The sequence below is a fragment of the Variovorax sp. GW823-FHT04F07 genome (assembly GCF_058795995.1).
Genome location: NZ_JBXAIG010000008.1, coordinates 1 through 56687, shown reverse-complemented (window position 1 = coordinate 56687; position 56687 = coordinate 1). Strand labels below are relative to the sequence as shown.

At 69.6% G+C, this 56687-nt stretch carries 51 protein-coding genes (1 of these 51 running past the window's edge); 32 read left to right on the top strand and 19 right to left on the bottom strand.

All coding sequences use genetic code 11. The features are described 5' to 3' along the window. From AC1RAA_RS27760 to AC1RAA_RS27730, 7 genes are all read left to right on the top strand, one after another. Positions 1-983: the 3' portion of a filamentous hemagglutinin family protein gene (locus AC1RAA_RS27760; RefSeq protein WP_492727717.1), read on the top strand. It extends 10696 nt beyond the left edge of the window; the window shows 983 of its 11679 coding nt (coding positions 10697-11679); its start codon lies off the left edge, out of view; its stop codon occupies positions 981-983. Continuing rightward, on the top strand, positions 970-1650 hold the full coding sequence (locus AC1RAA_RS27755; protein WP_492740670.1) for an RNA polymerase sigma factor: 681 nt from the start codon (positions 970-972) through the stop codon (positions 1648-1650). The genes AC1RAA_RS27760 and AC1RAA_RS27755 overlap by 14 nt, the downstream gene beginning before the upstream one ends. A gap of 276 nt (positions 1651-1926) precedes the next feature. Next, on the top strand, positions 1927-3150 hold the full coding sequence (locus AC1RAA_RS27750) for a CaiB/BaiF CoA transferase family protein (RefSeq protein ID WP_492727715.1): 1224 nt from the start codon (positions 1927-1929) through the stop codon (positions 3148-3150). 34 nt (positions 3151-3184) lie between these two features. Further along, positions 3185-3655, top strand: coding sequence for a hotdog family protein (locus AC1RAA_RS27745; protein WP_492727714.1), 471 nt, complete (start codon positions 3185-3187; stop codon positions 3653-3655). 1 nt (position 3656) lies between these two features. After that, the gene (locus AC1RAA_RS27740; RefSeq protein ID WP_492727713.1) at positions 3657-4460 is read left to right on the top strand and encodes a crotonase/enoyl-CoA hydratase family protein; all 804 of its coding nucleotides are present in this window, start codon (positions 3657-3659) and stop codon (positions 4458-4460) included. A 15-nt stretch (positions 4461-4475) separates the two neighbouring features. Continuing rightward, a complete protein-coding gene (locus AC1RAA_RS27735) occupies positions 4476-5456 on the top strand; it encodes a tripartite tricarboxylate transporter substrate binding protein (RefSeq protein WP_492727712.1) in 981 nt (326 codons plus the stop codon). A 60-nt stretch (positions 5457-5516) separates the two neighbouring features. Continuing rightward, entirely contained in the window at positions 5517-6488 is a 972-nt protein-coding gene (locus AC1RAA_RS27730) for a Bug family tripartite tricarboxylate transporter substrate binding protein (RefSeq protein ID WP_492727711.1), read from the top strand. Here the strand turns inward: AC1RAA_RS27730 and AC1RAA_RS27725 are convergent. Then, entirely contained in the window at positions 6476-7399 is a 924-nt protein-coding gene (locus AC1RAA_RS27725; RefSeq protein WP_492727710.1) for a LysR family transcriptional regulator, read from the bottom strand. The genes AC1RAA_RS27730 and AC1RAA_RS27725 overlap by 13 nt on opposite strands. Positions 7400-7543: 144 nt before the next feature. On the opposite strand from AC1RAA_RS27725, the gene AC1RAA_RS27720 reads away from it, so the two are divergent. From AC1RAA_RS27720 to AC1RAA_RS27640, 17 genes are all read left to right on the top strand, one after another. After that, complete coding sequence (locus AC1RAA_RS27720) at positions 7544-8701, top strand: acyl-CoA dehydrogenase family protein (RefSeq protein ID WP_492727709.1); 1158 nt, start codon at positions 7544-7546, stop codon at positions 8699-8701. A gap of 24 nt (positions 8702-8725) precedes the next feature. Beyond that, positions 8726-9742: an acyl-CoA dehydrogenase family protein gene (locus AC1RAA_RS27715; protein ID WP_492727708.1), complete on the top strand. Its 1017-nt coding sequence runs from the start codon at positions 8726-8728 to the stop codon at positions 9740-9742. Between the two features lie 54 nt (positions 9743-9796). Then, positions 9797-10906, top strand: coding sequence for a CaiB/BaiF CoA transferase family protein (locus tag AC1RAA_RS27710; protein WP_492727707.1), 1110 nt, complete (start codon positions 9797-9799; stop codon positions 10904-10906). 60 nt (positions 10907-10966) lie between these two features. Continuing rightward, the gene (locus AC1RAA_RS27705) at positions 10967-13729 is read left to right on the top strand and encodes a winged helix-turn-helix domain-containing protein (protein ID WP_492727706.1); all 2763 of its coding nucleotides are present in this window, start codon (positions 10967-10969) and stop codon (positions 13727-13729) included. A 140-nt stretch (positions 13730-13869) separates the two neighbouring features. Continuing rightward, positions 13870-14808: an SDR family oxidoreductase gene (locus AC1RAA_RS27700; protein WP_062474091.1), complete on the top strand. Its 939-nt coding sequence runs from the start codon at positions 13870-13872 to the stop codon at positions 14806-14808. Positions 14809-14853: 45 nt separating this feature from the next. Then, positions 14854-16425, top strand: a complete 1572-nt coding sequence (locus AC1RAA_RS27695) for an acyl-CoA synthetase (RefSeq protein WP_492727705.1) — start codon at positions 14854-14856, stop codon at positions 16423-16425. Further along, positions 16422-17264, top strand: coding sequence for an enoyl-CoA hydratase/isomerase family protein (locus AC1RAA_RS27690; protein ID WP_492727704.1), 843 nt, complete (start codon positions 16422-16424; stop codon positions 17262-17264). Before AC1RAA_RS27695 ends, AC1RAA_RS27690 begins: the two co-directional genes overlap by 4 nt. A gap of 19 nt (positions 17265-17283) precedes the next feature. Continuing rightward, positions 17284-18471 (top strand): lipid-transfer protein, encoded by a 1188-nt coding sequence (locus AC1RAA_RS27685; protein ID WP_492727703.1) that lies wholly within the window; start codon positions 17284-17286, stop codon positions 18469-18471. 57 nt (positions 18472-18528) lie between these two features. Next, positions 18529-19530, top strand: a complete 1002-nt coding sequence (locus tag AC1RAA_RS27680; protein ID WP_062474026.1) for a Bug family tripartite tricarboxylate transporter substrate binding protein — start codon at positions 18529-18531, stop codon at positions 19528-19530. Positions 19531-19607: 77 nt separating this feature from the next. Further along, positions 19608-20579, top strand: a complete 972-nt coding sequence (locus AC1RAA_RS27675) for a Bug family tripartite tricarboxylate transporter substrate binding protein (protein ID WP_492727702.1) — start codon at positions 19608-19610, stop codon at positions 20577-20579. Positions 20580-20705: 126 nt separating this feature from the next. After that, positions 20706-21845: an acyl-CoA dehydrogenase family protein gene (locus AC1RAA_RS27670; RefSeq protein WP_492727701.1), complete on the top strand. Its 1140-nt coding sequence runs from the start codon at positions 20706-20708 to the stop codon at positions 21843-21845. 57 nt (positions 21846-21902) lie between these two features. Then, complete coding sequence (locus tag AC1RAA_RS27665; protein WP_062474020.1) at positions 21903-23090, top strand: lipid-transfer protein; 1188 nt, start codon at positions 21903-21905, stop codon at positions 23088-23090. A 13-nt stretch (positions 23091-23103) separates the two neighbouring features. Then, the gene (locus tag AC1RAA_RS27660; RefSeq protein ID WP_492727700.1) at positions 23104-23556 is read left to right on the top strand and encodes a MaoC family dehydratase N-terminal domain-containing protein; all 453 of its coding nucleotides are present in this window, start codon (positions 23104-23106) and stop codon (positions 23554-23556) included. A 4-nt stretch (positions 23557-23560) separates the two neighbouring features. Further along, the gene (locus AC1RAA_RS27655) at positions 23561-23980 is read left to right on the top strand and encodes a MaoC family dehydratase (RefSeq protein ID WP_492727699.1); all 420 of its coding nucleotides are present in this window, start codon (positions 23561-23563) and stop codon (positions 23978-23980) included. A 26-nt stretch (positions 23981-24006) separates the two neighbouring features. After that, complete coding sequence (locus AC1RAA_RS27650; RefSeq protein WP_492727698.1) at positions 24007-24837, top strand: SDR family NAD(P)-dependent oxidoreductase; 831 nt, start codon at positions 24007-24009, stop codon at positions 24835-24837. A 25-nt stretch (positions 24838-24862) separates the two neighbouring features. Continuing rightward, positions 24863-26572, top strand: a complete 1710-nt coding sequence (locus tag AC1RAA_RS27645; protein ID WP_492727697.1) for an AMP-binding protein — start codon at positions 24863-24865, stop codon at positions 26570-26572. Positions 26573-26594: 22 nt separating this feature from the next. After that, positions 26595-27569 carry a tripartite tricarboxylate transporter substrate binding protein gene (locus AC1RAA_RS27640; RefSeq protein ID WP_492727696.1) on the top strand — a complete coding sequence of 325 codons (975 nt, stop codon included), beginning with the start codon at positions 26595-26597 and terminating at the stop codon, positions 27567-27569. A 52-nt stretch (positions 27570-27621) separates the two neighbouring features. Here AC1RAA_RS27640 and AC1RAA_RS27635 read toward each other — a convergent pair whose 3' ends face one another. From AC1RAA_RS27635 to AC1RAA_RS27620, 4 genes are all read right to left on the bottom strand, one after another. Further along, positions 27622-28038, bottom strand: coding sequence for a MaoC family dehydratase (locus AC1RAA_RS27635; RefSeq protein ID WP_062482834.1), 417 nt, complete (start codon positions 28036-28038; stop codon positions 27622-27624). 19 nt (positions 28039-28057) lie between these two features. Then, on the bottom strand, positions 28058-28498 hold the full coding sequence (locus AC1RAA_RS27630) for a MaoC family dehydratase N-terminal domain-containing protein (protein WP_354345040.1): 441 nt from the start codon (positions 28496-28498) through the stop codon (positions 28058-28060). Between the two features lie 36 nt (positions 28499-28534). Continuing rightward, positions 28535-29674 carry an acyl-CoA dehydrogenase family protein gene (locus tag AC1RAA_RS27625; protein ID WP_492727695.1) on the bottom strand — a complete coding sequence of 380 codons (1140 nt, stop codon included), beginning with the start codon at positions 29672-29674 and terminating at the stop codon, positions 28535-28537. 293 nt (positions 29675-29967) lie between these two features. Continuing rightward, positions 29968-32553 (bottom strand): FtsX-like permease family protein, encoded by a 2586-nt coding sequence (locus tag AC1RAA_RS27620; protein ID WP_492727694.1) that lies wholly within the window; start codon positions 32551-32553, stop codon positions 29968-29970. Positions 32554-32627: 74 nt separating this feature from the next. On the opposite strand from AC1RAA_RS27620, the gene AC1RAA_RS27615 reads away from it, so the two are divergent. Further along, positions 32628-34067 carry a serine hydrolase domain-containing protein gene (locus AC1RAA_RS27615; RefSeq protein ID WP_492727693.1) on the top strand — a complete coding sequence of 480 codons (1440 nt, stop codon included), beginning with the start codon at positions 32628-32630 and terminating at the stop codon, positions 34065-34067. Between the two features lie 12 nt (positions 34068-34079). On the opposite strand, the gene AC1RAA_RS27610 is transcribed toward AC1RAA_RS27615, so the two are convergent. From AC1RAA_RS27610 to AC1RAA_RS27600, 3 genes are read right to left on the bottom strand one after another with little or no spacing between them, the layout of a single operon-like run. Then, positions 34080-34979 (bottom strand): ADP-ribosylglycohydrolase family protein, encoded by a 900-nt coding sequence (locus tag AC1RAA_RS27610; protein WP_492727692.1) that lies wholly within the window; start codon positions 34977-34979, stop codon positions 34080-34082. Further along, positions 34976-35551 carry a riboflavin biosynthesis intermediates N-glycosidase gene (gene ybiA / locus AC1RAA_RS27605; protein WP_492727691.1) on the bottom strand — a complete coding sequence of 192 codons (576 nt, stop codon included), beginning with the start codon at positions 35549-35551 and terminating at the stop codon, positions 34976-34978. The genes AC1RAA_RS27610 and ybiA overlap by 4 nt, the downstream gene beginning before the upstream one ends. A 12-nt stretch (positions 35552-35563) precedes the next feature. Continuing rightward, positions 35564-36184, bottom strand: a complete 621-nt coding sequence (locus AC1RAA_RS27600; RefSeq protein WP_492727690.1) for a DUF4291 domain-containing protein — start codon at positions 36182-36184, stop codon at positions 35564-35566. Positions 36185-36299: 115 nt separating this feature from the next. On the opposite strand from AC1RAA_RS27600, the gene AC1RAA_RS27595 reads away from it, so the two are divergent. Next, positions 36300-37016, top strand: a complete 717-nt coding sequence (locus tag AC1RAA_RS27595) for an NUDIX hydrolase (RefSeq protein ID WP_492728351.1) — start codon at positions 36300-36302, stop codon at positions 37014-37016. Between the two features lie 12 nt (positions 37017-37028). On the opposite strand, the gene AC1RAA_RS27590 is transcribed toward AC1RAA_RS27595, so the two are convergent. The 5 genes from AC1RAA_RS27590 to AC1RAA_RS27570 form a co-directional block, all read right to left on the bottom strand. After that, a complete protein-coding gene (locus AC1RAA_RS27590; RefSeq protein WP_492727689.1) occupies positions 37029-38261 on the bottom strand; it encodes an RNA polymerase sigma factor in 1233 nt (410 codons plus the stop codon). Then, positions 38258-38632, bottom strand: coding sequence for a YciI family protein (locus AC1RAA_RS27585; protein ID WP_062478473.1), 375 nt, complete (start codon positions 38630-38632; stop codon positions 38258-38260). The genes AC1RAA_RS27590 and AC1RAA_RS27585 overlap by 4 nt, the downstream gene beginning before the upstream one ends. Positions 38633-38782: 150 nt before the next feature. Beyond that, positions 38783-40144, bottom strand: a complete 1362-nt coding sequence (locus tag AC1RAA_RS27580) for an NAD(P)H-dependent oxidoreductase (RefSeq protein WP_492727688.1) — start codon at positions 40142-40144, stop codon at positions 38783-38785. Positions 40145-40149: 5 nt separating this feature from the next. Beyond that, entirely contained in the window at positions 40150-41025 is an 876-nt protein-coding gene (locus AC1RAA_RS27575) for a phytanoyl-CoA dioxygenase family protein (protein ID WP_492727687.1), read from the bottom strand. Continuing rightward, positions 41022-41726 (bottom strand): GntR family transcriptional regulator, encoded by a 705-nt coding sequence (locus AC1RAA_RS27570; protein ID WP_492727686.1) that lies wholly within the window; start codon positions 41724-41726, stop codon positions 41022-41024. The genes AC1RAA_RS27575 and AC1RAA_RS27570 overlap by 4 nt, the downstream gene beginning before the upstream one ends. Before the next feature lie 115 nt (positions 41727-41841). On the opposite strand from AC1RAA_RS27570, the gene AC1RAA_RS27565 reads away from it, so the two are divergent. Continuing rightward, a complete protein-coding gene (locus tag AC1RAA_RS27565; protein WP_492727685.1) occupies positions 41842-42798 on the top strand; it encodes a threo-3-hydroxy-L-aspartate ammonia-lyase in 957 nt (318 codons plus the stop codon). A gap of 6 nt (positions 42799-42804) precedes the next feature. Here AC1RAA_RS27565 and AC1RAA_RS27560 read toward each other — a convergent pair whose 3' ends face one another. The 3 genes from AC1RAA_RS27560 to AC1RAA_RS27550 all read right to left on the bottom strand — a co-directional run bounded on the left by AC1RAA_RS27560 (position 42805) and on the right by AC1RAA_RS27550 (position 45461). Then, positions 42805-43455, bottom strand: coding sequence for an ABC transporter ATP-binding protein (locus AC1RAA_RS27560; RefSeq protein WP_095746026.1), 651 nt, complete (start codon positions 43453-43455; stop codon positions 42805-42807). Beyond that, complete coding sequence (gene miaA / locus AC1RAA_RS27555; RefSeq protein ID WP_492727684.1) at positions 43452-44438, bottom strand: tRNA (adenosine(37)-N6)-dimethylallyltransferase MiaA; 987 nt, start codon at positions 44436-44438, stop codon at positions 43452-43454. Before miaA ends, AC1RAA_RS27560 begins: the two co-directional genes overlap by 4 nt. Positions 44439-44531: 93 nt before the next feature. Continuing rightward, the gene (locus AC1RAA_RS27550) at positions 44532-45461 is read right to left on the bottom strand and encodes an AraC family transcriptional regulator (protein ID WP_492727683.1); all 930 of its coding nucleotides are present in this window, start codon (positions 45459-45461) and stop codon (positions 44532-44534) included. A 204-nt stretch (positions 45462-45665) separates the two neighbouring features. Here AC1RAA_RS27550 and AC1RAA_RS27545 point away from each other — a divergent pair, with 204 nt between their 5' ends. Genes AC1RAA_RS27545 through AC1RAA_RS27535 form a run of 3 tightly spaced genes read left to right on the top strand, consistent with a single transcriptional unit; the run spans position 45666 to position 48802 of the window. Then, positions 45666-46013, top strand: coding sequence for a c-type cytochrome (locus AC1RAA_RS27545; RefSeq protein ID WP_369646455.1), 348 nt, complete (start codon positions 45666-45668; stop codon positions 46011-46013). Positions 46014-46050: 37 nt separating this feature from the next. Then, positions 46051-46524 (top strand): (2Fe-2S)-binding protein, encoded by a 474-nt coding sequence (locus tag AC1RAA_RS27540; protein ID WP_062478499.1) that lies wholly within the window; start codon positions 46051-46053, stop codon positions 46522-46524. A gap of 13 nt (positions 46525-46537) precedes the next feature. Beyond that, positions 46538-48802 (top strand): xanthine dehydrogenase family protein molybdopterin-binding subunit, encoded by a 2265-nt coding sequence (locus AC1RAA_RS27535; protein WP_492727682.1) that lies wholly within the window; start codon positions 46538-46540, stop codon positions 48800-48802. A 31-nt stretch (positions 48803-48833) separates the two neighbouring features. On the opposite strand, the gene AC1RAA_RS27530 is transcribed toward AC1RAA_RS27535, so the two are convergent. Together AC1RAA_RS27530 and AC1RAA_RS27525 are read right to left on the bottom strand one after the other, a co-directional pair. Then, entirely contained in the window at positions 48834-49826 is a 993-nt protein-coding gene (locus tag AC1RAA_RS27530; protein ID WP_175497121.1) for an alpha/beta hydrolase, read from the bottom strand. Positions 49827-50041: 215 nt separating this feature from the next. After that, the gene (locus AC1RAA_RS27525) at positions 50042-50845 is read right to left on the bottom strand and encodes a helix-turn-helix transcriptional regulator (protein WP_492727681.1); all 804 of its coding nucleotides are present in this window, start codon (positions 50843-50845) and stop codon (positions 50042-50044) included. A 103-nt stretch (positions 50846-50948) separates the two neighbouring features. Between AC1RAA_RS27525 and AC1RAA_RS27520 the strand changes: the two genes are divergently transcribed. Beyond that, entirely contained in the window at positions 50949-52514 is a 1566-nt protein-coding gene (locus tag AC1RAA_RS27520) for an MFS transporter (RefSeq protein ID WP_492727680.1), read from the top strand. 3 nt (positions 52515-52517) lie between these two features. Here AC1RAA_RS27520 and mutL read toward each other — a convergent pair whose 3' ends face one another. Further along, positions 52518-54413 carry a DNA mismatch repair endonuclease MutL gene (gene mutL, locus AC1RAA_RS27515; RefSeq protein ID WP_139699908.1) on the bottom strand — a complete coding sequence of 632 codons (1896 nt, stop codon included), beginning with the start codon at positions 54411-54413 and terminating at the stop codon, positions 52518-52520. A gap of 238 nt (positions 54414-54651) precedes the next feature. On the opposite strand from mutL, the gene AC1RAA_RS27510 reads away from it, so the two are divergent. Next, positions 54652-56442, top strand: coding sequence for an IlvD/Edd family dehydratase (locus AC1RAA_RS27510; RefSeq protein ID WP_492727679.1), 1791 nt, complete (start codon positions 54652-54654; stop codon positions 56440-56442). Positions 56443-56687: the final 245 nt, after the last annotated feature.

The following is a 56687-nucleotide window of genomic DNA, read 5'->3' as shown; positions in this document are numbered from 1 at the left end:
CCATCGACACGCTGTTCCGCGGTGCGACGGCCGAAGGCCAGCCCGTTCGCTACGCCGCGGACCTGCCGGACAACTGGCGCAGCAGCTGGTCCGGCGTGGGCAGCATCGCCGCGACCCGGATGGCGGCGCGCACCCACCAGGGGGGCGACATCAACGTCTTCACTCCCGGCGGCGGCCTGCAGGTGGCGGGGCTGGGCGCGGTGGTGCCGGACGGATACGGTCTGGTCACGCTGGCCTCGCCGGGGCAGGTCAATGTGTTCACCGACCGGGACATCATCGTGAACCGTTCGCGCATCCTGTCCTTCGTCTCGCAGGCTGAGCCGCTGGGCAGCGACCAGGTGTTGTGGTCCAGCCAGGGCGACATCGACGCCGGCCGCGGCGCCAAGACGGTGCGCATCCCGCAGGCGCCGGAAGTCACGTCGGACGCAGACGGCAACATCACCGTGCAGGAAAAGCGCGACATGAGCGGCGCCGGCATCGGCACCGTGGGCGAAGGCGACGTGGACCTGGTCGCGCCCCGGGGCACCATCGATGCGGGCGATGCCGGCATCCGGGTCGCCAGCAACCTCAACATTGCCGCGCTGCAGGTGCGCAACGCCGACAACATCCAGGTCAAGGGCGAAACGACCGGGCTGCCGGTGGTGGCCGCGGTGAACATCGGGGCACTGACCACCGCCAGCGCGGCGGCGTCGGCGGCGGCCATGGCGGCGCAGGAGTCCATGCGTCAGGAGCGGGCCGCGGCACGGCAGAACCTGCCTTCGGTCTTCACGGTGCGGGTGCTGGGCTTCGGCAACGACAGCCTGCCGTCGGGCGGTGCGGGTGCATCGTCGCCGCCACGCCCCGGCGCGCAAGCGGGCACTTCGCCTCGGTACGACCCTGCCAATCCTGTGCAGGTCTTTGGACACGGCAACCAGTTCGACGCGTCGGTGATGTCGTTGCTGACAGAAACTGAGAAGACCAGGTTGCGCCATGCCGGCAAGTAAGACGATGTCCGCGGCTGAGTTCGATCCCGGTCCTTGTTTTCAAGGGCCATTCGCGGGTCACGGCGAGCCCACCGGCGTCGTGCTGCGGGCGTTCCTGACGGCGAACTACACGTACCTGCATCGCCGCTTGGCCCGCGATCTCGGCTGCTCCGATCAGGCCAGCGAGTGCCTGCACGAGGCCTGGCTGCGTTTGGGCGAGATGGCGGCATCGGAGCCCGTGCGCAGTCCCGGGGCCTATGTCTATCGAACGGCGCGCAACCTGGCCATGGACCGCCTGCGCAGCGACCGGTCCTGGCAGTACGTGGGCGAATGGGATACGGCCCTCGATCTCCTGGCCGATCACGCGCCCGGCCCCGATGCCATCGCCGAGGCACGTTCGGCCGTGGAGGCCGTGGAGCAGGCGATGCAGCGGCTTTCGCACCGGCATCGCTCGGTGCTCGTGGCACTGCAGATCGAGGAGATGACCCGCCAGGACGTGGCCGACCGGCATTGCATTTCCCTGCGCCGGGTGGACACGGCACTTCGCCAGGCCTTGGACTACTGCGCGCATGCGTCCGGTCACACCGTGCGGGCGGAAGGCGCTTCGCCGCGACGCGGTCTTTCGCGGCGATGGCAGGAGAAAGTCGTTGCCCCGATGCGCGCCGGCGCGCCACGCTTGGAGAAATGAAATCCCGCCTGCGGGCGGCGCCGGACCGGTAGCAACTTGCTGCTGCCGATCTCGCCGGCGTTCGGGTGGGAGCGGTTGCGGGACGCACGATCTGTCCGATCGAGCACCCGATACCCAACGCGTATCGCCCGACATGAAGACGGTATTTCACGGCCAACACCGGTTCCCCTAGCATCGTTCCAACGATACGGGAGACCGAATGGACACAAGGACAGAAGCGGCGGGTCGCTTCCTTTCGCGCACCGCGATACCGGCTTCGAAAAGCCAGGGGGCCCCATGAGCGGACCCCTCGACGGTGTGCGCATCATCGACATGACCGCGGTGCTGATGGGCCCCTATGCCACCCAGATCCTCGGCGACCTGGGCGCCGACGTCATCAAGATCGAGTCGCCCGGCGGCGACACGGTGCGCGGCATCGGGCCCGGCCGCAATCCCGGCATGGGCGGCATCTTCCTGCACGCCAATCGCAGCAAGCGCAGCGTGGTGCTGGACCTCAAGCAGCCCGACGGCCGCGAGGCGCTGCTGCGGCTCGCCGCCGATGCCGACGTGCTCATCTACAACGTCCGGCCGCAGGCCATGGCGCGCCTGGGGCTGGACTACGCCGCCATTGCTGCCGTCAATCCGCGCATCCTGTATGTCGGCGTGTACGGCTATGGGCAAGACGGGCCCTATGCGGCCAAGCCGGCCTATGACGACCTGATCCAGGGCGCGGCCGCGATTCCCACCTTGGGCGTGCGCGCGGGCGCCGACGTGCCGCGCTACGTGCCCAGTGCCATGGTCGACCGCATCGTGGGCATGAGCGCGGCCAACGCCGTGTCGGCGGGCCTCTTCCACCGCGAACGCACGGGCAGGGGGCAATCGATCGACGTGCCCATGTTCGAGACCATGGCGCAGTTCGTTCTGGGCGACCACATGGGCGGCTGCACCTTCGAGCCGCCGATCGGGCCTGCCGGCTACGCGCGGCTGCTCAACGAACACCGCCGTCCCTATGCCACGCTGGACGGTCATCTGTGCGTGCTGATCTACAACGACAAGCAGTGGAAGACCTTCTTCGGCCTGATCGGCAAGTCGCGGGAGATGGAGGCCGATCCGCGTTTCAGCACCATCGGCCGGCGCACCGAGAACATCGGCGAGCTGTACCAGCTGGTGGGCCAGGTGATGAAGACCCGCACATCGGCCGACTGGACCGTACGGCTCGAAGCCGCCGACATCCCCGTCATGCCGATGCACACCCTCGAGTCGCTGATGGACGACCCGCATCTCAAGGCCGTGGGCTTCTTTGAAACCGTGGAACACCCCAGCGAAGGGCGCCTGCGCGCCATGGCGATCGCGACGCGATGGTCAGATTCGCCCCCCGCGGTGGTGCGCCAGGCGCCCCGGCTCGGAGAGCACAGCGCCGAGGTGCTGGCCGAGGCCGGCTACAGCGCGGCGCAGATCGAAGCGCTGGCTGCGCAGGGCGCCACCCTGTTGCCCGCCGAACTGATTTCCGAAGCGAGTTGAACTGCCGTCGCATGGACCTGAACGGAGCGAACCCTTGATCCAGCTGAACACCGGCTTCTATTTCGACGAGCTGCCATCGGGCACGCGCTTTCGTTCCCGTGCCCGCACCGTGACCGAGGCGGACCTCGTGAGCTTCATCAACCTGAGCTGGCTGAACGAGGAGCTGTTCACCGACACCAGCGACCGGGCGCACATGGCGATCGCGGGCCGGGTGGTGCCGGGCGCGCTGGTCTATGCCTTCGCCGAAGGACTGATCACGCCGTCCATGCAGGGCACGGGCCTCGCGTTCCTGAATGCAGAGCTCGACATCGCCGCGCCGACCTTCGTGGGCGACACGATCCATGTCGAATGCGAAGTGATCGAGCGACGCCCCACCGCCAAGCCGGGACGCGGCCTCGTGCGCACCCGCAATTCGGTCCTCAACCAGGATGGCAAGACCGTCCTCACCTACACGCCGCTGCGCATGATGCGCATGAAGCCGGCAGACGAAAAGAAGGCGCACTGACATGGAAGACTTCCTCAAGATCGAACGCGACGGCGGCGTGGCCGTGGTGACGATGAACCGTCCGCAGACCCGCAATGCACTGTCCGACGCAGATGCCGTCGAGTCGCTGATCGCGCTGTGCGACACCGTCAACCGCGACCTGTCCGTGCGCGCCGTGGTGCTGACCGGCGCGGGCACGGCGTTCTCGTCGGGCGGCAACCTGAAGACGCTACGTGACACCATCGGCAGCGGGCTCGGCGAGCCGGTGCATAGCCGCTACGCCTACCGCGACGGCATCCAGCGCCTGCCGCTGGCGTTGTGCAACCTCGAAGTGCCGACCATCGCGGCCGTCAACGGGCCGGCCTACGGCGCGGGCAGCGATCTGGCCTGCATGTGCGACATCCGCATCGCGTCCCGCACGGCCGTGTTCGCCGAAAGCTTCGTCAAGCTCGGCCTGATTCCGGGTGACGGCGGCGCGTGGCTGCTGCCCCGGGCGGTCGGCATGTCGCGCGCCTGCGAGATGGCCTTCACCGGCGATCCCATCGATGCCGCGCAGGCCCTGCAATGGGGGCTGGTCTCCGATGTGGTCGAGCCCGATGCGCTGATGCCCACTGCGTTGCGGCTCGCGCAGCGCATCGCCAGCAATCCGTCGCACGCCCTGCGCATGACCAAGCGGCTGCTGCGCGAGGCACAGCATGCGCGGCTCGACACGGTGCTGGAGATGTCGGCAGGCTTCCAGGCGCTGGCACACCACACCGCCGCACACGAGTCCGCGCTCGATGCCTTTCTCGATGCGGCGAAGGCCCGTGCCGCGGCGCGCGCCTGACAGCGGGGAATGAACATGTCCTTTCACCGGCGCCACATCCTTGCCGCTGCGGGTGCGCTCGCAGCGATGCCCCTGGCCCGCGCGGCCGATGAACCCAAAGCCTGGCCGCAGAAGCCGATCCGGCTGGTGCTGCCTTACGCTGCGGGCGGGCCCACCGACGTCGTGGCACGCGCCATCGGGTTCAAGCTCTCGCAACTGCTGGGGCAGCCGGTGGTCGTCGACAACCGCACCGGCGCCAGCGGCAACATCGCGACCGAGTTCGTGGCCCGCTCGGCACCGGACGGCTACACGGTGCTGTACCACTCGTCGGGCCTGGCCATCAGCCCGGCGCTGCACAAGAACCTGCCCTACGACACGCTGCGCGACCTCGTGCCCGTGGCGCTGCCCGCGTTGATCCCGACCGTGCTCATGGCAAGCCCGAGCTTGCCCGTCGCCAACATCGAGGAGTTCGTGCAGTACATGAAGGCGCGGCCCGGCAAGCTCGCCTACGGCTCGGGCGGGCAGGGCAACGTCACGCACCTGGGTGTCGCGCTGTTCCTGCAGGCCCTGAAGCTCGATGCGATGCATGTGCCCTACAAGGGCACCGCACCCGCCATGGCAGACCTCATGAGCGGACAGACCCAGTTCCTGCTCGACGCCGTGAACTCGTCGCTGCCTTTCATCCGCGATGGCCGCGTGCGCGCGCTGGCCGTGGCCGGCAAGGCGCGCATCGGCGTGCTGCCCGGCGTGCCTGCGTTGGGCGAGTCGCTGATTCCGGGCTTCGACGCCCCCACCTGGCACGGCCTGCTGGTGCCCAAGGGCACGCCGCCGGCCATCGTCAAGGCACTCAACGAAGCCGTCAACAAGGCGGTGGCCGACCCGGGCCTGCGTGGCCAGTTCGAGCCGCAAGGCGTGCTGCTCCAGTCTTCCACGCCCGAGCAGTTCGGCTCCTACCTGCGCGCGGAGCTCAAGCGCTGGGCCGGCGCGGTGCAGGCCGCGGGCGTCGAGGCCGAATAAGAAGACAGGCATCGGACCTGCGACCGGCGAGCCGGACAACAACGACAAGGAACCAGAGACATGAAGACCCCTTTCCTCGCGCGCTGGCTGCTGGCGCTTTCATTGGGCTGCGCCGCCGCGCTGGCGACCGCGGCCGGGTATCCGGACAAGCCCGTCAAGATCATCGTGTCGCTGCCGCCCGGCAGTGGCGCCGACACCACCGCCCGCTTCCTGGCCCGGCACCTGAGCGAAAAACTCGGCCAGCCTTTCCTCGTCGACAACCGGCCCGGCGCCGACAGCTTCATTGCCGCGCGCGCCGTGGCCACCGCACCGGCCGACGGCTACACGATGTTCGTCGCCAGCAACTCGCCGATGGTGACCAACGTGGCCGTGTTCCGGCAGTTGCCCTACGACGCGGTGAAAGACTTCCAGCCGCTGGCGCGCATCGCCCGCTTTCCGATGGTGCTGGTCGTGCCCGCCAGCTCGCCTTTCAAGACCCTGCAAGACCTGGTGGTGGCTGCGCGCCAGGCGCCGGGCAAGCTCAACTTCGGCAGCGGCACTGCCACCTACCGCGTCGCGCTCGAACTGCTGCACGAGCGCAACCAGATCAAGGCCACGGCCGTGCCCTACAAGGGCACCTCGGCGGCCATGACCGACCTGGCCGGCGGCAACATCGACTACACGATGGCGGAGGTCAGCGCGGTGATGCCGCTGCTGCGCGGCGGCAAGGTGCGTGCGCTGGCCGTCGCCGCCAACGAACGCATCAAGGAACTGCCGCAGGTGCCGACCGTGAGCGAGAGCGGTACGCCCGGCTACGAGTCCTATGCCTGGACCGGCGTGTTCTTTCCCGCGAGCGTGCCCGAGCCCGTGCTCACCCGGGCGTCGCAGGCCATCAAGGAGCTGATGGATAGCGACGAGGCCAGGACCTTCATCACCTTGCAGGGCGGGGCGGTGTTCTACGGCGCGCCGCAGGCCTTCGGCGAGTTCCAACGTGCCGAGATCGAGAAGACCCGGCGCATCGTGAAGACTGCCAACATCGGCTACGAAGACTGAGTCGGTGGCCGCGTTGCAGAAGGCTGGACAGCAGCATGCGCCACCGCGATGAAATTGCGTGCGGCCGGCGTCAAGGCGTCGGGCAGCGTGGCCATCGCGATGCCCACGGTGTACTTGGAGGGCATGTCGGTCAGCGGGATCAGGCGCACGCCGTTGCTGGCGTAGCGCTGCACCACCGCCGGCACCAGCGCCATGCCGAGGCCGCTTTCCACCAGGCCGAGGATCGTTTGAACTTGCACCGCCTCCTGCGTGATGCGCGGCTGCACGCCGGCATCCTGGAACACCTGCATGGTCAGCACATGCATGGTGGGCACCAGCGTGCGCGAGTACGCGATGAAGGGCTCGCCCTCCAGCTCGGCGATGGCGATCTCGCTGCGCTGCGCGAAGGCCGAATCGGCGCTCACGGCCAGCACCAGGTGGTCCAGTTGCAGCACCGTGAGTTCCGCTGCGGTCGGCGTCAGTACTGGATAGCGCACCAATGCGAGGTCGAGCGAGTGGTCCTCGATGCGCCGCAGCAGATCGGTGGTGGTCGATTCCTCGATCTCCAGATCCACGCGCGGGTACTGGCGGTGAAAGCTGCGCACGATCTGCGGCATCAGCGAATAGGTGGCCGAGCCGACGAAGCCGATGCGCAGCAGGCCTTCTTCGCCCGCCACGCCGTCGCGGGCCGCGCGGCGGACCTCGTCGACGAAGAACAGCGCGCGCTTGGCGTTCTGCAGCACGGCTTCGCCGGCGGCGGTCAGCCGCAGGCCGGTGGAGAGCCGGTCGAACAGGAGCACGCCGAGTTCTTCCTCGAGCTTCTTGATCGAGGTGGACAGCGGCGGCTGCGCCATGTGCAGCCGCTCTGCGGCGCGATGAAAGTTGAGCGTCTCCGACAGGACGACGACCTGCCGCAGTTGGCGAAGCTCCATGGGGGCGAATGTCTCGGTGATTGCGGCAGTAACGGGTGGCCCGCTGCGGCTGCCAAACGGTGCAGGAGCCACGCGGATTATGGCGCTTGCACCTGCCCGACCGAAGCGGGCAAAACCCGATGAAGCATCTGTGAGGACACACCATTGAATACCCTGCAATCGTTTTCGCTGGTCGCGATTCCACCGGAGGACGAGGCCTTGCGCGCGCCGGTGCGCGCCTTTCTGCAGTCGGCGCTGCGCGGTGTCGCGCCGGCCGTGCGGGCGCGCTCCTGGATGGGGTTCGACGCCGACTTCAGCCGCGCGCTCGGGCATCAGGGCTGGATCGGCCTGACGCTGCCCCAGGCCTATGGCGGCGCCGGGCGCAGCAGCTTCGCGCGCTTCGTGCTGCTCGAAGAACTGCTCGCCGCGGGCGCACCCGTCTCGGCCCACTGGATCGCGGACCGGCAGACCGCGCCGCTGATCCTGCGCTACGGCAGCGAGGCGCAGCGCGCGTTCTTCGTGCCGCGCATCGCGCGCGGCGAACTCTTCACCAGCATCGGCATGAGCGAGCCCGACACCGGCTCCGACCTGGCCGGTGTCCGCTCGCGGGCCGTTCCCACCGCCACCGGCTGGCGCCTGAACGGTCGCAAGATCTGGACGACCAATGCGCACCGCGCGCAATACATGTGCACGCTGGTCCGCACCTCGGGCACGTCGGAAGACCGGCACAAGGGCCTGTCGCAGTTGCTGGTCGACCTGACGCTGCCGGGCATCACCGTGCGGCCGATCCGCGATCTCAGCGGTGACGGACACTTCTGCGAGGTGCTCTTCGAGGATGTCGAGCTGCCAGCCGATGCGCTGGTCGGCGAAGAGGGCGCGGGCTGGCAACAGGTGACGGCCGAACTGGCCTTCGAGCGCAGCGGACCCGAACGCATCTACTCCAGCCTCGTGCTCGCCGAAGCCTGGCTCGCCGAACTGCGCCAGGGCCCGGCCCCGGCCGCCGGCGTGCAGGTCATCGCGGGGCGCATCGCCGCGCGCATGGCGGTGCTGCGCGCGATGTCGCTGGCGGTGGCGGAGCAGTTGGGCCGTGGGCTCGATCCCGCGTTCGAGGCCTCGCTGGTGAAAGACCTGGGCACCGAGTTCGAACAGGCGATACCCGGATGGATCGAGGAAGCCTTCGATGCGCCCGGCCATCTGGTGCCGTCGGCCGGCCTGCTGCAGACCCTGGCCTACGTGACGCAACTGGCGCCGAGCTTTTCCCTGCGCGGCGGCACGCGCCAGATCATGCGCGGCATCATCGCCCGCGGGCTGGGCGTTCGCTAGCAGCGCCGCACACAAGGACACATGATGGACGACACACTCCTTGACGAATTCGAACGCCCGCTGCGCGCGCTGTGCACGGACGACACCTTGCGCGCCGTCGAAGCCGGCGCGCCCACCGACGCGCTGTGGCAGGCCATCGATGCGCTCGGCTACACCGATGCACTCGTGGCGGAAGCGCAGGGCGGCGCGGGCCTGTCGCTGCGCGAGCTGTTCGCGCTCGTGTTCGCCGCCGGCAAGGCCGGGCTCGGGCTTCCCTTCGGCGAGACCGCCGTTGCGCGCGCACTGCTGGCTGCGGCTGGGCATGGCGAGCGGCGCGGCGCCGGCCCCATCGCGATCGCACCGGGTGTTCCCGGCGACGCGGGTTCCGTCGTTTGCCGCGACGTGCCCGGTGGCGCGCTCGCGCATCAGGTGCTCGTGAGCTGGCAAGGCGAGTGGCTGCTGCTGCCGCGCGATCGTGCAACGGCCACGCCGGGTGCATGGCGCCCGCAGGCTTCGGCCACCCTGCAGTGGCACAAACCTGATCTCGCCGTGGTGCGCTTCGATGCGGGCGCGGCCGATGCCGTGGCGCTTTGCAACGCACTTCACGCCGCAGGCATGGCGGGCGCCATGGCGCGCGTGCTCGAACTGGTGACCGACTACGCGCGCGACCGCAAGCAGTTTGGTCGGCCGATCGCGCAGTTCCAGGCCGTGCAGCAGGAACTCAGCGTGCTGGGCGAGCAGGCGCATTCGGCCACGCTGGCCGCACGCCTGGGATGCAGCGCTGCGGGCGTGCAACCCGATCCGTTGCTGGCGGCCACCGCGAAGCTGCGGGCCTGCGAGGCGGCGCGCAGCGTCTGCGCCATAGCGCACGCCGTGTTCGGTGCCATCGGCATCACCGAGGAACATGTGCTCGGCCTGTACACGCGCCGCCTGCATGAGTGGCGGGCCGTGCCGGGCACGGAGACGCAGTGCGCGCGCCTGTTGGGCGAGGCCCTGCTCGCGCAACCCGACGGGCTGTTCGATTTCGTCCGGCTGCGCTTGTCCGCGCCGGCCCTGGCCTGAGTTTTGACCAATCCGCGTGGCACGCAGTCGCCACGCATCGAAGGAGACAAGCGAATGGGACCCTTGCAAGGAATCAGGATCGTGGAGCTCGCCGGCATCGGCCCGGGCCCCATGGCCTGCATGTTGCTGGCCGACCTGGGCGCCACGGTGCTGCGCATCGATCGCACCGAGGCGGCCGACCTGGGCGTCAAGCGCCCGGCCAAGTACAACCTGCTGCTGCGCAACCGCCAATGCGCGATGCTCGACCTCAAGCAGCCCGCTGCCGTCGAGCAGGTGCTGGAACTCGTGGAGAACGCCGACGTGCTGATCGAGGGGTTCAGGCCCGGCGTGGCGGAGCGCCTCGGGCTCGGGCCTGAAATCTGTCTCGCGCGCAATGCACGCCTCGTGTACGGCCGCATGACGGGCTGGGGCCAGACCGGCCCGCTCGCGCATGCGGCAGGCCATGACGTGAACTACCTCGCGCTCACCGGTGCGCTGAACGCCATCGGCCGCAAGGACCAGGCGCCTTCGATTCCCCTGGCCCTGGCTGGCGACATGGGCGGCGGCGCGCTCTACCTGGTGATGGGCGTGCTCGCGGCGCTGCTGGAAGCGCGCGGCTCCGGCCAGGGCCAGGTCGTCGATGCAGCCATCGTCGACGGCGCGGCTTCGCTGGCCACCTCCTTCTACGGCCTGCATGCCGCGGGGCTGTGGGACGAACGCCGCGGCACCAACATCCTGGACACCGGCGCGCCTTTCTACGAGGTCTACGAATGCCAGGACGGCGGATGGATCTCGGTCGGCCCGATCGAGGCGCGCTTCTATGCGCAGCTGCTGCAGAAGCTGGACCTCGATGCCGCAGCGCTCGGCGACCAGCACGACCGCGGCGCATGGGCACAGGCCAAGGTGCAGATCGCGCAGCGCTTCAAGTCGCGCACGCGGCAACAGTGGTGCGACCTGCTCGAAGGCAGCGATGTCTGTTTTGCGCCGGTGCTGTCCTTTGCCGAGGCGCCGCAGCACGCACACATGAAGGCGCGCGGCACCTTCATCGAGGTCGAGGGCGTGGTGCAACCGGCCCCGGCGCCGCGCTTCAGCCGCACCGTGCCCGCCATGCCCAGGGCGCCCCAGGAATCGCCGGACGCCGACCTCGCCGCCATCGCCGCCGAATGGCGCATCGCGCGACGCTGACTTGCGCATCGGCGCTCCATACTGCGGGGAGTCTCTTCCTTCGTGTCCATGGATGAATCCTTGAACCCCAGCCTTGCGACGGTGCCGGATCGCAGGATCGAACCGGTCGCCAGCACCAAGCTGCTTCCGCCACGCCCGTCGCGCCGGCTGGTGCCGCGCGACGCCTTGCAGGCGCGGCTGCTGGAGGCCCGGCGCCAGCGCTGCGTGGTCGTGCAGGGGCCCGCGGGCAGCGGCAAGACCAGCACGCTGGTGGCCTGGCGGCAGGCCCTGCTGGCGTTGGACTTCGATGTCGCCTGGCTGTCGCTGTCCGCCGAAGACTGCGAGCCGACACGCTTCTTCGACTGCCTGCTGGCCAGCATCGGCGAGGTCGATCCCGACGCTGTGCGCGAGGCGGCGCTGCTGATGGGGCGGGACAGCGACGAGTCTGCGCTCGAGCATGCCGTGATCACGGTCGTGCAGGCCATCTCGTCGCGCTCGCGGGAGCTGGTGCTGATGCTCGACGACCTCCAGCACCTGGAGGACGCGCGCATCTTCCAGGTGCTGCAATGGCTGCTCGACTACGCACCGCCGCGGCTGCACCTGGCGTTCGCTTCGCGCACCGCCTTGCCGCTGTCGTTCGCGCGGCTGCGCTCCCAGGGCCTCGTGAGCGAGTTCGACTTGCGCGACCTGCGCTTCACCGCCGAGGAAACCGAGCGCTTCCTGCGCGAGCAGCTGGCCAGCGTCGACAAGCGCGACGTGCAGGTGCTGCACGAGCTCACCGATGGCTGGGTGGCCGGCCTGCAGCTGTTCGTGGTCGACATGCAGGCCAAGCGCGGCGCCCCGTATGCCCGGGTGCAGGTGCGCGACGCGCAGGCCTTTGCCAGCTACTTCGAAGGCGAAGTGCTGGCGCACCTGCCGCCCGATGAGCTGGCGCTGCTCACGCGGCTGGCCCTGTGCAACCGTTTCTGCGCCTCCCTGTGCGCCGCGTTGCTGGTGCTGCCGCACGCTGGTGCGGACATGGCGTTGCGGCTGGCGCGCCTCGATAGCGAGAACCTGTTCATCAGCCAGGTCAGCAGCCACGACCGCGAGACCTGGTATCGCGTGCATCCGCTGCTGCGCGAGATCCTTCTGGCGCGCCTGGAAAGGCTGCCGGGCGAGGAACGCGGTGCGCTGCACGGCGCGGCCTGGCGCTGGTTCGAGGCGCACGGGCACTTCGACGAAGCCGTGCGCCATGCGGTGCTGGCGGGCGATGCGCACGCGGCAGCCGACATCGTGGAGGCCTGCGCGTCCGACCTGCTGGCCCGGGGCGAACTGACCTCGCTGGGCGGCCTCATGCGGCGGCTGCCGATGGCCCAGGTGCAGGCGCGCTTCGGGCTGCGGCTCGTGGCGGCCTACCTGCGCCTGTATGCGCGCGACATCGAAGCGCTCGAGGGCAGCATCTCGCAGCTGGAGGCGGAATTCGACACGCTGGACGCACTGCAGCGCCGGGGTCTCACGCTGCTGCGCGGCGGCCTGGCGCTTCAGCGCGACGACACCGAGACCCTGCTGGCGATCGCGCCGCAACTCGAAGCCATTCCCGACGACGCGCAGGCCATCTTCGCGGGTCGCAACCACCTGCTGGCCTGGGTGCACATGTACCGCGATGCCTACGCCGAAGCCCGCGCGCTGCTGGAAGAGGCCGCGCAGCAGCACGGCACCTCGACCGGGCGCGGCCTGATCGCGCGCTGCCTCGCCGGCATGAGCTTTGCGCTCGAAGGCCGCATGACTGAAGCGGAGCACCTGTTCCGCGCGGTACTGCAGGAGGCGCAAGGACACGGCGCCGCCCGCATCGGCGTGGCCAGCATGGCCGCGGGCCTGCAAAGCGACGTGCTCTACGAGTGGAACGAACTCGAGGCCGCCTGCAGCCTGCTCGAGCCTCGCATCGAGGTGCTGGAGCGCGCCTCGATTCCCGATGCGGTGCTGCGTGCCTTTGTCGTCCTGGCGTGCGCGCACTGGCTGGCGGGCCGTCGCCTCGAAGCGCTCGACCACCTGGACCACCTGGAGGACTACGCCGTGCGCCACAGCCTGGACCGCTTGCTCGCGCATGCGCTGGTCCTGCGCCTGCGCCTGTACCTCAAGCAAGGCGAGACCGCGCAGGCCGACCAGGTGTTCGATCGGATCAAGGTGCTGAACGTGCGCCATGCCGATGCGGGCAAGGGCACGGCCGCCGAAACCTGGCGCATCACCGAGCGTGCGCGTGCCGACATGTGCCTGCACTGGAACGACTTCGACGGCGCCGTCGATTGCCTGAAGCCCCTCGTGGCGTGCACCGAATCGGCTGGCCGGTTGCGCATCCTGGCGGCCCTTCGGCTGCAACTGGCCATCGCGGAGTCGGGGCGCGGCAACCCGCGGCCCGCGCGTGAGCAGGCGATCGAAGCCTTGCGGCTGGGCCATCGGCTCGGTCTCGTGCGCAGCCTGCTGGACGTATCGGCGAACGTGCCGTCGCTCCTCGATGCGCTGCTGGCGGATGCGGCGCTCGACCCGGTCCTTGCGTTCTATGCGCGGCGGCTGCTGGAGGCGGCCGCGGCCACGCGACGCGCACGTGCGGCCGTCCGCATGGCCAAGAGCGCCGCAGCCGAAGGCGTGGCCGTCGACCTGCTCAACGAGCGCGAGCGCGAGGTGCTCGACCTCGTGGCGCAAGCCATGCCCAACAAGAAGATTGCCCGCGTGCTGGGCGTCACGCCCCACACCGTGAAGTGGCATCTGCGCAAGATCTACAGCAAGCTGGGCGTCGCTGAGCGCGACGAAGCGGTTGCGCGCATGCGCGATCTCTCGCTGGTCCGGGAAACCCCCAGGCTGCACTGAACACCGGCTAGCCATCGCGGCTAGTGGCTCGCGGCCTTCGGCTTCGCATCATCGATGCATGCGGCAGCGCCTGTCAGGCGGCTGCCGCTGCGGACCGCCCGGTCCGGCACATCGATCCCAGCGAAACGAAAGGAATGGAGATGCAACAGCTCTGCAAGGACCGCGTGGTCGTCATCACCGGCGCCGGCCGCGGCCTCGGCCGCGAATACGCACTGGAATTCGCGCGCCAGGGCGCGAAGGTGGTCGTCAACGACCTGGGCGCCAGGCCCGACGGCACAGGCGCCATGAACGGCCCGGCCCAGGAAGTGGTGGCCGAGATCCGCGCGATGGGCGGCGAGGCCGTGGCCAACACCGACGACGTGTCCGACTGGGAGGGCGCCAGGCGGCTGATCGAGGCCGCGATCACCGCGTTCGGCGGGCTCGACGTGCTGGTCAACAACGCTGGCATCCTGCGCGACAAGACGCTCGTGAACATGGACATCGACGATTTCGACGCCGTGATCCGCGTCCACCTGCGCGGCACCTTCGCGCCGATGCGCCATGCCGCCGCGTACTGGCGCGAAGAGGCCAAGGCCGGCCGGCCGCGCGTGGCGCGCGTCGTCAACACCAGTTCGTCGTCCGGGCTGTACGGCATCGTTGGCCAGACCAACTATGGCGCGGCCAAGGCCGGCATCGCCAACATGACCATCGTCGCGTCGCGCGAGCTGGAGCGCTACGGCGCGACGGTCAATGCGATCTACCCGACCGCGATGAGCCGCCTCACGGAAGACCTGTTCAAGAGCGGCCAGCTCAACCCCAAGGCACCGGCCGGCGCCGCCGGATTCGACCCGCTGGACGCAGCGAACGTGGCGCCGCTGGTCGTCTGGCTGGGCAGCGTGCATTCCGGCGCCGTCACCGGCCGAGTGTTCGGCGCCAAGGGCGGGCGCATCACGGTGGCCGAAGGGTGGCGCGCCGGTCCTCACGTGCAGAAGGACAGCCGCTGGACCGTCGCCGAGCTGGGCGAGGTGCTGCCCGGCCTTGTCGCGCGCGCGGCGCCGAATGCCGACCTGAGCGGCCAGCTGAATGCGTCGAACGCGTGACATGAACAAGGACTGCGTACACCGGTCCGCCCCAGGAGGCACCGCATGAAAACGGCGAACTACCTTGGAGACTTTGCCGCCCTGACGCCGGACAAGCCCGCCGTCATCAACGGCAGCAGCGGCGAGCGCCTCAGCTACCGCGAACTGGACGAACGCTCCAACCGGCTCGCACAGGTGCTGTACGCCCAGGGCCTGCGCCGCGGCGATTGCATCGCGATGCTGCTGGAGAACCACATGCGCTGCTTCGAGGTCGCCTGGGCGGCCTTTCGCTCGGGGCTGCTGCTGACGGCGGTCAACCGGTTCCTCACGGCGGGGGAGGTGGCCTACATCGTGGAGGACAGCGGTGCGCAGGTGCTGGTCTCCTCGGTCGCGATGGCCGGTGTCGCGGCCGAGCTGGCCGGCACCACGCCGCACTGCGCGCGGCGGCTGATGATCGACGGCGTCATTCCCGGGTGGGAGTCCTACGAGCAAGCCGTGGCCGGCGCGCCGGCGCAGCGGCTGGCCGAGGAGTGGGTGGGCGGCACGCTGCTGTACAGCTCCGGCACGACCGGCCGGCCCAAGGGCATCGTGCGCGCGGCGGCCCGTGCGCGCTTCGACGACGACGTGGCCGACCCGCGCCTGATGATGATGCACCGGTACAAGTTCGACGCCGATTCGGTCTACCTGTCGACGGCGCCGCTGTACCACGCAGCCCCGCTGTCCTATGCGACCAACACGCACTTCTTCGGCGGCACCGTGGTGTTCATGCCCAAGTTCGATGCGGTCGAGTCGCTGGCGCTGATCGAGCGTTACCGCGTCACCCACAGCCAGTGGGTGCCGACCATGTTCATCCGGTTGCTGAAGCTGCCGGACGCATCCCGCGAAGCCTTCGACCTGTCCAGCCACCGCGTGGCCATCCATGCCGCGGCGCCGTGTCCTGCCGAGGTCAAGCGCCGCATGATCGATTGGTGGGGCCCGATCGTGGTGGAGTACTACGGCGGCAGCGAAGGCAACGGCCTCACCTCCATCGACAGCCGCGAAGCGCTCGCGCACCCCGGCTCGGTGGGCCGTGCCGTGCTGGGCGTGCTGCGCATCTGCGACGACGACGGCAATGAGCTTCCGGCGGGCCAGGACGGGCTGATCTATTTCGAGCGCGACAAGCTGCCCTTTCACTATCACCGCGACCCCGACAAGACCCGCGCGGCCCAGCATCCACGGCACCCGAACTGGACCGCGATCGGCGACATCGGCCACCTGGACGCGGACGGCTACCTGTACCTGACCGACCGGCTCTTCTACATGATCATTTCGGGCGGGGTGAACATCTACCCGCAGGCCATCGAGGATGCGTTGGCCCTGCACCCCAGCGTGCAGGACGCCGCCGTGATCGGCGTGCCCGATGCCGAGATGGGCGAGGCCGTGAAGGCCGTCATCGAGCCCGCGCCCGGCGTGGCGCCCACGCCGGCCTTGGCCGAAGCGCTCATCGCCTTCCTGCGCGGCAAGGTCGCGAGCTACATGCTGCCGCGCTCGGTGGACTTCATCGACGAGATGCCGCGCCTTCCCACCGGAAAGCTCTACAAGCGCGCGCTGCGCGAGCGCTATGCCAAGCCTGAACTGAACCAGGAACCACAGACATGAACGACACCACCGAAACCCTGCGTGCGTCGCAGTTGCGCATCGAAGGCGGCATCGCCGAACTCAGTCACCAGCGACCGGCGCTGCGCAATGCGCTGTCGACCGAACTGCAGATGGACTATGCCGACGTGATCGCGCGCGTCGAGAGCGACCGCGAGATCCGCGTGCTGCTGATCACCGGCTCGGGCGGCAGCTTCTCGGCCGGCGGCGACGTCAAGTTCATGCGCGAACGGCTGACCGATCCGAACGTGGCGACGGCGGACTACATGCGCGGCCGGCTGCGCAAGGCGCACCAGTGGCTGACCCGCCTGCGCGAACTCGAGGTGCCGGTGGTCGCCGCGGTCGACGGGCCGGCCTACGGCGCGGGCTTCGGCCTGGCATTGCAGGCGGACTTCGTGCTCGCATCGACGCGCGCGGTGTTCTGCGCTTCGTTCGCGCGCCTGGGCGCCGTGCCCGACTTCGGCCTGCTGCACACGCTGCCGCGCATCGTGGGCCTGTCCCGCGCGAAGGAGCTCATGCTGACGGCGCGCCGCCTGGGGGCCGAGGAGGCGCAGGCCTGGGGCCTCGTGCATGCGGTCCATGCGGACGATGCGCTGCAGGCCGAGGCGAGGGCGTTCGCGCAGCGCCTGTGCGCAGGCCCGCGCGAGGCGGCCGGCATGACCAAGAACCTGGTCAACCGAAGTTTCGAGACCGACTGCGCCGCGATGTTCACGGCCGAGGCCAGCGCGCAGGCCGTGGCCATGCAGACGCCTTATCACGCCCAGGCCGTGGCCGACTTCGCGCGCGACGGTGCCTTCCGCTACGACTGGGACCGCATGGCGGCCGGGCGGTCCACCTCCTGAATCGCAAGGGAACAACCGCATGACTGACAACGTTCTGGTCGCCGGCGTGGGCATGGTGCCTTTCACCAAGCCCGGCGCGGGCCCCAGCTACCTCGAGATGGGCGGCGATGCCGTGCGCCTGGCGTTGGCCGACGCCGGCATTGGCTACGGCCAGTTGCAGATGGCCTTCGCCGGCTATGTCTACGGCGACACCAGTTGCGGGCAGGGCGTGCTGTACCGCGTGGGCCGCACGGCCATTCCGGTGTTCAACGTCAACAACGCCTGTGCCACCGGCTCCAGCGCGCTCTACCTGGCGCGCGCCGCGGTACAGAGCGGGCAGGTCGAGTGCGCATTGGCGCTGGGCTTCGAGCAGATGCAGCCGGGGGCCACGCGCTCCAACTTTCCGGATCGCCCGATTCCGCGCGGCGACGTGCTGCCGATCCAGGACGCGCTGTGCGGCGATGCCGGCGAGATCCCGCGCAACCTGGTGACCTTCGGCGGCGCGGGCCGCGAGCACATGCGCACCTACGGCACGCGGATGTCCACCTTCGCCGCGATCCGCGCCAAGGCCAGCCGCCATGCGGCGAACAACCCGCTGGCGCTGTTCAGGAAGGTCGTGACGACCGAAGACGTCATGAACGACCAGGTCATGTGGGAGGGCGTGATGACCCGCATGATGGCCTGCCCGCCCACCTGCGGCGCGGCCGCCGCGGTCGTCTGCTCGCCCGCGTTCGCGCGGCGGCACGGCCTGCGCACCGACGTCGCGATCCTGGCGCAGGCCATGGTCACGGACCCGCAGGAGTCCTTCGAGCCGCCGACCATGAAAGGCTTCGTCGGCGCCTACATGGCGCAGCGCGCTTCGCGCGCGGTCTACGAGCAGGCCGGTGTCGATCCGCGGGACATCCCGGTGGTCGAACTGCACGACTGCTTCGCGCACAACGAGCTGCTGAGCTACGAATCGCTGGGCCTGTGCCCCGAAGGCGGTGCCGAGCAGTTCGTGCTGGACGGCGACAACACCTACGGCGGCCGTGTCGTCACCAATCCGTCCGGCGGCCTGCTGTGCAAGGGCCATCCACTGGGCGCCACCGGCCTGGCGCAGTGCTACGAGCTGACGCACCAGTTGCGCGGCACCGCGGACCAGCGCCAGGTCGAGGGTGCGCGGCTCGCGCTGCAGCACAACCTGGGCCTGGGCGGCGCGTGCGTGGTCACGCTGTACGGCAGGCATTGAGTTTTTCAGACGGTTCTCGTCGTTGCGGCTTTCCGACTTTCACCAGGAGACAAGACCATGTTCACGCACTCGCAAGATGCCACCACCCTGCACCGGCGGGTCCTGCGGCTCAGCCTGTGGGGGGCCTTGCTGGGCCTTGCCGCCTCGGCGACGGCGCAGCCCGCGGCCTACCCCGACCGGCCGGTGCGCATCGTGTCGGTCAGCGGCGCGGGCACCGGGGTCGACGACTTCACCCGGCTGGCCGCCAAGTACCTCAGCGACAAGACCGGCAAGTCGTTCTATGTAGAGAACCGGCCCGGCGCCAACAGCATCCTGGCGTCGGACCACGTGGCCAAGGCGGCGCCCGACGGCTACACGCTGCTGCTGGCGGTGGCCAGCGCCGTGGCCGCCAACCCCTACATGTTCAAGAGCCTGCCCTACGACGCGAACAAGGATTTGCTGCCGATCGCGCGCATGTCCGTGGTCCCCATCGTGGTGACGGTGCCAGCCACGTCGCCGTACCGCAGCCTGGACGCCTTGCTGGCGGCCGCGCGCGCCCATCCCGGAAAGCTCAGCTATGGCACCAGCACATCGGGCTACAAGGTCATGACCGCGGCGATCAACGGCCTGGCGAAGGTCCAGGCGCTGGACGTGCCCTACAAGAGTTCGTCGGGCATGCTGCCCGACCTGCTCGCCGGCACCATCGACTACGCGATGCTGGAAGTGTCGCAGGCCGTGCCGCAGGTGGAAGGCGGCAAGCTCCGGGCACTGGCGGTGTCGAGCCCGGTGCGCGTTGCGGCGCTGCCCGATGTGCCCACGCTGGGCGAACTGGGCCTGGGCGATGCCACGCTGACGAGCTGGCTGGGCCTGTTCGCCCCGGCCGGCACGCCGCGGCCCATCGTGGACAAGCTCTCGCTGCTGGCCGTGGAGTTCGTCGCTTCGCCTGAAGCCCAGGCGCATTTCGCGCGGCGCGGCACGGCGGCCTACCCGGCGGCCTCGGCTGAGTTCACGAAGGCCATCCGCGAAGACCAGGCGCGCTGGAAGCACTACATCACGACCACGGGCCTTCAGCCGGAGTAGCGCGCCGGCGGCCCTTTCGCGTTCGACCTGTCCGTCTTGCCATCTGTCCGGACCGTGCGTCCGGCGAGGAACCCGCCATGCACCGCATCCAGACCTTCGTGCTCGCCGCCGCCCTGGCGTGCAGCGCTCCGGGCTTCGCCCAGGGTTTTCCGACCCGTTCCATCACCATGGTCGTGCCCGCGCCGGCCGGCGGCGCGTCGGATGCCATTGCACGCTCGCTGGCCGACGCGATGGGCAAGGCGCTGGGGCAGGTCATCGTCGTCGACAACAAGCCCGGCGCGTCGGGCATGCTGGCCACGCAGCTCGTCGCGCGCGCGCCCGCCGATGGCTACACGCTGCTGGTGACGCACACCACGCCCATCTACTACGCGCACCACACGTTCTCGAAGGTGCCCTACGACGTGCGCCGGGACCTCGCCTTCGTGACGCACATCTGCGATGCGAGCCTGGTGCTGGCGGTGCACAAGGATGTGCCTGCCAGGAACATGACGGAGTTCATTGCATGGGCCAGGTCCAACAAAGGCAAGGTCAGCTACGGCTCCTATGGCGTGGGCTCGTCCGGGCACCTGATGAGTTCCTACCTCGGCGAATCACGGCAACTCGGCATGTCGCATGTGCCCTACAAGGGCGAGGCGCCCATGATCCAGGACCTCATCGGAGGCCACATCCCCTGGGCCTTCGCCACGGCCGGCTCCCTGTCGCCGCACTTCGCGAGCGGCCAGTTGCGGCCGCTGGCCGTGGTGGGCGAGCAGCGGCTCGACGACCTGCCGGGCGTGCCGACGCTGATCGAGGCCGGCTTTCGCGACCCGGAGTTCAAGATCATCGGCGGGCTGACCATGATGGTGGCCGCGGGCACCCCGGCGCCCGTGCTCGCCCGTCTGGAGAAGGAGGCGAGGGCGGCCATTCAAACCGTGCAGCTCAAGGCGCGGTTCCAGGTCTTCGGCCTGATCGGCGTTGGCAACAGTGCCAAGGAGGCGCGCGAGGGCTTCGAAGCCAGCGGGCCGGTCATCGAGAAGCTCGTTCGGATTTCGGGCGCAAAGATGGACTGAATGCGTGCGCCGACTCGCCATTACGGCTAGTGAATCTTGCGCGGCGAGTGGCGATCATGAACCCCAAGGCGACCGGTTTCCCCAACGCCGAAGTTCCATCAACAGACGCATCGAGAGGAGCTCCCAGTGGATGTGAATCGCACGGTCTTTCGCGAAGACCACGAAATGCTCAGGCCCAGCGCACAGCGCTTCTTTGAACGCGAGTGCGTGCCGCGCCAGGCGGCGTGGGACCAGGCCGGCCGGATCGACCGCGAGACCTGGCTCCAGGCCGGCCGCGAAGGCCTGCTGTGCGTGACGGTGCCGGCCGAATACGGCGGCGGTGGCGGCGACTTCGGCCATGCGGCGGTCGTGCTCGAAGAGGTGCATCGCGCAGGTGTGTCGGGCGCGGGGTTCTCGCTGCACTCCGACATCATTGCGCCGTACATCGTGCGCCTGGGCACCGAAGCGCAGAAACAGCAATGGCTGCCGGGCATCTGCCGCGGCGAGCAGATCCTGGCGGTGGGCATCACCGAGCCGGGCGGCGGCTCCGACGTGAAGGCGATCCGCACCACCGCCGTGCGCGACGGCGACGACTACGTCATCAACGGCAGCAAGATCTTCATCAGCAACGGCCTGAGCTGCGACATGGTGCTGCTGGTGTGCAAGACCGATCCGGCCGCCGGCGCCAAGGGCGTGAGCCTGATCATGGTTGAGGCCGACCGCGCGGGCTTTCGCCGCGGCCGCAAGCTCGACAAGGTGGGCCAGCCCGCGGCCGACACCGCCGAACTGTTCTTCGACAACGTGCGCGTTCCCGTGGCCAATCGCCTGGGCGAAGAGAACCAGGGCTTCGCCTACCTCATGCAGGAGCTGGCGCAGGAGCGCCTGATCATCGCCCTGTATGCCGCTGTTGCGCTGGAGCGCCTGCTCGGCCTCACGCTCGAGTACGTGAAGGACCGCCGCGCCTTCAACCAGACCGTGTGGGACTTCCAGAACACGAAGTTCAAGCTGGCCGACGTCAAGGCGCAGTCGGTGGCCGTGCGCACGCTGGTCGACTACTACCTGGGCGAACACCTGCGCCGCAAGCTCAGCGTGCAGGAGGCGGCCATCGCCAAGATGTACGCCACCGAGGCGCTGTGGAAGTGCCTGGACGACATGGTGCAGCTGCACGGCGGCTACGGCTACATGCTGGAGTACCCCATCGCACGCGCCTTCACCGACTACCGCGTCTCGCGCGTGGTGGGCGGCGCCAACGAGGTCATGCGCGACCTCATCGCACGCAAGCTGTAGGCACCGCGCTGCCTGCAACTTTCCTTCCTTCTTCCCCCTTACTGAACTGGAGAAACCATGAGTGAAAAAGTCCTGGTCGGCGGTGTCGGCATGATCCCGTTTGCCAAGCCCGGTGCGAGCCCGAGCTACACCGACATGGGCGCCGATGCGGTGCGCCGCGCGCTGGCCGATGCCGGCATCGGCTACGAGCTGGTGCAGCAGGCCTACGTGGGCTACGTGTACGGCGACTCGACCTGCGGGCAGACGGCGCTGTATGAAGTCGGGCTCACCGGTATTCCGGTCGTCAACGTCAACAACAACTGCTCGACCGGCTCGACCGCGCTGTACCTGGCGCGCCAGGCCGTCGCGCTGGGCGACGCCGACTGCGTGCTGGCACTGGGCTTCGAGCAGATGCAGGCCGGCGCGCTCAAATCGCACTGGGACGACCGGCCCCGCACGCGGGCCCGCGTCTCGCACATCGTGAGCGACCTCACGGCCGATGTGCCCGAGCTGCCACAGGCCCTGCGCACCTTCGGCGGCGCGGGCCGCGAGCACATGCAGAAGTACGGCACGAAGATGCAGACCTTCGCCGCCATCCGCGCCAAGGCCAGCCGGCATGCCGCCGCCAACCCGCTGGCGATCTTCAGGAACGTGCTCAGCACCGAGGACGTGATGAACGACAAGGTGATGTGGCCCGGCGTGATGACGCGCCTGATGGCCTGCCCACCGACCTGCGGCGCGGCCGCCGCGCTGATCGTGTCCGAGAAGTTCGCGAAGAAGCATGGCCTGCGCAGCGACGTGCAGATCCTTGCGCAGGCGATGACCACCGACCCGGTCGCCTCCTTCGATCCGCCCTCGATGATCAGCTACGCCGGTTTCCACATGGCGCAGGCGGCGGCGAACAAGGTCTACGAGAAGGCTGGCGTCGATCCCGCGGACATCCGCGTCTGCGAGCTGCACGACTGCTTTGCCCAGAACGAACTGCTGACCTACGAAGCACTGGGCCTGTGCCCGGTGGGCGAGGGCGAGAAGTTCGTCGAGGACGGCGACAACACCTACGGCGGGCGGGTGGTGACCAACCCGTCGGGCGGCCTGTTGTCCAAGGGCCATCCGCTCGGTGCCACCGGTCTCGCGCAGTGCTACGAACTGACGCACCAGCTGCGCGGCACGGCCGACCAGCGGCAGGTGGACGGCGTGACGCTCGCGCTGCAGCACAACCTGGGTCTGGGCGGCGCCTGCGTGGTGACGCTGTACGGCCGCAACTGAGCGGGGAGGCGACATGCTCGACCGCAACCTCATCGGCCACGCCCTCGGCAAGCGCAGCCTCACCGTCGAAGAGGGCGCCGTGCGCTCGTATGCGCAGGCCATCGGCGAGACCGATGCCACCTACCTCGATGCGTCGGCCGCACGCGACGCCGGCCACCGCGCGCTGCGCGTGCCGCCCACCTTCCTGTCGTGCCTGGAAGGCCGGCTGTTCCAGACGCGCGCGCTGCTGGACCTGGCCCGCATCGACCTCAAGCGCCTGCTGCATGCGGAGCAAAGCTACGAGTACCACGCACAGGCCTATGCCGGCGATGTCCTCAGCTACGAGCCGAAGATCGTCGACGTCTACGACAAGAAGGGCGGCGCGCTGGAGTTCCTGGTGAAGCAGACCCGCGTGACCAACCAGAACGGCGTGCACATCGCCGACCTGCGCACGGCCCTCGTGCAACGCCAGCTTGCGGAGGCATGACCACATGACGACCCCGGCACTGAAAGACCTGCAGGTGGGCGACAGCATTCCCGCGCTGCAGTTGCCCGCGATCTCCCGCACCACGCTGGCGCTGTATGCCGGCGCCTCGGGCGACCACAACCCGATTCACATCGACATCGACTTCGCCCGCAATGCCGGCCTGGACGACGTGTTCGCGCACGGCATGTTGTCGGCCGCCTACGTGGGACGGCTGGTCACGAACTGGGCGGGGCAGGAGCGGCTGCGGCGCCTGCATGTGCGCTTCACCGGCATCACGCAGGTGCACGACGTGCCGCTGTGCACCGGCCGCGTGACCGAGCGCTTCGCGCACGAAGGCGAGCCGCGCCTGCGTGTCGAAGTGCAGTGCGCCAACCAGAACGGCGACGTGAAGATCCTCGGCGAAGCCGTGGTGGCCGCCTTTTGAAATTCCATCCACAGGAGAAAGCAAGCATGAACAGAAATCTCGAAGGCAAAGTGGCCATGGTCACCGGCGCAGGACGCGGCATCGGCCGGTGCATCGCGCTGAAGCTCGCCCATGAAGGCGCCAAGGTGGTGGTCAACGACCTCGACGCCGCACCGGCCGAAGAGGTGGTGGCCGAGATCCGCGCCGCCGGCGGCCAGGCCGTTGCGTTCGCCAGCAGCGTGACCGCGCCGGACTTCGGCACCAGCTTCGTCAAGGCGACGCTCGACGCCTTCGGCGCCATCGACATCATCGTCAACAACGCCGGCTACACCTGGGACAACGTGATCCAGAAGATGAGCGATGAGCAGTGGGACGCGATCCTGGACTGCCACCTGAAGGCGCCGTTCCAGGTGCTGCGCGCCGCGCAGCCGTACTTTCGCGAAGTGAGCAAGGCCGAGGCCGAGAACGGCAAGGAGGTGTTTCGCAAGGTGGTGAACATCTCTTCGATCTCGGGCACGCAGGGCAGCACGGGCCAGGTCAACTACTCGGCGGCCAAGGCGGGCCTGGTGGGCATGACCAAGACGCTGGCCAAGGAATGGGGCCGCATGAAGGTCAACGTGAACTGCGTGGCCTTCGGCTTCATCGCCACCCGGCTCACGCAGCCCGTGAAGGAGGCCAAGACAATCCAGATCGAGGGCAAAGAGATCCGCATCGGCGTGCGGCCCGAGACCATCGAGCGCGCCAGCAGCGAGATTCCGCTGGGCCGCCCCGGCACGCCCGAGGAAGCGGCGGGCTCGGTCTACATGTTCTGCATTCCGGAGTCGAACTACGTCACCGGCCAGACGCTGATCTGCGGCGGCGGGCGCGGCGGCTTCTAGCCAGGCACGCCTCAAGGCAGCTTTCATGGCACGGTTGACCCGCCACTACGCACACTGGCCCGCCGGCGTTCCGCAGACGCTGGAAGTGGCCGATCGCAACCTGTTCAGCCACCTCGCCAGAAGCGCCGAGGCCGCGCCGGACAAGGTCGCGATCTCCTACTACGGACGCTCGACCAGCTACCGCAGCCTGCATGCGGATGCACTGGCGCTGGCCGGCTACCTGCAGCAGCGGCTGGGCGTGCGGCGCGGCGACCGCGTGATGCTGCTGATGCAGAACTGCCCGCAGTTCGTCATCGCCTACTACGCGGTGCTGCGGTGCGATGCCGTGGTGGTGGCGATGAACGCCATGAGCACCGCCGAGGAGGTCGCCTACTACGCCAGCGATTCCGGCGCGCGGGTGCTGATCGCCACGCAGGACATGATGGACAGGGCGCAGTCCCTGCTCGACGACAACCGCCTGGACGGCTGCGTGGTCGGCGCGGTCTCCGAGCTGGCCGGCCGGCCGCAGGATGTGCCCTTCCTCGAGATTCCCGAGTTCGTGCGCGAAGCGCGGCGGCCGTTGGCCGGCCCCGGGCTGCACACGTTCTCCGGCGCGCTCGCGGCAGGCATCGCGCCGACCCCGATGCAGGGCGGGGGCGGCGACCTTGCCGTGGTGGCCTACACCTCGGGCACCACCGGCAAGCCCAAGGGCGCCATGCTGACGCACCGCAACTTTGCCCATGCATCGCTGCAGCGCGTGCAGTGGCTGTCGGAGCAGGCCGACCAGTCCGAGCTGCTGGTGCTGCCGGCCAGCCACCTGGCCGGCATGAACGTGATGAACCTGGCGATCTACGTCGGGCGCACCGTCGTGCTGCTGTCGCGCTGGGATGGTGATGCGGTGGTCGAGCTGATCGAGCGGCTGCGCCTGTACGCCTGGTGCGCCGTCACGCCGATGCTGGCCGAGGTGTTCTCGCGGCCCGACATCGCGCAGCGCGACCTGTCGTCGCTGCGGCGGCTTTATGGCGGCGCCACGGCCATGCCCGAGGCGCTGATCCGCAAGATCGAGGAACGGCTGGGGCTGTCCTTCATCGAAAGCTACGGCCTCACGGAAGCCTGCGGCGCCTCGCACATCAACCCGCCCCAGGCGGCGCGGCGCCAGTGCGCGGGTGTGCCGCACATCAACTGCGATGCCCGCGTGATCGATCCGGACTCGGGCGCGGAGCTGGGGCCCGCGCACCCCGGGGAAATCGTGATCCACGCGCCCACCCTGTTCGAGGGCTACTGGAACCAGCCGGAGGCCACGGCGGCGGCGACCATCGAGATCGACGGCAAGCGCTTCCTGCGCAGCGGCGACATCGGCCATCACGACGAAGACGGCTATTTCTATGTCACCGACCGGCTCAAGCGAATGATCAACGCGGCGGGCCTGAAGATCTGGCCCGCCGAGATCGAGACCTCGCTGTACGGCCACCCGGCGGTGCAGGAGGCCTGCGTGATCTCGGCCTTCGATGCGCGCCGCGGCGAGACCGTCAAGGCCTTCGTCGTGCTGCGTCCGGCGGCGCGCGGCACGCTGGCGCCGGAGGCGGTGACGGAATGGGCGCGCACGCGCCTGTCGGCCTACAAGGTGCCGCGCCTGGTCGAGTTCGTCGAGGCCCTGCCCAAGACCGCGACCGGAAAGATCCTGTGGCGCGAGATGCAGGCGCAGCAGGACGCGCACGACCAGGCCGCGCGCGCTGCCGCACTCGCGCTCACGTGAAGACCCCCCAAGGAGACAAGACATGAACAAGAAGATCGGTGCCGTGTGGCTGGCCCTGGCCGTGGCCGCTCCCATGCTCTCGCAGGCCCAGGCCGACGAGGGGTATCCCTCTCGCGCGGTGCGCTTCATCGTGCCCATCGGGCCCGGCAGCAGCGGCGACACGCTCACGCGGCTGATGGCGGAGCAGTTCAGGGCCGTCTCGGGGCAGGCGACCTTCGTCGAGAACCGGCCCGGCGCCGATCTTGTCGTGGGCACGCAGAACCTGCTGGGCGCGCCGGCGGACGGCCATTCGGTGGTGCTCGTGAGCAACAGCACCATGGTGATCAATCCGCTGGTCATCAAGGACCTGCCCTACAAGGTGGAAGACCTGACGCCGATGCTCGACCTGGTGCGCATTCCGGCCGTGCTGGTGACATCGCCTGACTCGCGGTTCAAGACGCTGGGCGACCTGCTCGATGCGGCCCGCAAGGCGCCGGGGTCGGTCAGCATCGGTGTCTACGGCAACTCGTACCGACTGGGCGCGCTGGACCTCGCGCGCCGGGCGGGCGTGAAGTTCAACGCCATTCCCTACAAGGGCGCCTCGCAGGCCATCGCTGACGTGATCGGCGGCGTGGCCGATGCGGCGCTGACCGACGTCGGCGGCGCGGCGCCGCTGATCGCCTCGGGCAAGGTGCGCGGGCTGGGTGTGTCGTCGGGCAAGCGCCATGCGTTGATGCCGGGAGTGCCCACCGTGCAGGAAGGTGGAGTGGCCGACTACACGCTCTTCACCTTCATCGGCTTTGCGATCCGTGCCAAGACGCCGGCGCCGATTGCCGGCAAGTTCGAGGCACTGATGGTGCGCGCGGCCGCAGACCCCGCGTTCCGCGAGCAGGTGGTGCGCATCAGCGGTGGGGAGTTTGCCGGCACGGGGCGGGAGCCGTTCAGCGCCATGATCGCCAGCGAATCGGTGCGCACGCGCGAACTGGTCAAGCTGGCCGGGCCGAATTTCATGCAGTGATCGATCGCGCGGTCCCCGGCGCCGTGGCACCGGGGACCACGTTCGGGCCGGGTCAGCGCGCGATGACTGCGTCGCCCAGGATCTTCACCTCGCCGTCCTGGTTGGTGGTGCGGATTTCCACCTTCACCCGCTCCTCGCCGCCGGCCTCGAACTTCTCGATGACCTCGCCCGTGCAGGTGATGGCATGGCCCAGGTGCGTGATGCCGGCGAAGCGCGCGTTGAACTGGCGCACCTTGCGCTGGTCGACCCACTGCGTCAGCAGGCGGCCCAGGTAGGCCATCGACAGCATGCCGTGCGCGAACACGTCGGGCATGCCGCCGCGCTGCGCGAAGTCCAGGTCGATATGCATCGGGTTGTGGTCGTTCGATGCGCCGGCGAACAGCGCCAGGGTCGTGCGGTTGATCGGGGCGAGTGCCAGTGGGGGTAGGGTGTCGCCGGGTTCGAGGGCGTCGAAATTCAGGGTCTTCATCGGGTGTTCCTTTTGTTGTTCAGCCATTGCGGTGCACCAGCACCTTGCGGATGTCGGCCACGTGCTCCGAGCGCTGGTTGGTGACGCGGGTTTCCATGACGACGAACTCGAGCGCGCCGCCTTTCTTCTCGTAGACGTCGGTGACCCGGCTGTCGAAGTGCAGCGTGTCGCCCGCATGGGCCATGCGCCGGTAGGTAAAAGACTGCTCGCCGTGCAGCACGCGCGCCAATTCGATGCCGGCCTCTTCGCGCCAGTTGCTCGGCGGACGCGCGAGCTCCAGCGAGAACAGGAAGGTGGGCGGCAGCGGCAAGGTGGGGTGGCCGGCATCGCGCGCGGCGGACTCGTCGAAGTAGACCGGATCGGTCTCGCCGATGGCCTTGGCGAAGAAGCGCAGCTGCCCGGCTTCGGCGGTGATGGCAAAGGGCGGGAAAGCCATGCCGATGATGTTCCTGTCGATCATGAAGATGCTCCTTGTTTAAATGCCGGCTTGCCCGGCCTACAGCTTGCGCGAGATCAGGTCGCGCATCACTTCGCTGGTGCCGCCGTAGATGCGGCTCACGCGCATGTCGACGAAGGCGCGTGCGATGGGGTACTCCAGCATGTAGCCGTAGCCGCCGTGCAGCTGCACCATGTCGTCGATGCACTTCCACAGCGTCTCGGTGGCGAACAGTTTGGCGATCGCGGCTTCTTCCACCGTGAGGCGCCGGCTCATGTGCGCCGCGAGGTAGTAATCGACCATCGTGCGCAGCGCCACCGACTGGGCCTTGATGTCGGCCAGCTTGAACTTCGTGTTCTGGAAGTCCCACACGGTCTGGTCGAAGGCGCGGCGGTCCTTCACGTAGTCGAGGGTCTGCTGGAGAAGGCGCTCGAGCTTGGTCGCGGCGCTGACGGCGATCATGAAACGCTCCTGCGGCAGCTCCTGCATCAGGTAGGCGAAGCCCTTGCCTTCGTCGCCCAGCCGGTTGGCTACCGGCACGCGGATGTTGTCGAAGAACAGCTCGGCTGTGTCCTGGGCGCGCATGCCGACCTTGTCGAGCTTGCGGCCGCGGCGAAAGCCGGGGCGGTCCGTCTCGACCACGACCAGGCTCACGCCCTTGGCGCCGGCGGCTGGGTCGGTCTTGCACACCACGACCACCAGGTCGCTGAGGAAGCCGTTGCTGATGAAGGTCTTGCTGCCGTTGATGAGGTAGTCGTCGCCGTCGCGCACGGCGGTGGTGCGCAGCGACTTCACGTCCGAGCCGCCGCCCGGTTCGGTGATGGCCACCGCCAGGATCTGCTCGCCGCGGCAGATGCCCGGCAGCCATTTCCGTTTTTGCGCCTCGGTGCCCAGGCGGTGGATGTAAGGCGCCACGATGTCCGAATGCAGCCCGATCGACAGGCCGCCGACACCTGCGTGCGCGATCTCCTCGGCAATGATGGCCGCGTGGCCGAAGTCGCCGCCACCGCCGCCGTATTCGGTGGGCAGCGTGGTGCACAGCAGGCCCTCGCGGCCGGCCTTTAGCCAGACCTCGCGGCTGACCTGGCCGTCGCGGTCCCAATCGGCCTGGTGGGGCACGCACTCGCGTTCGAGAAAGCGGCGCACCGTGGTGCGGAATGTCTCGTGGTCCTCACGATAGACGCTGCGTTCGACCTGCATGTCGCGATCTCCTTGGGTGACGGAACGGAGCGATCCGCCGAAGGCGTCACGGCGCAATCCGTTCCCTTGGTGATCGTCGTGCGACAGGGGCGCAGGCGCACTAGCCGCGATGGCTAGGGCGTGTTCGCGCGATCAAGGGCCGTGGCCGGGCGCGTTGCGACCGACGGACCGGCCCGCAAGGGAGCCAACGGCCAGTGGCAGGCCTTTGGCGACACCGATCACCTGGCCACCGAAGACCTGCCGCCCGGCTGGCGAGAAGGAGACCGTGGAACGGGTCCAGCGGATGTCGGGCGCTACCAGTCCTCTTTCACCGCCAGCACCACATCGCGCCCCGCCGCGGCACGCCCCGCCATCCACGCCGTGAACGTGCCGGCCGCCACCACGGCCACGCACAGCGCCAGCAGCCGCACCCAGGGCACCAGCAGGTCCATGCTCCAGTGGAAGCTCTGCGGGTTCACCACCTTCACCAGCACCACCGACACGGCCAGCCCGAGCAGCAGCCCGGCCACCGCGCCGATGGCGGTCCAGGCCGCGCCTTCGCCGGCCACCACGGCCAGCACCTGCCGCCGCGTGAAGCCCAGGTGCGCGAGCAGGCCGAACTCCTTGCGCCGCGCCAGCACCTGCGCGCTGAAGCTGGCCGCGATGCCGAACAGGCCGATGGCGATGGCCACGGCCTGCAGCCAGTAGGTGACGGCAAAGCTGCGGTCGAAGATGCGCAGCGAGGTGGCGCGGATCTGGCCGACTGAGGCAAGTTCGACCGCGCCGTCGCGTGATGTTCGCGATGCGAGTTTGCGCACAGCCGCCTGCACCTCGGCCTCCGATGCACCGGGCGCGAGCCACAGCGCGACGTCGCTCACGTCGTGCTCGCCGGTGATGCGCTCGAAGTCGCGCGCGTCCATCGCGATGGCACCGAACTGCCGCGCGTAGTCGCGCCACACGCCGGCCACGAAGAACACCTGCGGCGTCGCCGTGCGCATCGCATCGGCCAGCGGCGAAAACGCCGTGCCCGGCTTCGCGCCGTACAGCTCGACCATCGGCTCGCTCACGTAGATGCCGGTCTGGCCGGGCGGCACCGGCAGCGCCTCGCCCACCAGCGGCAGGCCGCGCACCACGCCGCCTTCGAGGCTGCGCGCGATCAGCGTCACGGCGGGCTGCGCGGGGTCGAGCTGCAGCGACTGCGTGCGCAGCGTGCCGGTGCGCGCCACGCCGGGCAGTTGCGCCAGCGCCTGCACGAAGGCCGGCGCGAAGGTCGCGGTGTCGGTGCTGCTGGTGCCGCCGCTGTTGCCGCTGCCGCGCCCGCCCGAGGTGGCGCGCACGTACAGGTCGGCCGGCAGCACCACGTCGAGCCAGTGCGTGACCGACTCGCGAAAGCTCGCGACCATCACCGTGAGCGCCACCGCCAGGCTCAGGCTCGCGACCACGCCGCTCACCGCCACGGCCGCCGTGCCGCGCATGCGGCGCGCGCGTTCGACGGCGAGCATCGGCAGCACGCGCCGCGCAAACGCCGGCGCCACGCGGTCGTACAGCAGCGCGATCAGCCAGGGCAGGGCGGTGATGCCGCCCACCAGCAGGCAGGCCACCGACAGGTACGCCGCCACCGGAATGCCGCCGATGGCCGGCAGGTTGGCCAGCGCCGCGCCCGCGCCGATGAGCCCGAGCGCGAGCCAGTGGTGGCGGCCCTGCGCGGGCGCGGCGCCCAGGCCCTTGAGCGTCTGCGCTTCGGGCAGCGCCTGCGCGGCGCGCGCGGGCCACCAGCCGCCCACCAGCGCGGCCACCACGCCGAGTCCGCCGTACAGCAGTGCGGCGCCACTGCTCCAGTGCAGCCGGGGCGCCACGCCTTCGAAGTAGCCGCCGCCCAGGTCCCCGCCCAGCACGCGCAGCGCGAAGGCCGCGAGCGCGGTGCCCAGCGCCAGGCCGGCGGCGCTGCCGATCAGCCCGAGCACCAGCGATTCAGCCAGCACCAGCCGCAGCCGTCCGCGCGGCGTGAGGCCCAGCACGCCGAGCAGTGCGAACTGCTGTGCGCGCTTGGCCACGCTGAGCGCGAGCACCGAGAACACCAGGAACGCGCCCGTGAACAGCGCCACCAGCGCCAGCACCGTGAGGTTGACGCGGTAGGCGCGCGACAGGTTGCTCACGCGCTCGGCCGCATCGCCCGGCTCGGCGAACTTCAGGCCTGCGGGCCAGTCGGGCGACTTCTCGAGCGTGGCCACGAAGGCCGCGCGGTCGGTGCCTGGCGCCAGTCGCAGGTCGATGCGGCTCAACTGCCCGAGCGGGCCGAACAGCTCCTGCGCGACCGCGATGTCCATCACCGCCAGCGCCGCGCCGCCGGCCGTCACATGGCCAGAGACTGCGAGGCGCTGCCACGCGGCGCCGCTGCGCAGCTGCAGGCTCTCGCCGGTCGCGGGCTGCAGCGGCAGCTGCAGCGCCTGGCGCGCCGCCGCGTTGAGGAACACATGGCCGGGCGCGAACAGCGCGAAGCGGTCCGCACCGGCCACCGACTGCGGCATCAGCGCGGGCGCGATGGTGGGCAGCGCGAGCGCATCGACACCGATCACGCGCAGCGGCACCTGGCGCCCGTCGCCGCTCAGCGCAAGGCCCTGGAACTCGAGCACCGGGCTCGCCAGCGCCACTTCGGGCCGGCGCGCGAGCCGGCCGAACACGGCCTCGTCGAAGCTGCCCTGCGCGGCGCGCACCTCGAGGTCGGGCTGGCCGTTCACCGAGCGCACCGCGCTGGAGAACTCGTCGAGCGCCGAGGCGTTGATGAGCTGCACCGAGAACGCCAGCGCCACGCCCAGCATCACGGCCAGCACGGCCGCCGCGTTGCGCCAGGGGTGGTGGCGCAGTTCCTGCAAGGAGAAGGTCGAAAGCAATGCACGCATGGGGTCATTGTGGCCGCCGTGGCAGGATGGCGGCTCTTTCGACGATGACGACTTCACGCCCGAGGATTCCGACGATGCGGCTTCTGCCCTCCGCCTGGTGCCGCCGCTGGCTGGCACCCTGGCTTCTCGTGCCCTGGCTCGCGGGCGCGGCGAGCGCGCAACTCGCACCGCCGGCCGCACCCTCCGCACCCCTCTCGCTCGCCAGCGACCCTGCCGTTCTGGCCCGCACCGCGCTCGGCGCCGAGCGCGGCACGCTGGTGGTCGGCGTGCTGCGCGGCGACAAGGCCGCCTACGGCATCGCCCACAACCCCGAGCCGCTGGTGGCGCGCGCCATTGCGCCGGCCAGCGCGGAGCAGCCGATGTTCGAGATCGGCTCCGTCACCAAGGTCTTCACCGGCCTGCTGCTGGCGCAGGCCGTGGAGCGCGGCGACGTGGCGCTCGACGACAGCGTGGGCAAGCTGCTGGCCGGCCATGCCGAGGGCGTGCCGCCCGCCGTGGCGTCGATCACGCTGCGGCAGCTCGTCACCCACACCGGCTGCCTGCCCGTGATGGCCGACGGCGTGACCGGCGGCGCCGCGCTGGCCGAGCAGTTCCGCAGCTTCGACCTGCCGATGTTCTGGGCCGCGCTCGCGCGCATCCACCTCACGGGCGTCGCGGCGCCGTGCGAGGCGCGCTACAGCAACTTCGGCATGGCGCTGCTCGGGCAGCTGCTGGCGCTGCGCTACGGCACCTCGTGGGGCGAGCTGGTGCGTGCGCGCATCACCGAGCCGCTGGGCATGAACGACACCGTGATCCCGCTCGGCGACAAGGCCTCGCGCATGGCGCCGCCGTTCGCGGGCGACCAGCGCCAGCGCCGCTTCGACATGCATGCCTACGCGCCCGCCAGCGCGCTGCGCTCGACCGCCGCCGACATGCTGGCCTTCAGCCGCGCCATCCTCGCCGGCGCGCACGGCCCGCTGGGCCCGGCCGCCGCGCGCCTGCTCACGCCGCTCGCGCGCTACGAGGGCGCCGAGATCGGCTATGCCGTGATGGTGCGCGGCCCCGAGACCGGCCGGCGCACCTACTACCACGCGGGCGTCACCGAGGGCTACCGCACGCTCTGGCTGCTGGCACCCGACACCGGCGAGGCGCTCATCGTGCTGGCCAGCAACCAGCGCGCGCCGCTGCAGCCCGTGATGCTCGCCATCGGCAAGAGCCGCTACCCGGTGCCGACGACGGAAGTGCCGATCGATCCGAAGCGCCTGGCCGACTACGCGGGCGAGTTCCGCGTCGGCAAGGCGCAGGTGCTGGGCTTCACCGTGCGCGACGGGCGTTTGCTGGCGCGCGAATCGGGCAAGGGCTACAACCTCCTCACGCCCACGGGGCCTGATCGTTTTGCGGTGACGGCCATCGGCGCGCAATTCGTGTTCCGGCGTGGGGATGGCGGCGAGGTGATCGGCGTCACGCTGACGCAGGGTGGCAGCCGGCTTGAAGGGCGGCGGGTGGGGGCCGCCGCTGCCGTGACGTCGGATTGAGCGCGGGCGCGTTCAGCGTTGCGCCAGCGCGAGCAGGTCGTTGGCCATCTGCGTGATCTCGTCGCGCATCACGAGCTGGCGCAGCCAGCCGGCGGGAATGCCGTCCACGCCGTAGAACGCGCCTGCGATCTGGCCGCAGATCGCCGCGGTGGTGTCGGCATCGTCACCCAGGTTGGTGGCCGCGAGTACCGCCTGCTCGAACGAGTCGGTGTGCGCGAAGCACCAGAGCGCTGCTTCGAGCGATTCGACGCAATAGCCGGAGCCCTTGATGCGTTCGATCGGCTTCGAGGCGTAGTCGCCGCGTGCCGGCGCCGCGACCTTCTCGCTCAAGGGCGCCAACGGTACGGTGGCAAGGATCGCCGCCTTGCTTTCGCCTTGCAGCGCTGCGCGCAGTTGCAACGCGAAAAGCTGCGAGCACTCGATAGCCTCCTGCGCGCCGTGCGTGGTGCGTGTGCTTTCGCCGGCCTGCCGCCAGGTGGCTTCGGCGCTCGGCGCGTAGAACATCGGCACGGGCGCGAGCCGCATCAGCGCGCCGTTGCCTGCCGTGCGCGGATCGGGGTCGCCCGCGAACGGATCGCCCGATGCGAGGTAGCGGGTGAGGGCGCCCGACACCGTGAAGCCGATGTCGAAGCAGCTTCCCGTGCTGCTCATGTAGCCCACGCTGCGCCAGTTGCAGTAGCGGTTCATCTGGTCGGTGGCATCGAAGCCCTGGCAATGGATCAGGCTCGCCGCGAGGCACAGCGCCATTGAGGTGTCGTCGGTCCATTCGCCGGGGATCAGGCCGAAAGGGCCGCCGCCGCGCATGTCGGTGACGGGCTCGAACGTGCCGCGCGTGCGGAACTCCAGCGTGGTGCCCACCGCATCGCCGCAGGCCAGCCCGAGCAGGCACCCCTGGTAGCGCGCCGCGTTCATGGGGCCGCCCCCAGTTCGTCGCGGGCCGCCATCAGCGCATAGCCCAGCAGGTTCAGGCCTTTCCAGGTGCGCGGGTCTTGCGCTGCCGCGTCCGTCGCAGCGAGGCCGATGCCCCAGATCGCATCGACGGGGCTCGCTTCGACCAGCACCTGCCGGCCGGTACCGAGCAGGTACGCGCCGAGCGCCGCGTTCTGCGAGAACTTCGCGACGTTTCCGCGCGTCACGAGGTCGAAGCGCGCTTCGAGCCACGCCGCTTCATCGAAGTTGCCGATCTGGCGCCCCAGCTTCTTTGCTTCGCCGGGCGTGCGCGCGGCGATGATCTTTTCGCAGGTGGCCGCGTCACCGAAGAGCCGCGCCTTGCCAGCCATCATGAAATGCTCGGCGGTACGGTAGGTGACGCCTTCGACAGTGAAGGGCGCCTCGTACCACTGGCTGAAGCAGCTCTTGCCGATGCTGCCGTCCTTCGGGACCTGGTGGCCCCAGAAGAACAGGCAGTCGATCTTGTGGCCTTGGGCGATGTGCGCGAGCAGGTCTTCGTTGCTGCGCAGCGCGTGGGGTCTGTTCGTCGTCATTTCGTGTGGTCCTCAGGATTCGAAGTCGAGCACATGCTCGACCGGCAATTGCAGCCCGGGGTTGTCGTTCTGCGCCATCGGGCGTTGGGCGTCCACGAAGGCGCGCATGTCGATCACCTCGAGCAGTTCTTCATTTGCAAACGCAGCGAGCGTTCGGCCCCGCAGGCCCAACTGAATCGCGCGGCGTTCCAGCTTGTTGCCTGCCGGTGCGTGGTCCGGGTCCCATTGCAGGCGAACCTCGGAACGGTTGACCGCCTCCTGCCACGCATCGCGATCAGGATAGCGCTCGGCATCGAAGGTCGAAGGCACGGCCTCGCGCACGACCCGTTCGAAGAACGCACGGCGCAGCCGCAGCCCGAGCGTGACCTCCTGGCCTTCCTTGGTGCCCCAGCCGGAGCGATACATCATCCAGAGGAAGTTCGGTTTGATCCAGCTCATCCGTGAAAGGCTGAAGTCCGCTCCGTCGAGACGGCCATGCCGGATCGCGTATTCGCCGATGGCGGGGCGGTAGGCCTGGTAGACGATGACGGACTGGGCATCGTGATGCGCCAGGATGTGCTTTCCGTCCTGCGGCCAGCGCTCGCGTTGGGCGAGATGGGGCTCGGTGGGAAGCGGCGTGGTCTGCTTGTTCATTGTTCTGGGTTCCTCTCGTTGTTGTTCTTCTTGCGATCTCATTGAGTTGCTCTGTACAACTAATGATGGGTTGTATAGTACAACTAATAAATCCGGAGTCAAGCTGATCGTGACCATGCCCGCTTCAACGTTCCCTGCCTTGACCTTTTCCCGCCCGTTGGTCACTGTCGATGTGGCGATGTTCACTGTGCTGGACGACGCATTGCAGGTCTTGTTGGTGAAACGAGCGGCCGACAGCAACGAGCCGTTTCCTGGCAAATGGGCATTGCCGGGCGGCTTCGTCAACACCGATGAAGATGCCTCGCTGCTCGATTGCGCATTGCGCAAGCTGCGCGAGAAGACCGGCGTGGTCACGCCCTATCTCGAGCAGCTCGGGAGTTGGGGCGGGGCGCAGCGCGATCCGCGCGGGTGGTCGGCCACGCACTGCTTCTATGCACTCATCCCGGCGCAGGCCATGCAATTGCGAAGCGGCGCCAACGCCGCCGAGGTGGCGTGGTTCGAGGTCGATGCGGCCATGCGCAAACGTCTGGCGTTCGACCACGGAGAACTGCTCGAGGCGGCCGTTGCCCGTCTGCGCAGCAAGGTGGAATACACCTCGCTGCCGGCTTTCCTGCTGGAAGAGCCTTTCACCTTGCCGTCGCTGCAGCATGCCTATGAGGTCGTGCTGGGCCGTGACATCGACAAGAGTGCCTTCCGCAAGCGGATGCTGGACGGTGGGTTCATGGAAGAAGCAGGCATGGTGGCGGGCAGCCTCGGCCGGCCCGCCATGGGCTACCGGCTGCGAGACCGATCGCAGGCCGCGTTGTTTCCGCGCACTTTCAATGCGCGCTGAGCGCGCGTTGCCTCAGGCCCGTTCCGACATCGCGTGCAGGTACGCCCGCACCGCCCCATTGCTGCTCAACCCGATCGCCCGGTCGTAGGCCTGCCGTGCCGCCACGCGCGCGCCACCGGCCGCAAGCAGGTGCGCACGCGCCGCCCAGAACGGCTGGTAGCTCGCCACCTCGTCCGATGGAATCGCATCGAGCGCGCGCAGCCCGATTTCGGGCCCGCGCGCATTCGCCAGCGCGCACGCCAGGCTGACCTGCGCGCCGATGCTGGGCCGCAGCGCGAGCAGGCCTTCGTACAGCGACACCAGCACTTCGGGCGGCACCGGTGCGCCCGCGCGGCGCTCGCAGTGGGCCGACTGGATCGCGGCCTCGAGCTGGTAGGGCCCGAGCGATTGCATGGCCGACGCGATGCGCAGATGGTGCTCGGCCTCAGCCAGCAGCGCGTGGTCCCAGCGCGTGATGTCCTGCTGGTCGAGCGGCACGTAGGCGCCGGCCTCGGTGCGGCGGGCCGCGGTGCGCGCCTCGCAGAACAGCATCAGCGCGAGCAGGCCCAGCGGCTCGGGCTCGGCGGGCAGCAGGCGGCACAGGATGCGGCCCAGGTCGATGGCCTCGGTCGTCAGGCCGCGCGGCAGGGCGTCGGCGCCGTCGACGTCGTCCCAGCCGGTGCCGTAGGCGGCGTAGATGCCGTCGAGCACGTCGCGCAGCCGGTGCGGCAGGTCGCGCGCCTGCGGGTACTCGAAGGGAATGCCGGCCGCGCGGATGCGGGCCTTGGCGCGCACCAGCCGCTGGCCCAGCGCGGACGGTGAGGTGAGGAAGGCGCCGGCCATGCGCGCCGCGTCGAGCCCGAGCACGGTCTGCAGCATGAGCGGCGCGCGCGCGGCGGCGTCGATGGCGGGGTGCGCGCAGACGAACAGCAGGCGCAGGCGCTCGTCGGGCACGGTGGCCGCATCGGGGTCGGCCTCGTCCATCTCGCCGGCGAGCAGCAGCAGGGTCTGCGTGGCGTCGTCCTGCACGCGGCTGTGGCGCCAGGCGTCGAGCTTGCGGTGCCGCGCGACGCTCAGCAGCCAGGCGTCGGGCTGCACCGGCACGCCGTCGGCGGGCCAGCGCTCGAGCGCGCGGGCGAAGGCGTCGGCCAGGGCGTCTTCGGAGGCCGCGATGTCGTGCGTGCGGGCGGACAGGATGGCCAGCAGCCGCCCGTACGACTCGCGTGCCGCGCGTTCGGCGGCGTGATGTGCCGCCGGGGTGGTCACGTCTGGCTCGCGCCCGCCGCTGCGGTGGCGGTGAAGACCGGCCGCACTTCGACGCCGCCGCTGGCGGCGCAGGGCGCACGCGCGGCCCATTCGAGCGCGGCGTCGAGGTCGGGCACGTCGACGACGAAGTAGCCGCCGAGCTGTTCCTTGGTGTCGGCGAAGGGGCCGTCCTGCACCTGGCGCTTGTCGCCGCGCACGCGCAGCGTGGTGCCGGTCATGGGCGGCAGCAGGCCGTGGCCGCCGAGCGAAATGCCCGACTGGCGCACCGCGTCGGCGTACGCGACCCAGCTGGCGCGGTAGGCCTGCGACGAGGCGTCGTTGCGTTGTTCGAATTCGGCCGCGGGTTGGTAGAACATCAACATGTACTGCATGGTGTTTCTCCGTGAAGGAAAAGCTTGCCGAGCAAGATCGCTCACCACAATGACGGCCCGCAACCGGTCATTTCGACACCGGACCGGTGCCGAGCAGAAGATTCTTGATCTGTTCGCTCTTTGGCGCAACGTGGGCGCCAGGCCCCGCGCTCAGGCCGCGTGGGCGCGCACCGCGGGCGTGAACAGCGTTTCCATTTCCTGGCGCAGCCGGTAGGCGGCGGTGGTGGTGTCCATCGCCACGTCGGCCCAGCTCAGGCTCTGGCCCTTCTTGACGGGGCGCACGAGCTTGACGTTGTGCGCCAGCCCGAGCGGCAGGCCGCCCAGGCGCAGCGAGCGCTCGGCCGGCAGCAGCTTGCCCCAGACGGTGTAGCCGCCTTCGCCGTCGAGCATCTCGCCCGCCGCGAGGTCGCGCTTGGCGGTGGCGACCACGTCGGCGTTCCAGCCGGTGGCCACGCCGGTGGGCTCGCCGCGCAGCGCCACGCTGGCGACCGACATGCCCACCTCGAGCCCGATCAGGTGCCAGCGCTTGTACAGCGTGAAGTAGCGCCCGCTCGGGTCGGTGTGGGCGTTGTATTCCTCGAAGCAGTTCTTGATGTAGTCGGTCTCGGCCTCGACCGTGACCCACACGCCCATGCGGATGTCGTAGGGAATCTTGCGGCCGTCGGCCTCGAGCGACGAGATCACCTCGACCATGCCCTTGCGTTCCAGCACGCCGCCTTCGCTGCGCGGACGCGTGACGAAGGGAATGTCTTCCACGCTCGCGGGTGGGTAGAGCAGGCCGTCGGAAGGCACGCCCAGGCCGGTGGCGTTGGCCACGGCCGAGCTTTCGATCGACGGCTTGGAGCCGTCGAGAAAACTGTTGAACATCTTCGGGTTGAGCCCGCCGCGTTTCGCCTGCTCGGGCGTGAGGCCGTAGTTGCCCCACACGGTTTCGGGCGTCGATTCGGTGAAGTGCGGCAGCCACTTGTGGCCGCGCCCCGCCGCCACCACGGGAAAGCCGCAGGTGCGCGCCCAGTCGACCAGGTCGCAGATCAGCGCGGGCTGGTCGCCGAAGGCCAGCGAATACACCACGCCGGCCTGCTGCGCCTTGTGCGCGAGCAGCGGGCCGCAGAAGGCGTCGGCCTCGACCGTCACGTTGACCACGTGCTTGCCGTGCGCAAAGGCGTCCAGGCAGTGGTCGACCGCGGCGACCGGGTTGCCGGTGCACTCGACCACGATATCGATGGACGGCTCGCGCGTCACGGCCTGCCAGTCGTCGGTGATCCAGGTGGCGCCGGTCTTCAGCGCCTCCTGCACCGAGCCGGCGTTGCTGCGCTCGGCCTGCCAGCCCACGCGCTCCAGGTTGACGCGCGCGGCGGCGGGCGAGAGGTCGGCAATGGCGACCAGCTGCACGCCGGGCGTGCGCGGAATCTGCGCCAGGTACATGGCGCCGAACTTGCCGGCGCCGATCAGGCCGATGCGGATGGGGCGGCCTTCGGCGGCGCGCTGTTGCAGGCGGGTGTGCAGGCTCATGGCGTTCAGGCTTCCACGGTTTCGATGACGTCGGGCGAGGTGCGCAGCGCGCTGTCGGGCAGGCCGTCTTTCCACGGCACCTCGACGGGGTAGGGCGTCAGCAGGCAGTCGTCGGGCAGCACCTCGATGGGCGCGAAGTTTCTGTGCGCGATGTATTCGGGCCGCTGGTGGCGGCGGATGTGGTTGCTGACCGCGCACAGGCTCAGGTACACCGCCACGCGGTTGAAGGGCGAGAGGTTGCTGCCCGAGGCATGCACGAGGCAGCTGTGGAACAGGATCATCGAACCGGCCGGCCCCTTGGGCGAGACGATGCCGCCCTGCGTGCCACCCGCGCGGTCGACCAGCTGGCGGATCAGGTCGTTGTCGACCGTCCACAGCGGGTAGCTGGTGGTCGTGAGGTCATGCTTCGCATCGACCACGCCCTTGCGGTGGCTGCCCGGAATGAACATCAGCGGACCGTTGTGCTCGGTCACTTCGTCCAGAAAGATGGCCACGTTCATCGCGCGCTCGGTGGGCATCAGGTCGTCGTTGAGCCAGGTGCCGTAGTCCTGGTGCCACTGCCACACGTCGCCCTCGAAGGCCATCTTGCCGTTGATCTTGAACTGGTGCATGTAGACCGCTTCGTCGAACAGGTCCATCACCGGCTCGACCATGCGCGGGTGCCGCGCCAGCCGCGCGAAGGGCTCGCTGATGAGGTGCGCCGCGAAGTTCGTGCGCACGGCGTCGGAGCCCTTCTCGCGCACGTTGAAGGCCGCGCGCTTGCTGTACAGGTTGGGCACCGCCTCGGTCAGCACCTTCGTCTCTTCGGGCGAGAAGTGGCCGGGGAAGAACAGGTAGCCGTCGCGCTCGAACTGCGTGCGTTGCTCGGGGGTCAGCTTCATGCCTTGTCTCCTTTTTTGGTGGGGGATGCGGATGCCCTGCGCGCCAGCTGCTGCGCGAGCCGCTCGGCCAGCGCGTCGCTGGCGCGCGAGACGTGCTCGTCGCTCAGGCGCGCGGCGCGTTCGACGTCGCCGGCGGCAATGGCGTCGGCAATGGCTTCGTGCTCGCCCCACAGCGACTCGCGCTGCGGCTCGGCCTGCAGCACCGCGCCCATCGCGCGGCGCAGGTGGCGCCAGTGCGGGTCGGCGCTCTGGCCGATCAGCGGGTTGCCCGAGGCGGCGTAGATGGCCTTGTGAAAGGCCACGTCGGCATCGATCATGGCTTCGACATTGCGCCCGCGCGCCGCGCGCCGGCCGCGCTCGATGAGCTTCGGGTCGATGCGAAAGCGCTGCAGCGCCGCCAGCCGAGCGGCCAGCACGTCGAGCGCGCCGCGCACCTGGTAGACCTTGCGCATCGCCTCGGCCTCCAGCGGCGCCACCAGCACACCGCGCCCGGGCGCGTCCTGCACGAAGCCGTCTTTCTTGAGCAGCCGCAGCGCCTGCAGCACCGGCTGGCGCGACACCGCGAGCCGCGCCGCGATGTCCTCCTGCGTGAGCCGCTCGCCCGGCGCGAGCGCGCCGCTGCTGATGGCGCCGAGCAGGGCGCGGTAGACCTGGTCGACGAGGTCGGGAGCGACTTCGATGCTGAGCAACTGGGCGGGCATGACGGGCCTTTTCTGAACTCTGTATACAGAGTACGGACTTCGGCGGCGGGGCGCATCCCCGGGTTTTTACCCATCGGGGCTGCAAGGAACGGCACGCCGCCGCTAAGCTCGACCCATGCAACTCCCTACCTACGACGACGTCATCGCCGCGGCCGCGCGGCTCGAAGGCCATGCCCACCGCACGCCGGTGCTGCAATCGACCACCGCCAACGAGCGCTGGGGCGCGCAGTTCTTCTTCAAGTGCGAGAACTTCCAGCGCATGGGCGCGTTCAAGTTCCGCGGTGCGTTCAATGCGCTGTCGAAGTTCGACGCGGCGCAGCGCAAGGGCGGCGTCATCGCCTTCTCGTCGGGCAACCACGCGCAGGCCATCGCACTGTCGGCGCGCCTGCTGTCGATGCCGGCCGTGATCGTCATGCCCAAGGACGCGCCCGCCGCCAAGGTTGCCGCCACCAAGGGCTACGGCGCCGAAGTGGTGATGTACGACCGCTTCACCGAAGACCGCGAGGCGCTGACCAAGCGGCTCGCGCAGGAGCGCGGCATGACGATGATTCCGCCCTACGACCACCCCGATGTGCTCACGGGGCAGGGCACGGCGGTGAAGGAACTCATCGAAGAGAGCGGCCCGCTCGATCACCTGTTCGTGTGCCTCGGCGGCGGCGGGCTGCTGTCGGGCTCGGCACTGTCGGCGCGTGCGCTGTCGCCCGCCTGCAAGGTCTACGGCGTGGAGCCCGAAGCCGGCAACGACGGCCAGCAGTCGCTGCGCGCCGGGAAGATCGTGCACATCGACACGCCCAAGACCATCGCCGACGGCGCGCAGACGCAGCACCTGGGCGAGTACACCTTCGGCATCATCAAAAAGGATGTCGATGACATCTTCACCGTCACCGACGAGCAGCTCGTCGAGGCGATGCGCTTCTTCGCCGAGCGCATGAAGATGGTGGTGGAGCCGACGGGATGCCTCGCGTTCGCGGGCGCCATCGCGGCTGCGAAGGCCATCGAAGGCCAGCGCGTGGGCATCGTGATCAGCGGCGGGAACGTGGACCTGTCGCGCTACGCGTCGCTGATCGGCTGATTCTTCTCAGGCCCGGATACCGCTCGCCGTCAGGTGCAGCAACCGGTCCGCACGCGCCGCCGCGCTCTCCGAGTGCGTGACCAGCACCAGCGAGGCGCCGTGCTCGCGCGTCTGGCCGATCAGCAGGTCCATCACCTTCGCGGCGGTGGAGGGGTCGAGGTTGCCGGTGGGCTCGTCGGCCAGCAGCAGCGCGGGCCGGTGCACCAGCGCGCGAGCGATGGCCACGCGCTGCAGCTGGCCGCCCGAGAGCGTCTGCGGCAGCCGCGCGCCCATGCCGGGCAGGCCGACGGCCTCCAGCATGTGGGCCACGCGCGCGTCTTCGCGCGGGCGACCCAGCAGCATCAGCGGCAGCGACACGTTCTGCGCCACGTCGAGGTGCGGCAGCACGTGGAAGGCCTGGAACACGAAGCCCACGTGCTGGCGCCTCCACAGCGCGCGGGCCTCGCCGTCGAGCGCGCCGATGTCGGTGCCGTCGTGCGACACGCTGCCTTCGTCCCAAGTGTCGAGGCCGGCCATGCAGTTGAGCAGGGTCGACTTGCCCACGCCCGACTCGCCGACGATGGCGACGAACTCGCCGGGCGCGACCTGCAGGCTCACGTGTTCGAAGACCGGCGCGTCGCCGTAGTGCTTGCCGAGGTTGGAGAGGTGCAGGGTCATGCGGGCGTCGCCCCGCGTGCGATCTGTGCGATGTGCCGCACGGCGGCCTGCACCGCGTCGGGCGCGTCGCAGGCGATCACGGTGCGCTGCGGCATGCTGCGCAGCCAGGTGATCTGCCGCTTGGCGAGCTGGCGCGTGGCGGCGATGCCGCGCTCGCGCAACTCGCCCAGCGCCTTTGCGTCCGGCGGAGCGTCGCCGCAGGCGTCGAGCATCTCCCAGGCCTGGCGATAGCCGACGCAGCGCATCGAGGGCAGGTCGGGCGACAGGTCGCCGCGTGCGCGCAGCGCCTTCACCTCGTCGAGAAAACCGGCTGCGAGCATGGCGTCGAAGCGCTCGGCGATGCGCCCGTGCAGCCAGGCGCGGTCTTCGGGTTCAAGCGACACGAGCACGCCGCCGTCGACGGCCTTGGCGGCCTTGGTGTCGCTCGCGTGGAAGCTCGACAGCGGCTGGCCGCTGCTCTCCCACACCTCGAGCGCGCGCTGGATGCGCTGGCTGTCCTGTGGCGCGAGCCGCGCGGCGGTGACGGGGTCGACCTGCGCCAGCCGCGCATGCATGGCGGGCCAACCGAGCGCGGCGGCTTCGGCATCGAGGCGCGCGCGCACGGCGGGGTCGGCGGCGGGCATGGCGTCGATGCCGTCGAACAGCGCCTTGAAGTACAGCATGGTGCCGCCCACGAGCAGCGGCAGCGCGCCGCGCGCGCGGATGGCGTCGATGAGCCGCGTGGCGTCGGCCACGAAGGCGGCGGCGCTGTAGCTGTCGCGCGCATCGAGGATGTCGATCAGGTGGTGCGGCACGGCGGCCTGCTCGGCGGCGGTGGGCTTGGCGGTGCCGATGTCCATGCCGCGGTAGACCAGCGCCGAGTCGACGCTGACGATCTCGACCGGCTGCAGCTGGGCCACGGCCAGGGCGACGGCGGTCTTGCCGGACGCGGTGGGGCCGGCGAGCGCGATGTAGCGCGGGGAAACAGGGGAAGCGGGGGGCATGCGTCGAGGGTAGCAAATGGCACGCGCCGGGCCGCTGCACGGGGCTTGTCTGGGACGCCGGCGGCTGCCCGGGGCTTGCCTGCGACGCAGTGCTCAGGCGACGGCGGTCGCGTCGCGCATCCGGCGGATGTCGCGCAGCGGCGGCGCACCGAACAGACGCGCGTACTCGCGGCTGAACTGTGAGGCGCTTTCGTAGCCCACGCGCACGCCGGCGGTGCCGGCATCGATGTTCTGGTTCAGCATCAGCTGCCGCGCTTCCTGCAGGCGCAGCTGCTTCAGGTACTGCATCGGACTCATGCCGGTCACGGCGCGGAAGTGCTGGCGGTAGGTCGACGGGCTCATGTGCGCGGACGCGGCCAGCTCGTCGGCCTGCACGGGTTTCCTGAAGTTCATCTTGAGCCACGCCAGGCTCTGCGCCACCTGCTGGCTGGGCGAACCCACGGTCATGAGGCGCTGCAGCTGTGGGCCGTGGCGCCCGGCGAGCAGGCGCACGACGATTTCCTTCTGCAGCAGCGGCGCGAGCTGCGGAACGAGCCGGGGCTCGGCCAGCAGCTCGACGAGCCGCGTGACGGTGCCCAGCAGCGTCGGGTCGAGCGCGCCCAGCGACAGGGCGCGCTGGTTGTGGGGTTCCCTGGACGGCGGCGGCAGTGCCATCTCGGTCGCCACCTGCACGATGGTGCGCGGATCGAGCCGGATCATGAGGCCCAGGAAGGGCTGCGCCGCGCTGGCGCGGGTGACGTGCGCCACCACGGGCAGGTCGGCCGTGATCAGCAGCGACTGGCCGGCGCCGTATTCATAGATCTCGTCGCCGAGCGCCGCGCGCTTCTGTCCGCCGACGGTGATGCCCAGGCCGAAGCCGTAGATGCAATGCACGGGCTCGGTCGCGGCGCTGCGACGGTGCAGCGAGAGCTCGGGAATGGCGGTGGCGTGGTCGCCGTCGTTTCGGGCAATGCGCCCGACGGCCGTGGCCAGGGCACCGAGGACGGCCGAATCGTCTGGCTGCGTCGGCTGTAGCACTTCCATCTGAATCCTTTCGGGTGCTTGCGCAAAGTCTAGCGGGCGCTTCTCATGCGCTTGGCGTTTTTGGCGCAGTCTCGTTGTTTCAGGCAAGAACGCGCGCGGATTGGGCAAGTGGCCGTGGGCGCTTCGTCGGAGACTGGCCGCCGTGAAGTCCTGCCGCGCGCGGCGCGAGGACCGTGCTTCCCCTCCACGATGATGAAAAAAGAAATGACCCACGACGAACGACATCCGCATCGCATCACCGCCTCGCTCGTGGCCGCACTGGCCATCGGCGTGAGCGCCGCCGGGTCCGCGCCCGCCTTTGCCAGCACCGCGCTGGCGCAGAAGTACGCGTGCGTGGCCTGCCACCAAGCCGCCGTGAAGGTGGTGGGCCCTTCCTGGAAAGAAATCGGCGCGCGCTACGGCGACGGCAAGGGCACGGCCGCGCAGCTGGCGGCCAGCATGAAGGCCGGCAGCTCGGGCAAGTGGGGCGCCATGCCCATGCCCGCGCAAGCCCAGGTGCCCGACGCGGACCTGCAGGCGCTCGCGCAATGGGTGCTCGACGGCGCCAAGTGAATCCGACCCATCCCACCTACCCACGGAGAAAACCCATATGAGCGCGCTCCACGTCAACGGCCGTGACCACACGGTCGACGCCGACCCCGGCACCCCCATCCTCTGGGCCCTGCGCGACACGCTGGGCATGACCGGTACCAAGTTCGGCTGCGGCGCGGCGCTGTGCGGCGCCTGCACCGTGCACATGGACGGCCAGGCCATCCGCTCGTGCATCACGCCCATCGCGGCGGCCGAGGGCAAGAAGATCACCACCATCGAAGCCGTGACCGGCGGCAGCGACCGCGTGGGCGCTGCCGTGCATGCTGCGTGGGTCAAGCACGACGTCGCGCAGTGCGGCTACTGCCAGAGCGGCCAGATCATGAGCGCGACCGCCTTCCTGCAGTCGCTGCCCAAGGGCAAGCAGCCCAGCACCGACGAGATCGACTCGGCCATGGCCGGCAATATCTGCCGCTGCGGCACCTACGCCCGCATCCGCGCCGCCGTGGCCGATGCGGCCAAGACTCTCGCCTGAAGGAGCCGACGACATGCTGCCAAACATCGACTACAACGACCTGCCGCGCGCGCTGCAGCGCCTGATGGCCCAGCCTGCGACCGATGACGCCGACGCGGCCGCCACGCTGCCCCGTCGCAGCTTCCTGAAGATGGCCGGTGCCGGCGGCCTCGTGCTCGGCGCCTTCCCGCACCTGGCGATGGCGCAGGCCGGCGGCCCGGCCAAGGCCGGCGGTGCGCTCAAGCCGACGCAACAGCCCTCGGCCTTCGTGCAGATCGCGCCCAACGGCGAGGTCACGGTGACCATCAACCGCCTCGAGTTCGGCCAGGGCGTGCAGACCGGCCTGCCGATGATCCTGGCCGAGGAGCTCGATGCCGACTGGGCCCTGGTGCGCAGCCGCAATGGCACCAACGATGCCGCCTACGCCGACCCGCTGTTCGGCATGCACCTGACCGGCGGTTCCAACTCGATCAAGAACAGCTACACGCAGTACCGCGAACTGGGCGCGCGTGCACGGGCCATGCTGCTGTCGACCGCGGCGCAGCGCTGGAAGGTCGACGTGGCCACGCTGCGCACGCAGGCCGGCACGGTCATCGGTCCGGGTGGGCGCAAGGCGGGCTACGGCGAGCTGGCCGAAGCGGCCATGGCGCTGCCGGTGCCCGAGACGGTCACGCTCAAGAGCCCGAAGGACTTCCGGATCATCGGCCGCCCGACCACACGCCTGGACGCACGCGCCAAGAGCAGCGGGCGACAGGACTTCGGCATCGACGTGAAGCAGCCCGGCCAGCTCACGGCCGTGGTGGCGCATCCGCCCGTGTTCGGCGCCCGCCTGGCCTCGGTGGACGACAGCGCGGCGCGCGCCGTCAAGGGCGTGAAGGCCGTGCTGCGCATTCCGCTGGACCGCGGCGCCGAAGGCGTGGCTGTGGTGGCCGACGGCTACTGGCCCGCCAAGCAGGGCCGCGATGCGCTCAAGCTGCAGTGGAACACCGACGCGGTGGAGAAGGTCGACAGCGACAAGCAACTGGCCCAGTACCGCGAACTCGCCGGCCGCCCCGGCAACCGCAAGTTCGACGCCGACATGGCGCCGCTGGCCGGCGCGCCGCACAAGCTCGAAGCCGAGTTCGTGTTTCCCTACCTGGCCCACGCGCCCATGGAGCCGGAGAACTGCACCGTGAAGCTGTCGGACGGCCGCGCCGAGCTGTGGGTCGGCACGCAGTCCGCCGACCTCGACGGCCAGGCCGCGGCGCGCACGCTGAAGCTCGACCCCGCGCAGGTGAAGGTGAACGTGCAGATGGCGGGTGGCGGCTTCGGCCGGCGCTTCGTGGGCTCGAGCGACTTCGTCGTCGAGGCCTGCGAGATCGCCAAGGCCGCGCGCGCCGCCGGCCTGAAGGACGCCCCCGTGCGCCTGCTGTGGAGCCGCGAGGACGACATCAAGGGCGGCTACTACCGCCCCATGCACCTGCATCGCGCACGCATCGGCTTCGACGCGCGCGGCAAGATCCTCGCGTGGGACCACGTGATCGTGGGCCAGTCGATCACGGCGGGCACGGTGTTCGCCGGCTCCATGGTGAAAGACGGCATCGACGCCACGGCCGTCGAGGGCATGCGCGATCCGTACCCCGTGCCGATGCGCCTCACGGTGCATCACCCGCAGGTCAACGTGCCGGTGCTGTGGTGGCGCAGCGTGGGCTCCACGCACACCGCCTTCGTGATGGAGACGCTGATCGACGAGATCGCCCGCACGACCAAGCAGGACCCGGTGGCCTACCGCATGAGCCTCTTCGGCGACAAGCACCCGCGCCACCGCGCCGCGCTGCAACTGGCCGTGGACAAGAGCGGCTACGGCAAGAAGAAGCTGGCCGAAGGCCGCGCCTGGGGCGTGGCCGTGCACGAGTCCTTCGAGTCGGTGGTGGCCTATGTGGTCGAAGCGTCGGTGAAGGACGGCCAGCCCGTGTTGCACCGCGTGACCTCGGGCGTGCACTGCAACCTGGCGGTGAACCCGCGCAGCGTGGAAGCGCAGGTGCAGGGCGCGGCGGTGATGGGGCTGTCGACCTGCCTGCAGGGCAGCGCCATCACGCTGAAGGACGGCGTCGTGCAGCAGGGCAACTTCGGCGACTTCAGCGTGGCGCGCATCACGCAGGTGCCCGAGTTCGACGTGCACATCGTGCCCAGCGCCGATGCGCCCAAGGGGATGGGAGAACCCGGCCTGCCGCCACTGGCGCCTGCGTTCGCGAATGCCGTGGCGCGGCTGACGGGCAAGCCCTTGCGCCAGCTGCCGTTCGACCTGGCCTCGGCCTGACGCGGGAACGGACTCGCCTGAAAAAGGCGGGCTAGATGGCGGCGGGGGCGGGCGTGTGCGCCTCGCCCCGCACCTCTTGCGGCGACAGTGCCGCGGAAGGCAATGAGGGCTGTGCGGGCCGCGGCGACACCAGCCGCGGCTGCGGCCGGCTGTCTGCCACGGTGCTGCTGTCCTCGGGCTTCATGCGAAACAGCTGCGACAGCGCGGCGCGGTACTGCGTCGCGCCCACCGAGTTGGTGTTGTGGTGCGAGCCGCCCTCGACCAGCACGAACATCTTGGGCACCGTGGCCGCGTCGTACAGCTTGCGCCCGAGCGTCGGGTTGATCAGGCTGTCGGCGGTGCCGTGCACCACGAGCAGCGGCGCGCCGATGTCCTTGACGGTGCGAATCGCCTCGAAGCGCTGCGTGATGAACGGGCCGAAGGGCAGCCAGCCCCACTTGAAGCTGCTCGCCACGTCGGCGATGGAGGTGAAGGTGCTTTCGACGATGGTGCCGCTCTCGTCGTTCACCGTGGCTGCCAGGTCGATGCCGATGGCGCCGCCCAGCGAGTGGCCGAAGATGTAACGGTGCTGGCGCGGATGGCGTGCGGCCAGCCAGGTCCAGGCGGCGCGGGCGTCTTCGCGGGCCGAGGCTTCCGAGGGCAGGCCCTTGGAGCTCTTGCCGAAGCCGCGGTAGTCGATGGCCAGCACCGAGAAGCCCAGCTCGTGCATGCGCTGGATGCGCGGCGCCGAGCCGGCCACGTTGTAGCGCGCACCATGCAGGTACAGCAGCACGGGGGTCTCGGTGGTTTCGGGGGCGCCGCCGAGCCACAGGCCGTGCAGGCGCGCCGGTTCACCGGTGATGGACGACTGGAAGTCGATCCAGACATCCTGCATGCCTTCGGTCATCTGGGCCGAATTGCCCCAGCTGCGGTCGCTGGGCTGGAAGATCCATTCGCGCTGGCGTTCGTCGAGGGTCGAACATCCGGCTGCCAGGAGGGCACAGAGCGAAAAGATGGACGCGAGGAGGGGCCAGCGTTTGATCATGGGGTGGAGGGACAGCGAAAGTCGGCCGAAAGTTCATCTGCTTGCTTTCTGAAACGCGTCGGCATCGCGTGTCAGCTCCCCCTGTGCAGCGCTCGCCGGCGCCTGGCACGAGACCATGCAACGTGCGTGCCCGCACCGTGGATGACGCCACAAAACCCTCGAAAACCCTCAAAAACGGCGCTGACGGCGCTTATCTGCCGCACAGGCCCCGGTGTTCAGGCCGGCGCCGGCTGCACGAAATACACCACCATCCGCAGGTGCCGGTGCGTGTCGACCACGAGTGTTTCGTGGTGAAACTCCAACGGTCCGCTGTCGGCCGTCTGTACGCATCCGAGGCCGCGCCGGGCGGACGCGCTGTCGGGGGTGTCCCACCAGCGGCGGAAGTCGGGCGAGAGCGCTTTCAGGTCCGCGACCAGGCCCAGCATGGCCGGATCGTCGGGCGCAATGGCGAAGTCGTATCGGAATTGCGCCAGCAGCCCGGGCGCATCGTCGCGCCAGGCGGGCAGGCGCCGGCGCAGCTCGGGGTCGGCGAACACCATGCGAAGGAGGTTGCGCGCCTCGCGTTCGCGCGCGCTGAAACCGAAGAGCGCGTCGGCCGCGGTGTTCCAGGCCACCACGTCCCAGCGCAGATTGAACACGTAGGCGGGGCGGGTGGGCAGCTCGTCCATGAGCTGCTGGATGCGGGGCGTGACCGACGCCTGCTGATGGGCCTCGGGCGGCGGCGGGCGCTTGTGGGCCAGCAGGAACAGGTGGCTGCACTCGGCGTCGTCCAGCTTCAGGGCATGCGCCACGCCGAGCAGGAATTTCTGCGACACCTGGATCTCGCGCCCCTGCTCGAACCAGGTGTACCAGGTGAGCCCCACGCCGGCCATCACCGCGACCTCTTCGCGCCGCAGGCCGGGCGTGCGGCGCCGGCCCTGCGAGGGCAGGCCGACATCGGCGGGCGTGAGTTTGCGGCGATGCCGGGTGAGGAACTCCGACAGCTCGTTCTTGGTGCGGCTGAGGCTGCGTTCGATCAAGCCTGTTATCTCCAGTAATAGGATAAACGATTAAATTGTAATGTGATGATCTTGTCCTGAAGATGGGGCTTCCGCAACCCGAACGCGCACCCGGAGGCCTCTTTTGACCGCACCTTGCGATTCACTTTCCCTTTCCGACCACCTTCCGGCCGCGAGGCGCGAAGGCCGCGCCGGCGCCCGCGAATGGACGGGGCTCGCGCTGCTGGCGCTGCCGACCCTGCTGCTCGGGCTCGACCTCACGCTGCTGCACCTCGCATTGCCCGCGCTGGCCCTGGACCTGCGCCCCACGAGCGCGCAGGCGCTGTGGATCGTCGATGCCTACGGTTTCATGATTGCCGGCTTTCTCGTCACGATGGGCACGCTGGGCGACCGCATCGGACGGCGCAAGCTGCTCATGGTCGGTGCGGCGGCGTTCGGCGTGGCGTCGGTGATTGCGGCCTCTTCGACCAGCGCCAACCAGCTGATCGCCGCACGTGCCGTGCTCGGCGTGGCGGGCGCGACGCTGATGCCGTCGACGCTGGCGCTGATCAGCAACATGTTCCTGCACCCGCACCAGCGCGCGCTGGCCATCGGGCTGTGGGCGACGATGTTCGCGCTCGGCATGGCGGCCGGGCCCGTGGTGGGCGGCCTGCTGCTCGCGCACCACGGCTGGGGCGCGGCCTTTCTCGTGGCGCTGCCGGTGGTCGGGCTGCTGCTGGTGGCAGCGCCGTTCCTGCTGCCGGAGTACCGCGCGCCGCAGCAGGGGCGGCTCGATCTGCCCAGCGTCGCGCTGTCGCTGCTGGCGTTGCTGCCGGTGGTCTACGGCATCAAGCAGGTCGCGAAGGACGGGATCGGTGTCGGGGCCGTGCTGGCGCTCGTCGGCGGGCTGGCGTTCGCGCTGGGGTTCGTCCGGCGGCAACGGCGGCTGCGCCATCCGCTGATCGACCTCGGCCTGTTCGCCAGCCGGGCCTTCAGCGTCGCGCTCGTGGTGTTGCTGGTGGGGCTGGTCGGTGTCGGCGGCACGATGCTGCTGGTGACCCAGTACCTGCAGCTGGTGGCGGGCCTGTCACCGCTGGAGGCCGGGCTGTGGATGGGGCCGCCGGCGCTTGCGATGCTGGTGGCCGGCATCACGGCGCCGCTGCTGGCGCGGCGCGTCCGGCCGGGCCATGTGATGGCGGGCGCGCTGGGGCTGTCGGTCGTGGGCTACCTGATGCTGAGCCAGCTCGATCGCACGCCGCATGGCATCGCGTGGGTGACGGCCGCGTTCTCGCTCGTGTACCTCGGCCTGGGCACCATCGCCGCGCTGGGGACCGACCTGGTGGTGGGCGCCGCGCCGCCCGAGAAGGCCGGCTCGGCCTCGGCCCTGTCCGAAACGGTGCAGGAGCTGGGCCTGGCCGTGGGCATCGCCACGCTGGGCAGCCTGACGACGGCGGTGTACCGCACGCGGATGGGCGAGTCGATCGACGGCATGGCCGTGAACCTTCAACGCGCCGTATCGGATAGCCTGGCCGGCGCCACGGCGGTCGCGCATGAATTGCCCGCTGGCGTGCTCGAACAGGCGCAAGCCGCCTTCCTCGCGGGACTGAATGCCGCTGCAGCCACCAGCGCCGTCAGCATCGCGGTCCTGGCGGTGCTGGCCGCCGTCACGCTGCGGCATGTCGGCGTGGCCGCCGATGACGCGAAACCTTGAGGCTCAGCGCCCGCGCATGAACAGCGAATCGAGCTCGCGGATCGACAGCTGGCGCCAGGTCGGCCGGCCGTGGTTGCACTGGTCGGAGCGCTCGGTGGCTTCCATCTGGCGCAGCAGGGCGTTCATCTCGTCGATGGTGAGCTTGCGGTTGGCGCGCACCGCGCCGTGGCAGGCCATGGTCGACAGCAGCTCGTTCTGCGCACGCTGCACCACGGTGCTCGCGTCGTGCTGGCCCAGTTCGGCGAGCACGCTGCGCGCCAGCTCCACCGGGTCGCCGTCGGCCAGCGTGCCGGGCACGGCGCGCACGGCCAGCGTGCGGGCCGAGAAGGGCGTGATCTCCAGCCCCAGCGTGGGCAGCACCTCGGCGCAGGCCTCGGCCGTGGCCACTTCCTGCGGCGTGGCCGCGAAGGTGGCCGGAATCAGCAGCGGCTGGCTCGTGATGGCCGCGCCGTCGAGCTGGGTCTTGAGCCGCTCGTAGACGATGCGCTCGTGCGCCGCGTGCATGTCGACGATCACGAGGCCCTGACTGTTCTCGGCCAGGATGTAGATGCCCTGCAGCTGGGCCAGCGCGCGGCCCAGCGGCCAGGCGTCCTGGTTCATGACCGGCGCTGGCATGGGGGCCAGGGCCTCGCTGTCGGGCAATCCGACCGGCGCGCGGAACGACATCGCCGGCGCTTCGGTCTGCCACTGCGACGGGGCCGTGACCGGCGCGTGTCCCTGTTCCTCGGTGCGCCGCGGCCACATGGCCTCGAAGTCGCCGGCACCGCGCTCGCGCGCCTGGAACGGGATCGCGGGCTGCGACCAGCTGGCGCTCGGCGGCAGCGGGGTCTGCTTGAAGAAGGGCTGCGGCGGCGCGTCGGCCGGTGCCAGGGCATCGCCGGCGCGCGGCGCGGCCAGCGCGTCCTCGATGGCGTGGCGCACCGCCTGGTGCACCTCGCGCCCGTCGCGAAAGCGCACCTCGATCTTGGTCGGGTGCACGTTGACGTCGACGCGCGCGGGGTCGATCTCCAGGTACAGCACGTACACCGGCTGGCGCTGGCCGTGCAGCACGTCTTCGTAGGCGCTGCGCACCGCGTGCGACAGCACCTTGTCGCGCACGAAGCGGCCGTTGACGTAGAAGAACTGCTGGTCGTTGCGCGAGCGCGCCGCGTCGGGAATGCCGGCACGGCCGACCACGCGCACCGGGCCACCTTCGCGCAGCACGGAGACGCTCTGCGACACGAAGTCGTCGCTCAGCGCATCGGCCAGCCGCTGCTCGGGCGTGGCGGCGGCGCGCCACTGCTCGATCAACTTGCCGTCGTGCCAGACCGAGAAGCCCACCTCGGGCCGTGCCAGCGCATGGCGGCGCACGGCCTCGATGCAGTGGGCCAGCTCGGTGGCGTCGGTCTTCAGGAACTTGCGCCGCGCGGGCGTGGCAAAGAACAGCTCGCGCACCTCGACCGTGGTGCCCACCGAACGCGCCACCGGCCGTAGCTCGCCGGTGCCGCCATCGAGCACGTAGGCGCTGTCGGCGCCGGTGAAGCGCGAGAGGATGCTGAGTTCGGCGATCGCGTTGATGGCCGCCAGCGCCTCGCCGCGAAAGCCCATGGTGCCGACCGTCTCGAGGTCGCTCAGGCTCGCGATCTTGCTGGTGGCGTGGCGACGCAGCGCCACCGTGAGTTCCTCGCGCGGAATGCCCAGGCCGTCGTCTTCGACCGAGATCAGCCGCACGCCGCCCGAGGCGAGCCGCACGGTGATCTGGCGCGCGCCGGCGTCCAGCGCGTTGTCGAGCAGTTCGCGCACCACCGAGGCGGGGCGCTCGACCATTTCACCGGCGGCGATCTGGCTGATCAGCTCGTCGGGGAGTTCACGGATCGGGCGGCGTTCGGCGGGGGGGAGGGAGGAGGGTAGAGCACTCACCGGAAACATTCTAAAAGCGGCGCCCGAACAGGGCGGTTGGCGGTGTATTTGGCGCGCTTATACCGATCCTCAACCGATCTCATTGGCTTTGGCGAAGGCGAAAACCTAAGCTCCCTCTCGCCAACGTATTCGCACAACAAGAACGCGCCGGAGACACCCACGACACCGCCATGGCCCACCGCCATGCCGCGCAGGGGGCCGCCGCGCGCGTTCGCCGACCACCCTGAAAGCCGACGCCATGACGACACCCCGCCCCCTGCGCTCCGCCGCCTGGTTCAACAACCCCGAACACAGCGAACTCTCGGTCCTGCACCTGGCCTGGTTCCTGAACTACGGCCTCACCCGCGAAGAGCTGCAGTCGGGCAAGCCGATCATCGGCATCGCGCAAAGTGGCTCCGACCTCACGCCCTGCAACCGCCACCACCGCGAGCTGTCGCTGCGGGTGCGCGAAGGCATCCGCGAGATGGGCGGCATCGCGATGGAATTCCCGATGCACCCGATCCAGGAGAACGGTCGCCGTCCCACGGCCGCGCTCGACCGCAACCTGGCCTACCTGGGGCTCGTCGAGATCCTCACGGGCTACCCGATCGACGGCGTGGTGCTGACCACCGGCTGCGACAAGACCACGCCCGCCGCGCTGATGGCCGCGGCCACCGCCAACATTCCCGCCATCGTGTTGTCGGGCGGGCCCATGCTCAACGGCTGGCACGAAGGCCAGCGCACCGGCACCGGCACCACGCTGTTCAAGGCGCGCGAGCTGTTCGCCAAGGGCAGCATCGACTTCCCCGGCTACATCGACCTCGTGGGCTCCACCGTGCCCTCGGCCGGCCACTGCAACGTGATGGGCACGGCCTCGACCATGAACGCCCTGGCCGAAGCCCTGGGCATGAGCCTGCCCGGCTGCGCGGCCATTCCCGCGCCGTACCGCGAGCGCGGCCAGATGGCCTACGAAACCGGCCGGCGCATCGTCGACATGGTGCGCGAAGACCTCAAGCCCTCCGACATCCTCACGCGCTCTGCCTTCGAGAACGCGATCGTCGTCAACTCGGCCATCGGCGGCTCGACCAACGCGCCGATCCACCTTATCGCCATCGCCAAGCACGCGGGCGTGGAGCTGAACATCCAGGACTGGGAAACGGTCGGCCTCGACGTGCCGCTGCTGCTCGACATGCAGCCCGCCGGCAAGTACCTCGGCGAGGAGTTCTACCGCGCAGGCGGCGTGCCGGCGGTGGTCGCCGAGCTGCACCGCCACGGCCTGATCCGCACCGACGCGCGCACCGTCAACGGCCACACCCTGGCCACCAACTGCGCCGACGCGCCGGTGAAAGACGCCGACGTGATCCGCCCCTTCGACCAACCGCTGCGCGAGAACGCCGGCTTCCTCGTGATGTCGGGCAACCTCTTCGACAGCGCGATCATGAAGACCAGCGTCATCTCCGACGAGTTCCGCGCGCGCTACCTGAGCCAGGCCGGCGACCCCGACGCCTTCGTGGGCCGCGCCATCGTGTTCGACGGCCCGGAAGATTTCGAAGCCCGCATCGAAGACCCGTCGCTGGACATCGATGCGAGCTGCATCCTGTTCATGCGCGGCGTCGGCCCCATCGGGCACCCGGGCTCGTCGGAAGTGGTCAACATGCGCGCGCCCTCGCACCTGCTCAAGAGCGGCGTGTCGGCCTTGCCCTGCATCGGCGACGGTCGGCAGTCGGGCACCTCGGGCTCGCCGTCGATCCTCAACGCCTCGCCCGAAGCCGCCGCAGGCGCGGGCCTGGCGCTGCTGCAGACCGGCGACAAGGTGCGCGTGGATTTGAAGGAGCGCACCGTCAACATGCTCGTCGACGACGCCGTGCTGCAAGCGCGCGCCCGTGACCTCGAAGCGAAGGGCGGCTACCCGATTCCCGCGAGCCAGACGCCGTGGCAGGAGATCCAGCGCGCGATGGTGGACACGCTGTCCGAAGGCATGGTGCTGAAGCCGGCGACCAAGTACCAGCGCGTGGCGCAGACGGCGGGGATTCCTCGTCGGAATCACTGAGGACTTCTGTTCAGGGCGACGCTCCCGCCGACGGGGAGCCTTGCTCCGCGAATGTCCCCCGGGGCTGCGCCCCTCCTCCTTGATTTCGCTGCGCAAGGCACCCCATCGACGTGAGCGTGTTCAGAGCACGTGTGGATCAGCCCGCACAACGACCGCGCCCATCGTGCTCAGGACACTGGGTGCTTCCCGCAGCGAAATCAAGGAGGAGGGGCGAAGCCCCGGGGGACATTCGCGGAGGGAAGTAC

Bases quoted from the DNA above. Each gene is read 5' to 3' on its own strand.
- AC1RAA_RS27535 (WP_492727682.1), top strand. From the start codon at position 46,538: ATGCTGCCAAACATCGACTACAACGACCTGCCGCGCGCGCTGCAGCGC.
- AC1RAA_RS27575 (WP_492727687.1), bottom strand. From the start codon at position 41,025: ATGAAGCTGACCCCCGAGCAACGCACGCAGTTCGAGCGCGACGGCTAC.
- AC1RAA_RS27660 (WP_492727700.1), top strand. From the start codon at position 23,104: ATGCTCGACCGCAACCTCATCGGCCACGCCCTCGGCAAGCGCAGCCTC.
- AC1RAA_RS27755 (WP_492740670.1), top strand. From the start codon at position 970: ATGCCGGCAAGTAAGACGATGTCCGCGGCTGAGTTCGATCCCGGTCCT.
- AC1RAA_RS27710 (WP_492727707.1), top strand. From the start codon at position 9,797: ATGGGACCCTTGCAAGGAATCAGGATCGTGGAGCTCGCCGGCATCGGC.
- AC1RAA_RS27645 (WP_492727697.1), top strand. From the start codon at position 24,863: ATGGCACGGTTGACCCGCCACTACGCACACTGGCCCGCCGGCGTTCCG.
- AC1RAA_RS27650 (WP_492727698.1), top strand. From the start codon at position 24,007: ATGAACAGAAATCTCGAAGGCAAAGTGGCCATGGTCACCGGCGCAGGA.
- AC1RAA_RS27700 (WP_062474091.1), top strand. From the start codon at position 13,870: ATGCAACAGCTCTGCAAGGACCGCGTGGTCGTCATCACCGGCGCCGGC.
- AC1RAA_RS27735 (WP_492727712.1), top strand. From the start codon at position 4,476: ATGTCCTTTCACCGGCGCCACATCCTTGCCGCTGCGGGTGCGCTCGCA.
- AC1RAA_RS27680 (WP_062474026.1), top strand. From the start codon at position 18,529: ATGTTCACGCACTCGCAAGATGCCACCACCCTGCACCGGCGGGTCCTG.
- AC1RAA_RS27585 (WP_062478473.1), bottom strand. From the start codon at position 38,632: ATGCAGTACATGTTGATGTTCTACCAACCCGCGGCCGAATTCGAACAA.
- AC1RAA_RS27600 (WP_492727690.1), bottom strand. From the start codon at position 36,184: ATGAACAAGCAGACCACGCCGCTTCCCACCGAGCCCCATCTCGCCCAA.
- AC1RAA_RS27550 (WP_492727683.1), bottom strand. From the start codon at position 45,461: ATGGAAGTGCTACAGCCGACGCAGCCAGACGATTCGGCCGTCCTCGGT.
- AC1RAA_RS27580 (WP_492727688.1), bottom strand. From the start codon at position 40,144: ATGAGCCTGCACACCCGCCTGCAACAGCGCGCCGCCGAAGGCCGCCCC.
- AC1RAA_RS27675 (WP_492727702.1), top strand. From the start codon at position 19,608: ATGCACCGCATCCAGACCTTCGTGCTCGCCGCCGCCCTGGCGTGCAGC.
- AC1RAA_RS27685 (WP_492727703.1), top strand. From the start codon at position 17,284: ATGACTGACAACGTTCTGGTCGCCGGCGTGGGCATGGTGCCTTTCACC.
- AC1RAA_RS27570 (WP_492727686.1), bottom strand. From the start codon at position 41,726: ATGCCCGCCCAGTTGCTCAGCATCGAAGTCGCTCCCGACCTCGTCGAC.
- AC1RAA_RS27640 (WP_492727696.1), top strand. From the start codon at position 26,595: ATGAACAAGAAGATCGGTGCCGTGTGGCTGGCCCTGGCCGTGGCCGCT.
- AC1RAA_RS27510 (WP_492727679.1), top strand. From the start codon at position 54,652: ATGACGACACCCCGCCCCCTGCGCTCCGCCGCCTGGTTCAACAACCCC.
- AC1RAA_RS27665 (WP_062474020.1), top strand. From the start codon at position 21,903: ATGAGTGAAAAAGTCCTGGTCGGCGGTGTCGGCATGATCCCGTTTGCC.
- AC1RAA_RS27545 (WP_369646455.1), top strand. From the start codon at position 45,666: ATGACCCACGACGAACGACATCCGCATCGCATCACCGCCTCGCTCGTG.
- AC1RAA_RS27690 (WP_492727704.1), top strand. From the start codon at position 16,422: ATGAACGACACCACCGAAACCCTGCGTGCGTCGCAGTTGCGCATCGAA.
- miaA (WP_492727684.1), bottom strand. From the start codon at position 44,438: ATGCCCCCCGCTTCCCCTGTTTCCCCGCGCTACATCGCGCTCGCCGGC.
- AC1RAA_RS27610 (WP_492727692.1), bottom strand. From the start codon at position 34,979: ATGAACGCGGCGCGCTACCAGGGGTGCCTGCTCGGGCTGGCCTGCGGC.
- ybiA (WP_492727691.1), bottom strand. From the start codon at position 35,551: ATGACGACGAACAGACCCCACGCGCTGCGCAGCAACGAAGACCTGCTC.
- AC1RAA_RS27565 (WP_492727685.1), top strand. From the start codon at position 41,842: ATGCAACTCCCTACCTACGACGACGTCATCGCCGCGGCCGCGCGGCTC.
- AC1RAA_RS27715 (WP_492727708.1), top strand. From the start codon at position 8,726: ATGGACGACACACTCCTTGACGAATTCGAACGCCCGCTGCGCGCGCTG.
- AC1RAA_RS27625 (WP_492727695.1), bottom strand. From the start codon at position 29,674: ATGCAGGTCGAACGCAGCGTCTATCGTGAGGACCACGAGACATTCCGC.
- AC1RAA_RS27615 (WP_492727693.1), top strand. From the start codon at position 32,628: ATGCGGCTTCTGCCCTCCGCCTGGTGCCGCCGCTGGCTGGCACCCTGG.
- AC1RAA_RS27620 (WP_492727694.1), bottom strand. From the start codon at position 32,553: ATGCGTGCATTGCTTTCGACCTTCTCCTTGCAGGAACTGCGCCACCAC.
- AC1RAA_RS27530 (WP_175497121.1), bottom strand. From the start codon at position 49,826: ATGATCAAACGCTGGCCCCTCCTCGCGTCCATCTTTTCGCTCTGTGCC.
- AC1RAA_RS27725 (WP_492727710.1), bottom strand. From the start codon at position 7,399: ATGGAGCTTCGCCAACTGCGGCAGGTCGTCGTCCTGTCGGAGACGCTC.
- AC1RAA_RS27560 (WP_095746026.1), bottom strand. From the start codon at position 43,455: ATGACCCTGCACCTCTCCAACCTCGGCAAGCACTACGGCGACGCGCCG.
- AC1RAA_RS27595 (WP_492728351.1), top strand. From the start codon at position 36,300: ATGCCCGCTTCAACGTTCCCTGCCTTGACCTTTTCCCGCCCGTTGGTC.
- AC1RAA_RS27635 (WP_062482834.1), bottom strand. From the start codon at position 28,038: ATGAAGACCCTGAATTTCGACGCCCTCGAACCCGGCGACACCCTACCC.
- AC1RAA_RS27630 (WP_354345040.1), bottom strand. From the start codon at position 28,498: ATGATCGACAGGAACATCATCGGCATGGCTTTCCCGCCCTTTGCCATC.
- AC1RAA_RS27695 (WP_492727705.1), top strand. From the start codon at position 14,854: ATGAAAACGGCGAACTACCTTGGAGACTTTGCCGCCCTGACGCCGGAC.
- AC1RAA_RS27750 (WP_492727715.1), top strand. From the start codon at position 1,927: ATGAGCGGACCCCTCGACGGTGTGCGCATCATCGACATGACCGCGGTG.
- AC1RAA_RS27740 (WP_492727713.1), top strand. From the start codon at position 3,657: ATGGAAGACTTCCTCAAGATCGAACGCGACGGCGGCGTGGCCGTGGTG.
- AC1RAA_RS27655 (WP_492727699.1), top strand. From the start codon at position 23,561: ATGACGACCCCGGCACTGAAAGACCTGCAGGTGGGCGACAGCATTCCC.
- AC1RAA_RS27730 (WP_492727711.1), top strand. From the start codon at position 5,517: ATGAAGACCCCTTTCCTCGCGCGCTGGCTGCTGGCGCTTTCATTGGGC.
- AC1RAA_RS27540 (WP_062478499.1), top strand. From the start codon at position 46,051: ATGAGCGCGCTCCACGTCAACGGCCGTGACCACACGGTCGACGCCGAC.